We start from the raw sequence: 57,059 nt of genomic DNA, 5'->3' as shown, positions 1-57,059 counted from the left end.
ACATCGGGCTGACCACCAACGGGCTCGGGTTGGACAAGCGCGCCGCCGCCCTGCGCGACGCGGGCCTGGCCCGCGTCAACGTCTCCATCGACGCCCTGGACCGCGAGGCCTACGCGGGGCTCACCCGCCGCGATCGGCTCGACGACGCCCTGGCCGGCGCCACCGCCGCGCAGGCCGCGGGCCTAGAGCCCATCAAGGTCAACGCCGTCGCCCTGCCGGGCACGCTTGACGCCCAGGCCCCCCGCCTGCTCGCCGAGTGCCTGCGGCGCGGGTGGCAGTTGCGCTTCATCGAGCACATGCCCCTGGGACCGCGCGAGTCCTGGAGGGCCGAGGACGTCGTCGGCGCCGAGCGGATCCTCGCCGCGCTGGCCGGGGCGGGCTTCGCACTGGAGGAGGCCGGGCGCCCGGACCGCCGCCCCGCCGCGCTGTGGCGCGTGGCGGCCGGTGAGCACGACGGCGCCGCCCACCCCGCCGGCAGCGTGGGGATCATCGCCTCGGTGACCGCCCCGTTTTGCGCCGACTGCGACCGGGCCCGCATCACCGCGGACGGCCGCCTCATGACCTGCCTGTTCTCCTCCACCGAGACCGATCTGCGCGCCCCCCTGCGCCAGGGCGCGACGGATGAGGACATCATGCGCCTGTGGGCCGCCGCCGCCTGGCGCAAGCCCCTCGCCCACGGGTCGGACGACCCCGGCGCGCTGCCCTCGGGCTTCGAGAGGCCGGGCCGGACGATGTCCGCCATCGGCGGATGAGGACCCGGCCGCCCCGCGGCGCCCCGCCCCTGAGCCACACGGAAGGACCACCATGACCGCATCCGATCCCGCGGTGATCGAGCTGCGCTACTTCGCCGCCGCCGCCCAGGCCGCCGGCCGAGCCGAGGAGCGCCTGGAGGCCTCGGGCCCGCTCACGCTCGCGGGCCTGCGCGAGCGCCTGGCGGGCAGGGGCGTCGAGATGGCGAGGATCATCGGCATCTCGACCTTCCTCGTCAACGGCCTGTCCACGCCCGCGGACTCCCTGGCCCCGCTGGCGGACGGCGACCGGGTGGACGTCCTGCCGCCCTTCGCCGGGGGCTGAGCCCGGGCCGCCCCTCGGCCCTCCTCCCGGGGGCGGGCGCGCCGGTCAGGCGCAGTTGCTCCACTCGGTGGTGCCGTCTGAGAAGCGCTGGTTCTTCCACACCGGCAGGCGGCGCTTGACCTCCTCGACGGCGTCGCTCACGGCGGCGAAGGCCTCGGCGCGGTGGTCAGCGCTGGCGGCCACCCCCAGCGCGGTGTCCCCGATCGCGAGCTCGCCCGTGCGATGGACGATCGCCAGGGCGCGCAGGCCGGACCGCGCCGCGACATCCGCGGCGATCCGCTCAATGACCTCCCCCGCGCTCGGATGGGCGGAGTAGGCGATGGACTCCACGGCGCGGCCGCCGTCGTGATCACGGACCATCCCGTCGAAGGTGACGACGGCCCCGGCCGCGCGATCGGCGACGGCGCGCGCCAGTTCGGCGGCGCTCACGGGGCCCTCGGTCATCTCGGCGCGCGCAATCCGCGCGCACCCCCGCCCCTCGGCACCGGTAGCCTCGTGCGCAGCGCCGTGGTCTGTCTCGCGCACCATCCCGCCCTCCTCGACTGCATGATGGACGCGCCAGACCCTACACCGCCCGCCGCCGAAGCGCCCCGAGGAGGAGACATGCCCAGCCCCACGATGATCCCGCCTGAGCGATACGTTGACGAGGCCCTGGCCGCCTTGCGCCCGCTCGGCGCCATCCCCACGCGGCTGGAGGACGCGCACGGGCTGGTCCTGGCAGAGGATGTCACCGCCGCGCTTCCAGTGCCGCCGTGGACGAACTCGGCGATGGACGGATACGCCCTGCGAGCCGCGGATGCCGCCGGGGCCGCCGAGCAGGCGCCCGTTGTCCTACCGGTGTCGGGCGATGCCCCGGCGGGCAGCGCTCCGGCGCCCCTGGCCCCGGGGACCGCGATGCGCATTATGACCGGCGCGATGCTGCCCGAGGGCGCCGACGCCGTCGTGAGAGTGGAGGACACCGACCAGTCCCCGGGCCCGCACCCGCTGCCCGGCAGGGTCGCGATCCACGCCGCCCCCGCCATCGGCCTCAACGTGAGGAGGGCCGGGGAGGGCTGCGCCGTCGGGGACCCGGTTATGAGGGCGGGGACTCTCCTGGGTGCCACCGCGATCTCCGCGCTCGCCTCGGTTGGCCGGGGCGAGGTGCTCGCCCGCCCGCGCCCGCGCGTGGCGGTCGTGTCCACCGGCGCCGAGCTCGTCGATCCGGGGCGGTCTCTCGCCCCGGGAGAGATCCCGGACTCGAACTCCCTGCTGCTGGCCGGCCTCGTCCGCGAGTGCGGCGCCGCCTTCGCGGGCGCGCGCCGCAGCGCCGACACCGCCGAGGACCTGGCCCGCGCCCTCGTCGAGGCAGCCCAGGACGCGGATCTCGTGGTGACCTCGGGCGGCGTGTCCGCCGGGGCCTTCGACCCGCTGACCATGCTCGCCGCGCGCCCCGCCGGCCCCGGGGCGCGGGTGCGGATCGGCTTCGCCAAGGTCGCGATGCAGCCGGGCAAGCCGCAGGGCCGCGGCGCCATCGTCGCCGACGACGGGCGCGAGGTGCCGCTGCTGTGCCTGCCGGGCAACCCGGTCAGCGTGCTGGTGTCCTTCACGCTCGTCGTCGCCCCCGCGCTCGCCCTCCTCGCCGGGCACCCGCGGGCCACCGCGGCCGCCCCCGCTTCGCGCGCGAGGGCCGCCGCCGCGTGGACGGGCCCGAGGGGGCGGCGCCAGTACATCCCCGTGCGAGTCGTCGGCGCGCCGGACCCGTTGCCCGAGCCGCTGCCAGGGCCCCCGGATGGGGCGGGCCCGACCCTGCCCTGGGTGGAGCCCACCCACCGGCTCGGCTCGGGCTCGCACCTCGTGTCCTCGCTCGGCGCCGCCCAGGCGCTCGCCGTCGTCGATGAGGGCTCCACCGGGGCGCGGCCCGGCGACGTCGTCAGCCTCATCCCCCTGCCCTCCCCCGCCCGCCCCCACTGATAAGGAGCCCGATATGGCCGATCCCGCCCCCATCCGACTGACCCACCTGGATTCCTCGGGCGCCGCCCGCATGGTCGACGTCACGGGGAAGGCCCCCACCACGCGCTCGGCCAGCGCCGCGGCCACCGTGCGCTGCTCGCCGGCGATCGTGGAGGCGCTGCGCGCGGGGACCGTCCCCAAGGGCGATGTGCTGGCCGTGGCGCGCATCGCCGGCATCGCCGCCGCCAAGCGCGTCCCCGAGCTGCTGCCGCTGGCGCATGTCATCGGCGTGCACGGGGCGAGCGTGGACCTGAGGATCGTCGACGACGGCGTGGAGATCCGCGCCACCGTGCGCACCGCGGACCGCACGGGGGTGGAGATGGAGGCGCTCACCGCCGTGACCGTGGCCGGCCTGGCGGTGGTGGACATGGTCAAGGGCGTCGACCGCGACGTCATGCTCACCGACGCCCGCGTCACCGCGAAGTCCGGTGGTCGCAGCGGGGACTGGGCGCGACCGGAATGACCGGCGCGCTTGACGCCGTCGTCCTCGCGGGAGGGACCGCCCGGCGCCTGGGCGGGGTCTCGAAGCCGGATGTGCTCCTGGCCGGTCGGCGCCTGCTCGACCACGTCCTGGAGGGGATCGGCGCCCTGCGCGCCAGCGGTGGGATCCCCCCGGGGCGGACCGTCGTCGTCGCCCCCGGGGAGGTGGCACTGCCCGCGGGGGTGCTGCGGGCCCTGGAGGACCCGCCGCTGGGAGGGCCGGTGGCGGGGATCGCCGCCGGACTCGAGGCCCTGGCCGCGGGCGGCGGGCCGGTTGGGGCCGCGCCCGTGACGGCCGTGCTGACCTGTGACGCGCCCGGGGCCCCGGCCGCCCTGCCCGCGCTCCTGGGGGCACTTCTGGCCAAGCGGGCCGGCGCGGGGGTAGACGGCGCCTGCGCCCGGGACGGGGATCACACGCAGTATCTGCTCGGCGTCTACAGGACCCCCGCGCTGCGCGGGGCGGTGGCGCCGGGGGGCCGAGCGCTGCGGGATTTCGCCGTGCGCCGGGCGCTGGGGGCGCTGCGCGTGCAGGAGGTGACCGGCACAGCCGGCGCCGCCCGGGACCTCGACACCTGGGAGCAGGTGCGCGCCTGGCGGGGATAAGGCCGGAGCGCCCGGCCTCACCGGTCCGCGCGGGTCCCGGCTCAGCGGATCCGGCCTCAGTGATCCCCGCCGCCGAGCTGCTCCAGCACATGCGGGATGAGCGGCCCCACCACGGTGATCGAGTCCTTAACCCCGCCCTTGGAGCCGGGGGCGTTGACGACGAGGGCGCCGTCGGCGTCGCGCGAGGTGACCCCCACGTAGCCCCGGGACAGGCCCGCGAGCGGCGTCTTGGTCAGGCCGTGGGAGCGAATCTGGGCCTCGATACCCTCCAGGCGCGCGACCAGGAGCGGCGCGGTGCCCTCGGGAGTCAGGTCCCTGGGGGTGACGCCGGTGCCGCCGGTGGTCAGGATGACGCGGGCGCCGTCGGCAATGGCCTCCTCGATGGCGGCGCGGACCTCCTGGGCGCCGTCGGGGATGAGGCGGACCGCCTCGACGACGACGCCGTGCTCGGCCAGGAGGCGCTGGGCGAGGGGGCCGGACTCGTCGGGGCGGGAGCCGCTCGCGCAGCGGTCGGAGACAGTGATGACCGCACCGCGCACGGTGCCGGTCATGGGGGCGAGGCGCTTCTGAGCGATGGGCTCGTCGGCCGGCGCCGGGTCGGGGCGCGCTGTGGCGCTGGCGGCGCTGGCGGCGGGAACTGGGGGCGTCGGAGTGCTCATGGCCCCACGGTAACGGCGCCAGGACCGGTCTCGACGCTGTTTTCGACCGGTCTCGCTCCTGTTTTCGACCGGTCTCGGGAGGGGGAGACGGGGATTACGTGACTCGCCCGTAACCTTAAGGGGCGAGGCACCGCTTCGGGGGGCGCCCCTCTTCGCCCGGCTCGCCAGTGCCTTTCCCTTTACACCGGGACTCTCCGGCGTATTTCGGGCATCATGGACGGACGCCCCACGCGGGGCCGCTCGCCATGCGCGCTCGCCGTGAACAACCGCGGCGCGCGCTCGGCGACGACGACGCCGCCCACCTCCCAGGAGACATCTTGCCCACGCTCGACACCACCGGCCGGACCCTCACCGGATGGAACCCCGAGGAGCCCGAGAACTGGTCCTCGTCCATCGCCTGGCGCACCCTGGCCATCACCACCTTCTCCCTCATGCTCGGCTTCACGGTCTGGTTCCTGCCGAGCGCCATCGCCCCGCGCCTCAACGAGATCGGCTTCGCGCTGAGCAAGAACCAGCTCTACTGGCTGACCTCGATGCCCGGCCTGTCCTGCGGCCTCCTGCGACTGATCTACATGTTCCTGCCGGCCACCATCGGCACGCGCAAGATGATCGGCATCTCCTCCCTGCTCTACCTGCTGCCGATGCTCGGCTGGTTCTCCGCCGTCCAGAACCCCTCCACCTCCTACGGGGTCCTCCTCGGCCTGGCCTTCACCTGCGGCGTCGGCGCCGCCACGTTCTCCGGCTACATGCCCTCCACCGGCTTCTTCTTCCCCAAGCGCCTGTCCGGCACCGCCCTGGGCCTCCAGGGTGGCCTGGGCAACATCGGCGCGGGCATCATCCAGCTCGCCGCGCCCTTCCTCATGTCCACCTCCCTGTTCGGCCTGACCTGGGTGGAGCGCCACTCCGCGGGCGCCCCCATGGTGGTCAACGCGACCGTCTTCTTCCTGCCCTGGTCCGTCCTGGCCGCCCTCCTCGCCTTCATCTACCTCAAGGACGTGCCGGTCAAGGCGAACGTCAAGGAGCAGTTGGACATCTTCGGCAACATCGACACCTGGCTCATGACGGTCCTGTACATCATGACCTTCGGCATCTTCTCCGGATTCGCCGCCCAGACGGCCCTTATCATCAACAACAACTACGGCGCCGCCTCCGCCCTGGCCGACGCCGGCCTCACCGGCCTGCCCAAGGGCGCCAGCTACGCCTTCCTGGGCACCTTCATCGGCTCGCTGCTGCGCTTCGCCTGGGGCCCGCTGTGCGACCGCTTCGGCGGCGCCATCTGGACCTTCGTCTCCGCGATCGGCATGGCGGCGACCCTCGGGTTCTGCGGCTGGCAGCTGACCATGGTCGACTCCGTCGGGGACTTCAAGGTCTTCATGGCCGGCCTGCTGGCCATGTTCTTCTTCGCGGGCGTCGGCAACGCCGCCACCTTCAAGCAGATGCCCATGATCATGCCCAAACGCCAGGCCGGCGGCGCCATCGGCTTCACCGCCGCCGTCGCCTCGCTGGGCCCCTTCCTCGTCGGCGTGGCGCTGGCCGCCATGCCGGCCTCGACCTTCTTCTTCGCCTGCGCCGCCTACTGCGCTCTGTGCGCCGTCATCTGCTGGATCCGCTACGCGCGCCCGAACGCCAAGCGCCCGGGCTGATCACCACCGGCCCCGCCACCCGGAGCCATCCGCGGTGACGGGGCCGCATCGGGTAGCCAAGCCGGCCAAGCCAACCGAGCCAACCGTGCCGCCGCCCCACCTCCGCCCACCACTCCACCCACTCTCACTGAAGGACTCCAGATGACCAGTCCAGCAGACCCGAGGCACCTCGCCCAGCCGAGCGCCCCGATGATCTCCGAGGATGCGGCAGCGGTGGCAGAGCCCGGCGCGTCCCTGTACGGCCTCGGCTCCTACCTGCGCCGAGGCAAGGCCTCCAACGACGCGCGCAGGCTCTTCCTCGAGGGCGGACGGGAGGCCGACGCCTTCTACCGGCACCGGTGGAGCCACGACAAGATGGTCCACTCCACCCACGGCGTGAACTGCACCGGCTCATGCGCCTGGGAGGTCTACGTCACCGACGGCGTCATCACCTGGGAGAAGCAGATCACCAACTACCCGGCCACCCCGGCGGACATGCCGGACTACGAGCCCCGCGGCTGCCCGCGCGGCGCGGCCTTCTCCTGGTACACCTACTCCCCCACGCGCATCCGCTACCCCTACGTGCGCTCCGTCCTGCTCGACGCCTTCCGCGACGCCAAGGAGCGCAACGGGGGCGACGCCGTCGCCGCCTGGGCCGAGATCACCGACACCCCCGAGACCGCCCGGGCCTACAAGTCGGCCCGCGGCAAGGGCGGGATGGTCAGGGTCGGCTGGGACGACGCCATGGAGATTATCGCCGCCGCCTACGTCCACACGATCCGGACCTGGGGACCGGACCGCTGCGCCGGCTTCTCCGTCATCCCCGCCATGTCCATGATCTCCTACGGGGCGGGCGCCCGCTTCCACGAGCTCATCGGCGGCGCCATGCTGTCCTTCTACGACTGGTACGCGGACCTGCCGCCCGCCTCCCCCCAGGTCTTCGGGGACCAGACGGACGTGCCCGAGGCCGGCGACTGGTACAACTCCGAGTTCCTCATCATGTGGGGCTCCAACATCCCCCTGACCCGCACGCCCGACGCGCACTTCATGACCGAGGCCCGCTACCACGGCACGAAGGTCGTGGCGGTCTCCCCCGACTACACCGACAACACGAAGTTCGCCGACCAGTGGCTGCGCGTGGCCCCCGGCACCGACGGCGCCGCCGCCATGGCCATGGGACACGTCATCCTCAAGGAGTTCCACGTCGGGGCGCGCACCCCCTACTTCCTGGACTACATGAGGAAGTGCACCGACGCCCCCTTCCTCGTCGAGCTCGTGCGAGCCCCCGACGGCACCGGCATGATTCCCGGGCGCTTCCTCACCGCGGACCGGGTGCCGGGGGTGGCCGAGGGCATGCCGAAGAACGAGTTCCGCCCCCTGGTGTGGGACCGCGCCAGCGGCCCGGCCGACCCGCGCGGCACCCTAGCCGACCGCTTCACCGATGAGGGGCTCGGCCACTGGAACCTGCGCATGGACGGCGTCGACCCGGTCATGAGCATCGAGGAGTTGGAGGGCGCCGGCGCGCGGGTCGAACCCACCGAGCTGCTCCTGCCCCGCTTCGACCTGCCCGCCTCGGCCACGCCCACCGGCACCGTGGGCGGCGGCATCATCCACCGGGGCGTGCCCGCCACCCGGCTGGCCGACGGCACGCTGGTGACCACCGTCTACGACATCCTCCTGGCCAACTACGCCGTCGAGCGCCCGGGGCTGCCGGGGGCGTGGCCCGTCGACTACCAGGACGCCACCGTGCCCGGCACGCCCGCCTGGGCCACCGAGCACTGCGGCGTCTCCGGGCCCGCTCTCATCCGGGCGGCGCGCGACTTCGCCGCCAACGCCGCCCAGACCCGCGGCCGCTCCCAGATCATCATGGGCGCGGGCATCAACCACTACTACCACGCCGACGAGATCTACCGGGCGATCCTCGCGCTGACCTCCATGTGCGGGACCCAGGGCGTCAACGGCGGCGGATGGGCCCACTACGTGGGCCAGGAGAAGGTCCGCCCCATCGGAGGATGGCAGCAGTGGGCCTTCGCCCTGGACTGGGCGCGCCCCCCGCGCCACATGATCTCCACCGGCTTCTGGTACCTGACCACCAGCCAGTGGCGCTACGACGCCACCCGGGTCGAGCGCGTCGCCTCGCCGCTGGGCGCGGGCACCCTGACCGGCAAGACCACCACCGACGTCATGGTCGAGGCCATGAAGCGCGGCTGGATGCCCTCCTACCCCACCTTCAACCGCTCCCCGCTGCTGCTGGGCCAGCAGGCCAAGGAGGCGGGCATGAGCGAGGCCGACTACGTGGTCTCCCAGCTCACCAGCGGGGAGCTGCGCTTCGCCTGCGAGGACCCCGACGCCCCGGAGAACTTCCCGAGGATCCTGGCCAACTGGCGCACCAACCTGCTCGGCTCATCCGCCAAGGGCACCGAGTTCTTCCTACGGCACATGATCGGCGCCGACAACGACGTCAACGCCCAGGAGACCCCTGAGGCGCTGCGCCCGGCCTCGGTCACCTGGCGCGAGGCGCCCAAGGGCAAGCTCGATCTCATGTGGACCGCGGACTTCCGCAACACCTCCACGACCCTGCACTCCGACATCGTCCTGCCTGCGGCCACGTGGTACGAGAAGTACGACCTGTCCACCACGGACATGCACCCCTTCATCCACTCCTTCAACATGGCGATCGACCCGCCGTGGGAGGCCCGCAGCGACTTCGACATCTACCAGCAGCTCGCGCGCATGGTCTCCCAGTGGGCGCCGACCCACCTGGGCACCCAGACCGACGTCATCGCCGCGCCCATCAACCACGACACCCCCGAGGCCCTCACCATGGCCCACGGGGACATCTCGGGGCTGCCCGAGGGCTGGGTGCCGGGGGTGACCATGCCCAAGCTCGTGCCCGTGGAGCGCGACTACACCCAGATCCTCAACAAGTTCAACGCCCTGGGCCCGCTGGCGGACAAGGTCGGCATCCCCGCCAAGGGCATCATGCTCATCCCGGACAAGGAGATGGGCGCCCTGGCCGCCGCCCACGGCACTGGCGAGGGCGCGGCGCAGGGCCGCCCCCTCGTGGACACCCCCATCCGCGCCGGCGACGGCGTCATGCACATGTCGGGGGCCACCAACGGGCGCCTGGCCACTCAGGGCTGGGCGACCCTGTCCAAGCGCACCGGCACCGACCTCATCGAGCTGAGCCAGGAGGAGGCCGGCAAGCAGGTCACCTTCCGCCAGACCCAGGACGCGCCCGTCGGCGTCATCACGACCCCGGAGTGGTCCGGATCTGAGCACGGGGGGCGCCGCTACACCGCCTTCTGCGTCAACGTCGAGCACGACAAGCCCTGGCACACGGTCACCGGCCGCATGCACTACTACCTCGATCACGACTGGATGATCGACATGGGCGAGTCCCTCCCCCAGTACCGACCCCCACTGGACTTCACCGCCCTGTACGGGGAGAAGCCCGTGGGTCACGTGGGCCCCTCGGAGGAGGGCGCCGTCGAGGTGGCGGTGCGCTACATCACCGCGCACAACAAGTGGTCGATCCACTCCCAGTACTACGACAACCTCCACATGCTCACGCTGGGCCGAGGCGGCCAGCAGGTGTGGATGAGCCCCGCCGACGCCGAGAAGATCGGGGTGCGGGACAACGAGTGGGTGGAGGCCTACAACCGCAACGGCATCGTGGCGGCCCGGGCCAACGTCTCACACCGCGTGCCCGAGGGCATGGTCCTCATGCACCACGCCCAGGACCGCACTATGAACACCCCGCTGACCGAGCGCTCGGGGCGGCGCGGGGGGACGCACAACTCGCTCACCCGCATCATCCTCAAGCCCAGCCACTTCACCGGCGGCTACGGCCAGTTCACCTACGCGTTCAACTACATCGGCCCCACGGGCAACAACCGCGACGAGGTCACCCTGATCCGCCGTCGGACCAACCAGGAGGTTACGTTCTGATGAAGGTCATGGCACAGATCGCCATGGTGATGAACCTGGACAAGTGCATCGGCTGCCACACCTGTTCCGTGACCTGCAAGCAGGCCTGGACGAACCGCGAGGGCACCGAGTACATGTGGTTCAACAACGTGGAGACACGTCCGGGCGTCGGCTACCCGCGCGCCTGGGAGGACCAGGAGCGCTGGAAGGGCGGGTGGGTGCGCACCCCCGGCGGGCGGCTCAAGCCCCGCTCCGGCGGGCGCCTGCGCAAGCTCGCCACGATCTTCGCCAACCCGGACATGCCGGTGGTCGAGGACTACTACGAGCCGTGGACCTACGAGTACGACAAGCTCCTGTCGGCCCCCAAGGACTCCCCCGCGCTGCCGGTGGCCCGCGCCAAGTCCCAACTGACCGGCGAGTACATGCCCACGATCTCCTGGGGGCCCAACTGGGATGACAACCTGGGCGGCTCAATGGAGACCATGGCCGAGGACCCGGTGCTCGCGCGGATGAACGAGCGCGTCTCCACCGAGATCGACCGCACATTCATGTTCTACCTCCCGCGCATCTGTGAGCACTGCCTCAACCCCACCTGCGTGTCGGCCTGCCCGAGCGGGGCCATGTACAAGCGCGCCGAGGACGGCATCGTGCTGGTGGACCAGGACGCCTGCCGTGGTTGGCGCATGTGCGTCTCGTCCTGCCCCTACAAGAAGGTCTACTTCAACCACGCCTCCGGCAAGGCCGAGAAGTGCACCCTGTGCTACCCGCGCCTGGAGATCGGCATGCCGACCGTGTGCTCCGAGACCTGCGTGGGGCGCCTGCGCTACCTGGGAGTCCTCCTCTACGACGCCGACCGCGTCTCCCAGGCGGCCGCCGTCGAGGACCCCCGCGATCTCTACATGGCTCAGCGCGACATCCTCCTGGACCCCCATGACCCGCAGGTCATCAAGGGCGCCCGCGCCGAGGGCGTCCCGGAGACCTGGATCACCGCGGCTCAGCAGTCGCCGGTGTGGGACCTCATCTCCACCTACCAGGTGGCCCTGCCGATCCACCCCGAGTACCGCACCCTGCCGATGGTCTGGTACATCCCGCCACTCTCGCCGATCGTCGACGAGGCCGTGGCCGCGGGCCTGGACGGGGAGAACCACAGGGTGCTGCTGACCGCCGTCTCCGAGATGCGCATCCCGCTGGAGTACCTGGCGGGCCTGTTCACGGCGGGCGACACCGACGTCGTCGAGAGGGTCCTACGGCGCCTGGCCGCCATGCGCTCCTACATGCGCGACATCCGCGTGGGAGAGGAGCCCAATGAGGAGATCGCCGCCGCCGTCGGCATGACCGGAGACGCCCTGAGGAGCATGTACGAGCTGCTGGGCGTCGCCAACTACGACGACCGCTACGTCATCCCCACCGCCAAGCCGGAGATCCCCCGCGGCATGGCGGCCATGGGCGAGGACGTGCGCATGCTGCTGGGCGACGGCGCGCCGTCGGCCTGCCACTCCGACGCCTCGGGCTTCCACGGCCAGGCGGGCAACGGCCCCGTCTCCCTGCCCCTGCCGACCATCCGCCGCTCCCCCGTGCCCGCGGCGGGGCCGGACTCCCAGGGCGCGGCGAACCACCCCGGCATGCCCATGATCGGCATGCCCTTGGAGGACGACGACACCCGCCCGGTCCCGGTGGTCGAGCGCCTCGGGGAGGCGCCTCGATGAGCGCGCCCGGCGCCCTGTTCGTGCGCCCCCCTCGGGCGCTGGAGCCCCTGGAGGCGGTCGAGATGACCGCCTCCCAGCGGGCCGCGGCGCACATGTGCGCCTCGCTCCTCCTGGACTACCCCTTGGAGGGGGAACTGGGCAGGCGCCTGGACGCCGTCGAGGAGGCGCTGGAGGGCGTGCCCGGTGCCGTGCGGGAGCGCCTGGCCGGCTTCGTGTCGGAGGCCCGCCGGCTCGGTGAGCGCGCCCTGGCGGAGCACTACGTGGACGTCTTCGACCGGCGCCGGCGCTGCTGCCTGTACCTCACCTACTACGCGGTGGGTGACACGCGCCAGCGCGGGGCCGCCCTCGTGGCCTTCAAGCAGGCCCTGGCCGCCTCCGGTTACGAGATGGTCAGCGACGAGCTCCCCGACTACCTCCCGGTGGTCCTGGAGCTCTCCGCGCGCAGCGCCGAGCACGGCGACGAGATCGCCGACGCCCTGCTCGCCTCGCATCGCGAGGGCATCGAGGTGCTGCGCAGCGCCCTGACGGACATCGGCTCCCCCTACGCCAGCCTCGTCGAGGCGGTCTGCATGACCCTGGCGCCACTGGACGGGGCCACCGCGGAGCGGATCCGCCGACTCGTCGCGGCAGGGCCCCCCACGGAGACCGTGGGCGTCACCGAGGTCCTGCCCTTCCCCTCAGTGCCCGTCTCGATGCCCGTCGCGGGCCCCTTCCAGAAGTTCCAGAGCGAGGCCGTCCTCGGCGTCGCCCCAGTCCAGGAGTGAGCATGAGCACCTTCGAGCACTACGTCCTGTGGGTCGGCCTGCCCTACGCCGCCTTCTTCCTCCTGGCCGTCGGCCTGTGGTGGCGGTGGCGCACCGACCAGTACGGCTGGACCTCCCGCTCCTCGCAGTGGAATGAGAACCGGATCCTGCGCTGGTCCTCCCCCTTGTTCCACTTCGGGGTGCTCTTCGTGGCACTCGGGCACTTCATGGGGCTCGTGATCCCCAAGTCCCTCACCACTGCCGCGGGCATCCCCGAGCACGTCTACCACCTCATGGCGGTCATCCCCGGGACCCTCGCCGGGGTGATGACGATCGTCGGGCTGGCGGGCCTGCTCTACCGGCGCATCGTGGTCAAGTCCGTGCGCCTGGCGACCACGCGCAACGACGTGGTCATGTACGTCATGCTGCTCATCCCGATCCTCCTGGGGGCGTGCGCCACCATCACCACCCAGCTCTTCGGCGGCGAGCACGGCTACGACTACCGCGAGACGATCAGTCCCTGGTTCCGCTCGATCTTCCTGCTGAGCCCCGAGCCGGCCCTCATGGTGGACGTGCCGATGGTCTTCAAGCTGCACATCGTGGCCGGCCTGCTGCTCTTCGCGATCTGGCCCTTCACCCGGCTGGTCCACGTCGTCTCGGCGCCCGTGGGCTACATGACCCGGCCCTACGTGGTGTACCGCTCCCGCGCTCCGCGCGCCTCGGTCATCGCCCCCAGGCGCGGCTGGGACCCGGTGAGCACGCAGGGCACCGGCAACCAGGGCCCCGACGACGTCACCGCCTCCCAAGGGGCGTAGGAGGACCAATGCGCCACCGCGATCACCTCCCAAGCCGCGCGGCCCTCATCGCGCTCCTCCTCGCGCCCGCCTGCGCGCTGGCGGCGTGCTCCGGGGCCTCGTCCCCGTCAGCCCCGGCCCCCGGCCAGGTCTCCGGGGCCCTAACCGTCTTCGCCGCGGCCTCCCTCAAGGAGTCCTTCGAGGAGATCCGGACCGAGTTCACCAAGAAGAACCCCGGCCTGACGATCACCTACGACTTCCAGGGCTCCCAGGACCTCGTCGCCAATCTCGCCAACGGCGCGCAGGCCGACGTCCTGGCCACCGCCGACGAGAGGTCGATGGCCTCAGCCGCCGAGCAGTCCCTCGTGACTGGCGCGTCCGAGTTCGCCACCAACCGGCTCACCCTCATCGTCCCGCCGGGCAACCCCGGGGGCATCACCGGCCTAGACTCCTCACTGGATGGCAAGGACCTCGTCGTCTGCGCCGCGGCCGTGCCCTGCGGCAACGCCACGGCCAGGCTTGAGAAGGCCCTGGGTGTGGCCCTGTCCCCCTCCTCCGAGGAGCAGAAGGTGACCGACGTGCGCGCCAAGGTGGAGTCGGGCGAGGCCGATGCCGGCATCGTCTACAGGACCGACGCCGCGGCCTCCGGGGACGCGTCGGACGAGGTCACGATCCCCGACGGCGGGGTCGTCAACCACTACCCTCTGGCAGTGGCCTCCTCAACCACCAACCCGGCTGCCGCCCAGGCATTCGTCGATTTCGTGCGCGGAGGCGAGGGCCAGGCGATCCTCGCGGCGCGCGGCTTCGGCGCCCCCGGCCAATGACAGGCGCCCGGGCGGCCCTGCTCCCGCGCCGCTCCCGGGCCGCCCGGGCCCCGCTGCCCCTGACGGTGCTGCTCCTCGGGCTGGCCGGGGCGGCGCTCATCATCCTGCCCCTGGCGGGCATGGGGACCAGGGTCGCCTGGGGCCGTCTGCCCGAGTTGCTGTCCTCCCCCTCCGCCACGGCCGCTCTGAGCCTGTCCCTGCGCACCTGCCTGGCCTCGACGGCCATCTGCGTGGTGCTCGGGGCGCCGCTGGCGCTGCTGCTGTCCCGGCAGTGGCGCGGGGTGCGCCTGGCGCGGGTCCTCGCCGTCCTGCCGATGACGATGCCGCCGGTCGTGGCGGGGATCGCGCTGCTGGCCACCCTGGGGAGGAAGGGGGTGCTGGGAGGGGTCCTGGATGCCTGGGGGCTGCGCATCGCCTTCTCGACGACGGCGGTGGTCATCGCGCAGGTCTTCGTCGCCATGCCCTTCCTGGTGGTCACGCTCGAGGCAGCGCTGCGCTCACGCGATGAGCGGGCGGAAATGATCGCCCGCGCGCTCGGCGCCGGGCCGTGGAGGATGCTCCTCCGCATCACCCTGCCGATGGTCGGGCCGGCGCTGGCGCGGGGGACGGCGCTGGCGCTGGGGCGCGGCCTCGGCGAGTTCGGGGCCACCATCGCCTTCGCGGGCTCGAAGGAGGGGGTGACGCGCACGATGCCCCTGGCCATCTACCTCCAGCGGGAGGAGGACACAGCCACCGCGCTGGCGCTCGCCGTCGTCCTGATCACCGCGTCCTTCCTCATCGTGGGGGCGACGACGCTGCCGTGGGGGGCCCTGCTCCAGGGGCGGCCCCGCCCCGCGCCTTCGGGCGCTGAGCGCGCCTCAGCGCTCCCGCCGGGCCCGGTGCCCGCCCCGCCGGGCCCGGTGCCCGCCCCGCCGGGCCCGGCGCTCGCTCAGCGGAACGCGCGCGGCCTGCCGCTGACGCTTTCCTTCACCTCTACCGAGCGCGACGTGTCGGTATCCCTGGAGATCGGGGCCGGGCGCCGACTGGCCCTCATCGGCCCCAATGGCTCGGGGAAGTCCACGGCCTGCCTCGTGGCGGCGGGGCTCCTCGACGCCACCGGCGGCGAGGCCCGGCTCGGGGAGCGCGTGCTCGACGGCCCCGAGGGCTTCGTGCCCGCGGGCCGGCGCGGTATCGCCCTGCTCTCCCAGGAGCCGGGGGTGTTCGCGCATATGTCCGTGCTGGACAACGTCGCCTTCGGGCCGCGCTGCCAGGGCCTGGGGCGCCGGGCCTCGCGGCGGCGGGCCCGCTCCGAGCTGGCGGCCGTCGGCGCCGAGCATCTCGCCGGTCGATCCGGAGGCGCGCTCTCCGGCGGGCAGGCCGCACGGGTGGCCCTGGCCAGGGCGCTGGCGACCTCCCCTCGCGCACTCATCCTCGATGAACCCATGGCGGCCCTCGATGTGGGGGCCCGCCAGGAGATGCGTTCCCTCGTGACCCGGCGGGCGAGCGAGGAGGGCCTGACGGTCCTGCTCGTCACCCATGACGTGCTCGATATCGCCTCCTTAGCTGACGACGTCGTCGTCCTGGAGGCGGGGCGAGTGGTCGAGCGCGGAGAGGCGGCGCAAGTGCTATCGGCTCCGGGCAGTGACTTCACCGCGCGTTTGACCGGCACGTCCATCCTCATGGGCACCGCCGCGGGCGGCCGGGAGGACCCCCGCGTCAACCTGGGAGCCGGGCTGGTCATCCACGGGCGCCCGGGCCAGGAGGTCAGGGAGGGCGAGCCCGCGTCCGCGCTCATCCCGCCGGAGGCCGTGGCCCTCTATGAAGAGCCCCCCTCGGGCTCGCCGCGCAACGCCCTGCCGGCCGTGGTGCGCACGGTGGAGCGCTCGGGAGCCCTGGTGTCGGTGGGCCTGGAGAGCGGAGGATGCCGCCTGGCCGCCTCGGTGACGGCGGGCGCGGTCGCCCAACTCGGCATCGCCCCCGACCGCGAGCTCATCGCCGTCATCAAGGCCGTCGAGGTCCGCATCGTCCCGCGCGGCTGATCCGCCCGCAGCGGCCGCCGTGGCGCGGTTTGAGGATTCCTTTTTCTGACGCCATGCCACATTAAATAATGGCGCTGGTCAGAGCGGGTAGGCGAGAGTGCGCGGTCCGTTCCAGGTGATCAATTGCCCGAGCAATCCTCAAATCTCGCCATTTTTCCCCTCCCCCACCGGCCCTCACGCCCGGCGGCGGGCCATGCCTGGCACTGAGAGGGCCTGGCTTCGAGCACGGCGACCTCCGTAGACTCTGACGCATCGACGGATTCTTATCAGAGAGGCCCCGCCATGAGCACCGCACCGACAGCCCTGCCCGCCACCATGCGCGCAGTCGTCATGAACGCGCCCGGCGACGTCGCCGTGGAGACCATCGAGACGCCGCGCGTGGCGGGGCCCGGCGACGTCGTCATCAAGCTCGCCGCCGCCTGCGTGTGCGGCTCCGACCTGTGGCCCTACCGGGGCGCCCAGCCCGTCGACCACCAGTACATGGGGCACGAGTACGTCGGCACCATCGTGGAGAAGGGCGAGGGCGTGCGCTCCCTGGAGCTCGGGGACTTCGTCATCGGCTCCTTCATGCTCTCCGACGGCACCTGCGAGATCTGCCAGGCCGGTTACCCCTCGCGCTGCGCCAACGCCGGCCATTACACCGGCAGCCAGGCTGAGTACATGCGCGTCGAACTCGCCGATGGCTCGCTCGTCAAGGTGCCCGGCGGCGAGCCGGATGACCCCGAGCGCCTCGCCGACTACCTCGCCGCCTCAGACGTCCTGGGCACCGGCTGGTACGCCGCCGTGGCCGCAAACGCCGGTCCGGGCAAGACGATCGCCGTCGTCGGTGACGGCGCCGTGGGGCTCTCGGCGGTCCTGGCCGCCAAGGCGCTGGGGGCCGAGCGGGTCATCATCTTCTCCCGCCACGAGGACCGCGCGGCACTGGCCCGCGAGTTCGGGGCCGACGTCGTCATTGCCGAGCGCGGCGAGGAGGGCGCGGCGAAGGTCAAGGAGCTCACCGGCGGCTACGGGGCGCACGGGGTGTGCGAGGCCGTGGGCTCCCAGGAGTCCATGGACCAGGCGCTGGCCTCATGCCGTCCCGGCGGCTACGTCGGCTTCGTGGGCGTCTCGCACGACCAGACGATCGACGGCCTCGACCTGTTCCTCCGCGAGGTCCACCTCGAGGGCGGGCCCGCCCCCGTGCGCCGTTTCCTGCCCGACCTCATCAAGCGCATCGACGCCGGGGAGATCCACCCCGGCCGCGTCTTCACCAAGCGCCTGCCGCTGGACGAGGCCGCCGAGGCCTACAAGGCCATGGATGAGCGCCGCGAGATCAAGGTCCTCCTGGAGGTCTGATCCCGTGGCCCCGTTCCCGGCGGCGCCCCGGGGCGGCGCCCCCGGGCCGGCTCCCGCGGCGCCGCCGGGCCGCCGCGCCACCACCCACTGAACTTCCGGAAGGAGCGCCATCAGAACGCGGACGATCGCCGAAGGAGTCGAGATCCCCGTGCTGGGCCTGGGCGTCTACCAGATCCCGCCATCCCAGACCGAGGGCGTCGCGCGCGATGCCGTCCCCGGCCTACTCCAGGCGCCCGAGGATGGGGCGGTTCGCGGAGGTCAGGACGCTGCGGTACTCGGCGCGGCGCGCCATGAGGTCCGTCTCCATGATGCCCAGGCAGCCCATGACGATGAAGGGCACGAGGTAGGTCATGGAGCAGGTGGCGGCCAAGGCCTGGAAGGGGCGCAGGAGCTCGGTGAGCGAGTAGCCCACCATACGCCGTCGGCCGTACTCAGCGGCGCCCGCGGTGGCGGCGATCATGAGCTCCTTGCCGAGCAGGGCGACGCCGTCGGGCCCGTAGGCCCACCCGAAGGTGAGGACGTCGTCGAGCCACTGCTGGACCAGCGGCGGGGCGGAGTACCAGTGCAGCGGGAACTGGATGACGATGCGGTCGGCGCCGTCCATGGCGGCCTGCTCCGCGGCGACGTTGATGACGCCAGTGGGGTAGAGGTCGTACATCCGGCGCACGGTCGCACCCGCGACGCCCTCCGCCTCGGCGGCCAGGGCCCGATTCACCACCGAGGAGGTCAGGTCAGGGTGGAAGACGAGAACCAGGGTGTTCACGACTGCTCCTTCAGTTGTCCATCAGACCGGGCTGGGCCAGGGGCCGGGTCGCCCTGGTTCGAGCCTATCCGTAGCCCACCTCGGATGAGACCCCAGCGTTATATAAGGTGAGCAGGCCCACCCCGGCTCGTCGGCCCTGCTCACCGCCTCCTGGCGCCATCCGACGGCGCCGCGCGCCCCGTCAGGCCCGCCGGCGGTGAGGCGGCATCAGCATGGGGGCGCGGGCGCAGCCGCGCTGGGGCGGCACAGGGGCGCCACGGCTGGGGTGGCTCAGGGGCGCCACGGCTGGGGCGGCCTTCCCACCTGAGCGGCTCACGGGGGCTACCGTGGTGCTATGAGCGCCCCCACCTCGCCCGAGCGCCGCTGGCGCGACGACCTGCACCTGGCCCACACCATCGCGGATCAGGCGGACGCCCTCACGCTGCCCCGCTTCGAGGCCCAGGACTTCAACGTCGAGACCAAGCCCGACCTGACCCCTGTCACCGAGGTCGACCGCGCCGCCGAGAAGTTGGTGCGCGACTACCTCGCGCGCGCCCGCGGCCGCGACTCGGTGCTCGGCGAGGAGCTGCCGCCCACCGGCCACGCCCCCCGGCAGTGGGTCATCGACCCGATCGACGGCACGAAGAACTTCGTGCGGGGAGTGCCCGTGTGGGCCACGCTCATCGGGCTCGTCGAGGACGGGGAGGTCGTCGTCGGGCTGGTGAGCGCTCCGGCGCTGGGCAAGCGCTGGTGGGCGGTGGCCGGCGGCGGCGCCTGGACCGGGCGGTCTCTGTCCTCCGCCAAGCGCCTGGGGGTCTCAAGCGTCGGCTCGCTCGGGGACGCCTCGCTGTCCTACTCCTCCCTGTCCGGGTGGGCCGAGCGCCGCCGCCTGCGCGGGATGCTCTCGCTCATGCAGTCGTGCTGGCGCACGCGCGCCTACGGCGATTTCTGGTCCTACATGCTCCTGGCCGAGGGGGCCGTGGATCTGGCCGCCGAGCCGGAGCTCGAGCTCTACGACATGGCCGCCCTCGTGCCCATCGTCACCGAGGCCGGCGGCGCCTTCACCTCGCTCGACGGCGAGGCCGGGCCCTGGGGAGGCAGCGCCGTCGCCTCCAACGGGCGCCTTCACAAGGCGATCATGAAGCACCTCGGCTCCGAGACCGACTGACCCCCACCGAGCGGTGCCGCTCCCACCGAGCGGTGCCACTCCCACCGAGCGGTGCCACTCCCACCGAGCGGTGCCACTCCCACCGACAGGCGCCACCCCCACCGAGCGGTGCGTCCTGCCCGCACCAGTGGGCGAAAACCGCACCAGTCAGTGCCGACCGCACCTCTCGCTGCCCCTCCAGCCTCCGCGCTGCCCTCCTCACCACCTCACCGCCCCCACCGACAGGTGCAGCCCCCACCGACAGGTGCGGCTCCCACCGAGCGGTGCGGCTCCCACCGAGCGGTGCCGATCCCACCGAGCGGTGCGTCCTGCCCGCACCAGTGGGCGAAAACCGCACCAGTCAGTGCCGACGGCACCTCTCACCACCCCTCCACCCACCTCACAGCCCTCCCCGCCGCCCCGCCCCACCTCACCACCCCTCCACCCTCCTCCAGCGGGGGAGCTCGACGGCAGATGAGGGACGTTCCACATCCGGGGTGCGGGCCGTGAGATTCCTCCGGGGGCTCGGCGCGGTAGCCTTCCGGGAGCATCGCGGAGGCCCCGGCCCCGTCGTCGTTCCTTGATCGGAGTCCCATGAACTGGCTGCACGCCGTCCTCCTCGGCATCGTCGAGGGCATCACCGAGTTCCTGCCGGTGTCCTCGACCGGGCACCTCAACATCGTCGAGAAGCTGCTGGGCTACGACATCGACTCGGTGGGCATGACGGCCTTCACCGCGGTCATCCAGGTTGGCGCGATCCTGGCCGCCGTCGTCTACTTCTGGCGCGACATCGTGCGGATCGTGACCGCCTGGTGCAAGGGACTGGTGAATGAGGAGGCCCGCCGCGACCCCGACTGCACGCTGGGCTGGGGCGTCATCCTGGGCTCCATCCCGGTGGCGGTCATCGGGCTGCTCTTCAAGGACTTCATCGAGGTCACGGCACGATCCCTGTGGATCATCGCGGCCGCCCTCATCGCCTGGTCGGCCGTCATGTGGCTGGCGGACACCCGCACGGACCTGGACAAGGGGATGCGGGACGTGTCCATCAAGGACGCCCTCATCATCGGCCTCTTCCAGGCCCTGGCTCCGGTCTTCCCCGGCATCTCCCGCTCTGGCGCGACCATCTCCGCGGGCCTCTTCCGGCGCTTCGACCGGGTGACGGCCACGCGACTGTCCTTCTTCCTGGGCATCCCCGCGCTGCTCGCGGCCGGAACCCTAGAGGCGGTGACGGCCTTCGATCACATCTCGGACCCGAGCATCGGCTGGAGCGCGACGATCATCGCCACGGTCGTCTCCGGCATCGTGGCCTACGCGACCATCGCCTGGCTGCTCAAGTTCGTCTCCTCCAACAAGTTCACGGGCTTCCTCATCTACCGCGTGGCGCTCGGCGGCGCCATCGCCGCGCTCGCGGCCACCGGCGCCGTCGGGGCCTGATCGCTCCGACGACGGCGCCAGGGGATAGTCCGGCCCCTTGGCGACTCTCATTCGTGTCGCACCCCCATGAGACAGTGTGACCATGCGGATCCTGCACACCTCGGACTGGCATTTGGGCCGGACCTTCCACGGCCGCGTCCTCGATGACGCTCACGGCGCCTTCGCCGATCATCTCGTCGGGCTCGTCGCCGAGGAGCGGATCGACGCCGTCGTCGTGGCCGGGGATGTGTATGACCGGGCCATCCCGCCGAATGACTCGGTGGCCCTCCTCGATGACACCCTGCGGCGCCTGACGGAGCGGGCCCGGGTCATCCTGACCCCTGGGAACCACGACTCGGCGCGGCGCCTCGGCTTCGCCGCGGACCTCATGGGCGAGCGCCTCCTCATCCGCGCCCGCGTGGGCGGGCTGGACCGGGGCATCGTCCTGCCGGACGCCGATGGCCGGGACGCGCTCATCATCCACGCCCTTCCCTACCTCGACCCCGACGCCGCCCGAGAGTCCCTCCCGCCGCTTCTCGCCGAACGCCTCGGGGAGCGGATCGGGAGCGACGCGGCCGGTCGGCCCGGTGGGGAGGCGGCCGACCGCGCCCCCAAGGGCGACGCGAGCACCGGGGGCGACGCGGCCGACCGCGCCTCCGGCCCGCGCCTGCCCCGCTCCCACGAGGCCGTCGTCGCGGCCGCGCTGCGGCTCGTCGCGCCGGATCTGGCGCGCCTGCGCAGCGGGCGGAGCGCCCGCCTGCCCAGCCTGCTCATGGCCCATGCCTTCGTCGTCGGCGGTCAGGCCAGCGATTCCGAGCGGGATATCCGCGTGGGCGGGGTGGATTCCATCCCCGCCGGAGTGTTCGCCAGCCTCGGAGGGTCGGAGGCGGCGGGGGCCTCGGGCGGCCTCGACTACGTGGCGCTCGGCCACCTCCACCGGCCCCAAGAGCTCGCCCGCCCGCTCACCGCCGGCGGCGAGCCGGGTCCACGCCTGGCCTACTCGGGATCGCCACTACCCTTCTCCTTCGATGAGACCGGCGCCAAGTCCTCGATCATCGTCGGTCTGGGACCACGGGGCGTGGAGTCCCTGGAGCGCGTGGACACGCCGGCCATCCACCGCGTGGCCACCGTGCGCGGGACGATGGATGAGCTCCTCTCCCCCACGCACGACGGCGCCGTGGGCGCATGGGTGCGTGCCATCCTCGTGGGCGAGCGGCCCCCGGGCGCTCTGGCCACCCTCAAGGAGCGATTCCCCGACCTCCTCGCCTTCAGCCATGAGGCGCCCGCGCGCGCGCAGCGGGAGCGCATCGCCGTCACCTCCGCGATCGACCCGATGACCGTGGCCGAGGGCTTCCTCCAGGACGTCACCGGGCGCGCCGCGGCTCCGTCGGAGTTCGACATCATGCGCGGCGCCTACGAGGCCACCCTGGCCGATGGGAGGAGCGCGCGATGAGGATCCACTCCCTCACCATGACCGCGATCGGCCCTTACCCGGGCACCGAGAGGATCGACTTCGACGCCTTCGGCGACTCGGGGCGCTTCCTGCTGACCGGCCCCACCGGATCGGGCAAGACCACCATCATCGATGCCATCGTCTTCGCCCTGTACGGCTCCGTGGCCGATGCCGATGACTCCTCCAAGGACCGCATCCGCTCCACCCTGGCCGGCCCGGGGGTGGAGAGCGTCATCGAGCTCGTCTTCTCCACGAGCGCCGGCGTCTACCGGGTGCGGCGCTCCCCCGCCTATGAGCGGGCCAAGAAGCGGGGCTCGGGAACCACCACCCAGGGCGCCACCGTCAAGCTCTGGCGGCTATCCGGCGTCGGCGGCGAGGCCCTCGATGAGCCCGTCACCCGCGCCGAGGACGCCGGGGCGGAGATCACCCGCGCCGTGGGGCTGACCCGCGAGCAGTTCACCCAGACCGTGATCCTGCCGCAGGGGAAGTTCGCGCGCTTCCTGCGCTCCACCTCAGCCGACCGCCAGGAGCTCCTGCGCGATGTCTTCGGCACGGGCCTCTACCGGCGCATCGAGGAAAGGCTCGCTGAGGACTCCGCGGCCGAGCGCAGAAGGGTGGAGGCCGCGCGCGCCACCCTGGACTCCACCGGGAAGGGGCTCGCAGCGCTGCCCCAGTTGGGCGCGGCAGACCTGCCCGAGGGGGTCATCGACCACCTCACCGCCACCGGCCCCACGCCCGATGCGGCCGCCATGCGGGGCGCGGCCCGGGCCATCAGCGAGGCCTCCGCCGCCCTCGCCGAGGAGGCGAGCCGGCGCCGCGCGGCCGCCGCCGGAGCGGAACAGCGCGCCAGTGAGGCGGTGGAGGCCGCCCGCGGCACCCACGCCGCTCTTGAGCGGCGCGCCGAGCTCCTCACCGAGCGGACCGCCCTGGAGGCGCGCGCTCAGGAGGACTCAGCGCGCGCTGAGCGCCTGGCCGCGGCCGAGCGCGCCGCCCGGGCCCTGCCCGCCGTCGACGCCTCGGAGCGCGCCGCCAAGGCGGCGCGGGATGCGGTGAGCGCGCTGCGGGCGCGGCTGGAAGCACCGGCGGAGGACAGCGCCCCCGCGCATGTGGCGGAGTTGCGCGATCGGGTCACTGCCACGGCCGCGCCACTGCTCACCCGGGCTGAGGCCGCCTGGCGGCGCCTTGGTGAGGGGAACCCGAACGGCGCTGACGAGCGGGCCGCCGCCGCTGAAGCGCGTGGCATCGGCGCTCCCGCCTCCCTGGAGGGACTGGCAGCCGACCTGGCCCAGGAGGCGGGGGCGCTGTCGGCCCTGGTGAGCATCGAGGAGGGCCTGGCGGGCAAACTCGCGGAGGCGGAAGCCCTTGAGGCCGGGATGGGGCCGATCCGCGCGCGCCTCGCGACGATCGAGGAGGAACTGACCACCACTTGGCCCCGGGAGGAGCAGCGCCTGCGCGAGCGGATCGGGAGCGCGCAGGAGGCCGGCGCCCGGCTCGATGGCCTCGTCGCCGCGCAGGAGGCGGCCACCGCCCGCCACAGGGCGGCCCAGGCGGTCCCAGCCCTCGCCGAGCGGGTCGAGGAGGTGAGGGCGGGGCTGTCAGCCGCCGCCGGGCGCGCCGACGAGGCCGCGCGCCGGGTGGCGGCGGTGCGCGACTCCTGGATCTCATCGACCGCGGGCGCCCTGGCGGGCGAGCTCCGCGACGGCGAGGCCTGTCCAGTCTGCGGCGCCGCCGAGCACCCCTCGCCGGCCGTCGTCGACGGTGGCGAGCCCACCACTCGGGCCGATATCGAGGCCGCCGAGGCCGCCGCGCGCAGGGCCGAGGACGCCCTGGACCTCGCGCGCCGGGAGCACGACGCCGCTAAGGCCGCCCATTGCCAGGCCGTGAAGGAGGCCGAGGGCGCCGGCCCCGCGGAGGCCTCCACCGCCCTGGCGGACGCGCGGGCGGCGCTGGCCCGGGCGCGCGAGCGCGCCGCTTCCCTGGACAGCCTGCGCCAGGATCTGGAGGAGCAGGGGCGGCGGGCGCAGGGGCTGCGCGAGGAGCAGTCGGGGCTGCTGGCCCGCGAGGTCGAGGCCGCCGAGCGCGCTCGCTCCCTGCGCCAGGCGCATGCGGACGACCTCGCCGACTGCGAGGCCGCCCGTGGGCCCTGGGAGTCCCTCGCCGCCCGCTGCCAGGACCTGGGCCGCGCCGCGGCCACCGCCCGTACCGCGGCCACCGCCGTCTTGCGCGCCGACGGCGCCCTGAGGGACGCCGAGGAGGCGCGCTGGGCGGCGCGCGCCGCGCTGGAGGCCGAGGGATTCGCGGGCGCTGACGGCGTCCGCGCCGCCGCGCTGCCCGCCGACGACCTCGCCCGCCTGAGGACGGCGGTCGCGGAGGCCGGGGCGCAGCGCGAGCGAGTCGCAAGGGACCTGGCGGCCCCGGCGATCGCCTCCCTGCCCGAGGGCCTCATCGATCCCCTTCCCACCGCTCAGGAGGACCACGCCGCCGCCGACGCGGCCCTCCGGATGGCGGCGGACGCCGCCTCCCGGGCCGCGGAGGCTCACCGCCAGGTGAAGGACGCGGCAGCCGCCGTCGTCACAGCGGCGGACGCCTACGAGGCTGCGCTCGGGAGCGCCGAGCCCCTCCTGCGCGTGGCCGACCTCGCGCGCGGGAACAACCCGGCGGGCACGCCCCTGTCCTCCTGGGTGCTGCTCAGCCGCTTCGAGGAGGTCCTGGTCTTCGCCAATGAGCGCCTCACCGAGATCTCCTCGGGCCGCTACGAGCTCATCCGGGTCGATGACGAGGCGGGGTCCCGCGCGCACCGCAAGGGCCTGGGGCTCGCCGTCGTCGATCATCTCGACGAGCATGATGAGCACGGCCGAGGGCGCGCCCGCGATCCCAAGACGCTATCGGGCGGGGAGACCTTCTACGTCTCCCTGGCCCTGGCCCTAGCGCTGGCCGATGTGGTGAGCGCCGAGTCCGGCGGGGTCAGCCTGGACACGCTGTTCATCGACGAGGGCTTCGGCGCGCTCGACCCGGCCACCCTCACCGCCGTCATGACGCAGATCGACCGCCTGCGGGCTGGCGGGAGGACGGTCGGGATCGTGTCTCATGTGGCCGAGCTGCGCGAGCAGATCCCGGACCGCATCACCGTGCGCCGCCTGGGCGGCGGGGCCTCATCCCTCGCCGTCACCGGCGCCTGAGCCCGCCGCGGGGATCACCCACCCGGCCCGCGATCGCGGCGCCCCGGGGAGTCACGCGCCCGACAAGGCGCCGGCGGACAGGGCCTTGGCGATCTCCACTTGCTGGCACTGGGCGACGGACAGGGAGCGCATGAGCGCGTCGGGCCGGATGCCGATCCCCATAGAGTCCAGGAGCGCGGCCGCCCGGCGTCGCATGCCCGAGTGGTCGGCGAGACCGCCGCGGCGCAGCTCCCTGCCCAAGAAGATGTTCTCGTAGACCGGCATGTCGAGGACCGGGTTGAGCTCCTGGTGGATCATGGCGATGCCCAGGGCGATCGCGCGGGAGGGATCGGTGATCCTCTCCTGGGTGCCGTCGATGAGGATGCTGCCGGCGTCGGGGGCGTGAATGCCCATGAGGATCTTCATAAGGGTGGATTTGCCCGCGCCGTTCTCACCCATGAGGGCATGTACCTCGCCGGGGCGTAGGGTGAGCGTGACGTCCTTGAGGACGGTGACACCGGGGAAGGACTTCGATATCCCCCGCATCTCGAGGATGCTGTCGGTCATAGCGTCACCTCCGGGCTCCGACCCCGCGGCCCGCCCCCATCGGCGGGACCGGTGGGCTCCGGGGTGTGGGTGCCCTCAGGGGCGCCGCACTCAACTCCGTGACCCAGGTCTCACGGGAAGGATATCGCCGCGACCAGCAACTGACAAGGGTTGTCCGGACATTAAGTCGATGACGTGGTGCGCGCTCGGGGCCCCTCACCGGGCCCGGATCGTCGGGCCGCCTCAGACCCTCAGCTCCAGGGCGAGCGCGGGGCGCTCAGAGACGTCGTACCAGAGCAGGTCCGCCTCGGCGGCGCGCTCGAAGGCCTCCTCGTCGCCAGTGCGGGCGGCCCGGACATCGGCCTCGGCGCGCGGCTCGTCGATGAGGATCGCCGCGACGTCGTCCCACGGGACATCCGCACCCAGCTCCACGGTGCCGGGCAGGACATCGTCGGAGGGCGCCAGCTCGCGCGGCGAATCGACGTCGGCGGCGATGACCACGCGGCGGTCCGCCAGGCCGCTGGCGCCCGGCTCGGAGAGCAGCAGGACGGAGGCGTCGGCGGCGCACAGGCTCGCCGAGACCTCCAGGCCCTCCTCGTCCTCATCGGGCAGGGCGGCGGCCAGGGAATCCGTCGCGGCATGGGCCCGGCGGGCGGTGATGGGATCAGCGGCGAGGTCGGCGGCCGTGGCGGGCAGGTAGATGCGCATGGGCCTAGTGTGCCCGTCGGCGGCCGTGGCGGCCGTCCCCGGCGGCTCGCGTGTTCCCGCGCCGCGAGCGGGCGGCCCGCGAGCAGTCGGCGGATGGGTCGAGGGCGTCGACCAGCCCGGCCAGGGCCCGGCCCAGCGCCGATCCGGGGCACAGGTCGACAACGGCGCGGGCCTCCAGGACGCAGCGGTCGGCCGCCTGGGGGTCCTCGGGCAGCAGGATCGGATCGGCGACGCCGCCGAACCTGCTCAGGGACTCCCGCACCGCCCGCGCCGGCGAGGGCCCCGCCGCGGAGGCCCGCACCCGGTTGACGACGACGCGTGGCGCGCGCCCGGCCCCCAGGGCCTCTTCGCAGTCGGCGAGCAGCTGGAGGAGGCGGCGCACTCCGATCGGATCCCCCGCGCCCACGAGCAGGACCTCGTCGGCCTGGCGCAGCAGCTCGGCGGCCATGGCCCCGCGACCGGGCTCAAGGGAGTACTCGTCGACGGCGTCGTCGATCGGGCCGCCCGCCAGGTCCACCACCGTCCAGGCGGCCGCGTGGCGCGCCCGGCCCCAGACGGCCTCCATCGCCACCGGCGGCAGCTCCCGCCAGCGCCCCGACCTGCCGAGCCCGGACAGGAGCCCGACCCCCGCGCCGATCGGCGCGACGAGCCGGGCGAGCCCCGCGTCGTCCAGGCGCCCATGGGCGGCCAGGCGCGCGGCCGTGGCCAGTGAGGAGGAGTCCTCGGGAAGGCCGAGGAGCTCGACGAGGCTCGGGGCCTCCACATCGGCGTCGACGAGCAGCGCGCCGCCGGAGCGGGCCAGGCCGTGGGCGAGGCTGGCGGCGATCGTGCTGCGGCCGGGGGCACCGTGGGGCCCCCACACCGCCACGATCCTCCCCCGCCGACCGGCGGCGGGCGCCCCCGGGGGAGGCGGCGCCTCCTCCCCCGCCTGTTCGGGTCGCGTCATCGGCTCTCCCGGGACGAGCGCGCCGCCAACGGCCGCCCGGGTGGTCGCGGCGGCCTGGGTCGCCGCGCCGCCCCAGCCCCCGGCGGGAGGCGGGGGCACCGCCTGGCGGGCGAGCGCCTGGAGGGCGCCGCGCACCTCGGCGGGCCCGGCCGCGGCGCTCAGGACGATCCAGCCGGGCATGGACCACCGGGCCTCCTCGCCATCGGGCACGAGGAGCACGCCGACGGCGCCGCAGCGGGTGATGCGGTCGATGATGGCGCGATCGACGTCGTCGAAGGCCGTATCGAGGACGACGAGCGAGGCGAGACCGGCCATGGCGGCGCCCACGAGGTCGGTCAGGTCCGCGCACCGGCGCACCACCCGCAGCCCTGACCCTTGGGCGTCGATGGCCCGCAGCGTCTCCGCGTCCGAGCCAGCCAGGCCCAGGAGGACGCCGCTCGCTGGCGCCGCCACGTCAGGAGCCCTGCCCGGTGGGCACGAGCACGAGCGGCCGCCCTGATCCGACGGCGGTGAGGACGTCGGCCACGGAGCCCTCGGGCACGAGCACCTCCACCGCGGTGGTCCCGGTGGACACGAGGCTGGCGCGCTCCTGGTGGACGGCACGGATGACGAGGCCCTGGGCCACGACCCGCGCTCGGCCGGCGCCCTCCTGGGAGGAGGCCGGAGCGGCGTCGGCCAAGGGCTGGGCCGTCACCGCGCCCGCCGCGGAGGCCGCCGATCCGGCTGATCGCGGAGAGTCGCCATCCGGGAGCTGCCACAGGTCGACGCCGTCACCGGCGCCAGTGCCCTTGGGCAGCCCGAGGGACGCCTCGATGACGAGGGAGCGCTGGGTAGCGGTCGAGGCGGGGGCGACGGCGGCCGTGGGCAGCAATTCGCCCTTGCCCAGGGAACGGGTCGCGATCGCGCCGCCGGGCAGGCTCCCCGCCGGGACGTAGGCGCCCGAGCCGGGGCGGGAGTCGACGAGGGTGAGCACGCCGTCGGCGGTGAGGTCCGCGCCGGGGGCGACGTCGCGCGTGAGGACGTAGACCTCCTGGGTGCCCGCGGCGGAGTCGACCGCCCAGGCGCCCAGGGCGACGGCGCCGCCGATGAGGGCGAGTCCGCCCGCCAGGCGCGGGTCCCGCCAGCCCGGGCGCCGCCACCTGGCCGGGGCTGAGCGCGGGGAGGACGGAGAGGGGCTGGCGGGAAGCGGGGCCTGGGAGCGCCGGGCGGCTGGCACGAGATCCTCCTTGATGATTCGCAGCCGATCCTGATGATCGTTGATGACTTTTCGTTATCCACAGGGATGCCCGAGGGGTAGCGCGCCCAGGGTGCGCGGTGAGACCATCGTGCCATGCCCAGACGCTTCTTGACCATCGCTGATGTGGCCGACCAGCTCCAACTCTCGGCGCAGGGCGTGCGCGCGCTCATCCAGTCCGGCGATCTGCCCGCCATCCAGGTCGGCGCCCGGCACCTGTGGCGGATCGAGGAGGCGGCGCTGGATGAGTACATCGACCGCCAGCTCGACGCGACCCGGGAGATGATCGCCTCCGGCCGGGTGACGAGCGGGTCCTGAGCGCCCCTACCCGCTCCGGACCAGGTCGATCGCGTCGAAGGAGACGCTGATCCTGGTCCGCCGCTCCGCGACGGCCCCCAGGATGTCGACATGGTCGGCGCCGACGCGCGCGATCCGCCCCACGACGTCGCCCTGGGGCATGAGCAGGCGCGTCCGCGAGCCCCTGCGCCCCAGCTCGCGCAGCACGGTGGCCAGGGTCGCGCGCGAGGGGCGCCGCGGTTCCGGGGCCGCCGCCGCGAGCCCGACCACCACCGCGATCGAGGGGAGCGGAACGACGGCCTGAAGGCCGTCGGGCTCGTCGATGAGCGCGATTCCATCCCCCATCTGGGTCAGAATGCCGTCGACATCGTTGCCGCCACGGGTGCGCAGCCGGACCTGCTGGCCGACGCGGCCTCGGAGCCGATCGACGAGGCGGATGAGCGCGGCCTCGGCGGCGGCGCTCTCGACGCCCTGGGCGGCGACCTGTGCCCGCCGCTCGGCGTCGAAGCGGTTCTCCAGGTCATCCAGCATCCGGCTCCAGCCCGCGCCTCCATCCATGGGCGTAGCCCACCACGGCTCATACGGTGGGACAAGCCCGGCGGGGCGGCAGGTCGAATCGACGAGACCCCACACCAGGCCTCTTGACGCATCTCACACAATCATGCATTCTTAAACATCATCAAACATGATCGTGAGGGGATGAGAGCATGACCGTCGCACGCCGCCTCCTTCTCATGGCCGCCGTGAGCGCCGCTGCCACCGTGACTCTCGCCCTGGCCAGTGCGGACGCCGTGGGTGTCCTGGTGCGCGCCGATCCCTCCCGGTGGGGTCGCGCCGAGCTCAGCGCGGCCCTGGTGGCGGCCCTGGGCGGCCTCGGATCGCTCGGAGCCGCCTGGCACCTGCTCTCCGCGGCGGTGGCGATCGCCGCGACCCGGACGCCCCGGGGCGGCCCCGCCCGCTCCGCCGTGGAGCGCTGGGGCGCGCCCCTGGTCCGCAGGATCGCCATCGGCGCGCTGCTGGCCGGTGCGGCGGCCGCGCCGGCGGTGGCAGCGGAACCGCCCGGCCCGGAGGCGCCGTATCTGGGATGGCGGCCCACGAGCAGCCAGACCGGGCCCACGGCGGCCCCGGCGTCCTCGGGCTCGCCCGTGACGGGCCCGTCAGCGTCATCGTCCACGCCCCGCCTGGGAGAGGGCCCGGCGCCCACGTCGGCACCGTCCACCCCGGCGCCGCCCAGCGGGGGCGCCGCCACCGGCGTCGAGGAGCCGGCGGGCAGCGGTGACGGCGAGCGGGGGACCGGCAGTCCGGGGTCCCGGGAGGGATCCGCCAATTCCACGCCGGACGCGGGCAGTGCTCCTTCGGCCGGGACCGGTCAGGAGGCCGCGCTCGTCGTCGAGCCCGGGCAGAGCCTGTGGTCGATCAGCGCCGCAAGACTCGGGCCCCAGGCCTCTGCGGCGGACATCGCCCGGGCCTGGCCCCTCCTCTACCGGGCCAATGAGGGGGCCATCGGCTCCGAGCCCGGCCTCATCCACCCCGGCCAGAGGCTCACCGTCCCCGAGGGCCTCACTCCCCCGGCGCAGGACTGATCGCGCCGACCGCTCCCCCACTGCCCCCGGCTCTCCCGCGAAGCCCTGGCACGCGCGTCCATCCATCACCGACGATGAAACGGAGCCCGTCATGAGCGCCCTCCTCGAAGCCCCCGCCCCGTCCCTCGAATTGCGCCAGACCCAGGCCCTGGCCTCCACGCTCGCACCCGCGAGGGCGGCGCGCCGCATCGTGAGCGGCGCGCAGAGGGCGCCCCTCCCTTCACCGGCCCGCTCGGCCAGCAGCGCCCCATCGCCCTCCCGGTCGGCGGGCGAGGATGACGCGAGCGCCGAGGCCTCCCGCGCGGCCCGCGTCCTGATCACCGCGGCCGTCGAAGTGCTCCTCGGCCTGCGCGCGCCGAACCAACTCGACCGCTGGACGGAGCCGGACCTCATGGACGCCCTCATGCGCCGCGCGGGGCTCGCCCAGCGCCGTTCGGGCGAGGCCCGCAGGCGCGGGCCCGTCGTCCGCTCCGTTCACACTCAGCCCACCGCCAACGGGGACTGCGAGGCCACGGTGCTCCTCGAATGCGGGGACCGGGTCCGGGCGGCGGCCGCCCGCCTCATCCCGCGCCGGGAGAAGTGGGTGCTGGCGAGCCTGGAGGTCATCTGAGGCCCGCGCCCCCATAGGAGTCGGGGGCGCGGGCCTCAGATCCGCTCTCGCGCTGCTGCGGGGCTGGCCGCCGGGGCGGTGGCGCGCGTCAGTGGCGCTTGCGCTTTTTCTTGGCGGCGCGGCGCTCGGCGCGGTTGGCGCCCTGGGGGGCATCGTCGTCGTCGCTCGCGGAGGGGGCCGCCCCGGCCGCGGGGCTACCGCCGCCCAGGGCGGAGGTGGCCTCGCCGTCCTCAGCGGGTCCGGAGTAGGACATCCGCTGGCTCATGGCCTCCTGCCCCATGTCCCCCATGACGGTGCCGCGCTGGCGGGCCGCGGCGGCGGTGGCGTCAGCGGCGGCCACCATACGGGCGGCGTCGGCCGTGCCGTCGGCCTCGGCGCGCTCGGCGGCGGCCTTGAAGCGGGTGGCGTTGGCGAAGACCTGCTCGACCGTCTCCTCGCGGATGCCTTCCATCATCGCCTTGAACATGTGGGCGCCCTCGTTGGCGTACTCGACGAGCGGGTCCCTCTGGGCCATGGCTCGCAGGCCGATGCCCTCCTTGAGGTAGTCCATCTCGTAGAGGTGCTCGCGCCAGCGCTTGTCGACGACGGCGAGCAGGACCCTGCGCTCCAGGGTGCGCATGGGTTCGTCGCCGAGCTGGGCGCGGGCCAGGACGTTGCCCTCCATCTGGGACTCGGCGTCCTCGTAGGCGACGGCGGCGTCCTCGGTGAGCTCGGTGGCCAGGCGCTCAGGGGTGAGGCGGTCGATGCCGCCCACGGCGTCCTCGACCTCCTCGGCGGTCAGGCCCACCGGGTAGAGGTGGCCCAGGTCGTTCCACAGGGCGTCCAGGTCCCACTCGTCGGGGCGCCCCTCGGCGGTGTGAGCGCCCACGATGGTCTCCACCGCCTGGGAGCGGAAGTTGGCCATCTGCGGCTCGAGGTCCTCGCCGTCGAGCACGCGGCGGCGCTCGTCGTAGACCTTCTCGCGCTGCTCGGTCATGACGTCGTCGTACTTGAGGACGTTCTTGCGGATCTCGTAGTTGCGGGACTCCACCTGGCGCTGCGCCGAGGCGATGGCGCGCGAGACCATCTTGGACTCCAGGGGGACGTCGTCGGGGTAGGCGCCCGAGGCCATGATGCGCTGGGCCGCGCCGGAGGCGAACATGCGCATGAGGTCGTCCTCCATGGACAGGTAGAAGCGGGACTCGCCGGGGTCCCCCTGGCGGCCCGATCGGCCCCGCAGCTGGTTGTCGATGCGGCGGGACTCGTGGCGCTCGGTGCCCAGGACGTAGAGGCCGCCGAGCTCGACGACCTCGTCGTGCTCCGCCGAGCAGGCCTCCTTGGCGGCCGCCAGGGCGGCGGGCCAGGCCTTCTCGTACTCCTCGGAGTCCTCCTCCGGATCGAGGCCCGTCTCCTTGAGGGCGGCCACGGCGATGTGCTCGGCGTTGCCGCCCAGCATGATGTCGGTGCCGCGGCCGGCCATGTTGGTGGCCACGGTGACGGCGCCCTTGCGCCCGGCGAGCGCCACGACGGCGGCCTCTCGGGCGTGCTGCTTGGCGTTGAGCACCTCGTGGGCGATGCCGCGCTCGGTGAGCATGGTGGAGAGCTGCTCGGACTTCTCCACGCTCGTGGTGCCCACCAGGACGGGCTGGCCGACCTCGTGGCGCTCCTCGATGTCGTCGACGACGGCCATGAGCTTGGCTTTGACGTTGGTGTAGACGAGATCCGGCTGGTCGATGCGGATCATCGGCTTGTTCGTGGGGATCGGGACGACGCCGATCTTGTAGGTGCCGGCGAACTCGGCGGCCTCGGTCTCCGCGGTGCCGGTCATGCCGCAGCGCGAGCCCTCGGGGTAGAGGCGGAAGTAGTTCTGCAGGGTGATGGTGGCCAGGGTCTGGTTCTCGGCCTTGATCTCCACGCGCTCCTTGGCCTCGATGGCCTGGTGCATTCCCTCGTTGTAGCGGCGCCCGGGCAGGACACGACCGGTGTGCTCGTCGACGATGAGGACCTCGCCGTCGCGCACGATGTAGTCCTTGTCCCGGTGGAAGAGTTCCTTGGCGCGGATGGAGTTGTTGAGGAAGCCGATGAGGGGGGTGTTCTCGGACTCGTAGAGGTTGTCGATGCCCAAGTAGTCCTCGACGCGCTCGATGCCGCGGGCCAGGACGCCCACGGTGCGCTTCTTCTCGTCGACCTCGTAGTCCTTGCCCGGGCTCAGGCGCTCGGCGATGGTGGCGAACTCCTTGTACCACTTGTTGACATCCCCGGTGGCGGGTCCGGAGATGATGAGCGGGGTGCGGGCCTCGTCGATGAGGATGGAGTCGACCTCATCGACGATGACGAAGGCGTGCCCGCGCTGGACGAGGTCCTCGGGGCGCTGGGCCATATTGTCCCGCAGGTAGTCGAATCCGAACTCGTTGTTGGTGCCGTAGGTGATGTCGCAGGCGTACTGCTTGCGACGCTCGGCGGGGGTCTGGCCGGTCAGGATGCATCCGGTGGTCAACCCGAGGAAGCGGTGGATGCGGCCCATGAGGTCGGACTGGTACTCGGCGAGGTAGTCGTTGACGGTGACGACGTGCACGCCCTCGCCGGTCAGCGCGCGCAGGTAGGAGGGCAGGGTGGCGACGAGGGTCTTGCCCTCACCGGTCTTCATCTCGGCGATGTTGCCCAGGTGCAGCGCCGCGCCGCCCATGAGCTGGACGTGGTAGGGGCGCATGCCCAGTACTCGCTCAGCGGCCTCGGCGACCGTGGCGAAGGCCTCGGGCAGGAGCTCGTCGAGGGTCTCGCCCTCGTCGTAGCGCTTCTTGAGCTCGTCAGTGGCTTCGCGGAGCTCCTCGTCGGTGAACTCGCTGTAGGCGTCGGCGAGCGCCTCCACCTGGGTCGCGAGGGCGTCGAGCCTCTTGAGGGTTCGTCCCTCGCCGATGCGAAGGATCCGGTCGACGATCGACACGCTGCTTACTCCCTTGGACGTGGATGGGCCGCCCAGCCCCCGAGGCGCTGGATGAGTCCAGATGGACCGGGGGCGCGGGCCTTGCACATGCTAGTGGACCCCCGCCCCGCTCCCCAAGGCGATCGGAGCCTCCTCCCCAAACCGAGACCCGACGCGGCCGGCCCAGCGGACCGCGGGGAACCACAGGGCGCGCGGCGCCGCCCTCGCGGCGCGCCTCGTGGAAGAGCCTTATCCGCGGCGCGCCCGCGCGCCGAGACTGGCGCCATGACATCACTGCCACGACCGGCGCCAGCGGGATCGCCGCCGCGCCCAGGGCCGCCGGCGTGGCTCGCCGCCCTCCCGGCGGCCCTGGGCCTCGCGCTGCCCAAGTCTTGCGCGGGCTGCGGCCGCTGGGAGACGGCGCTGTGCCCCGGCTGCGCCGCGCTCCTGGACGCTCCCCTAACCGAGGTCACGGGCGCGCCGGCGGCGGAGGAGCTGCGCGTCCACGCCGTCCTGGCCTACGCCGGCCCCGGCCGCGCCCTCATCCTGAATTGGAAGAACGGGGCCCGGGAGGACCTCGCGCCGGTGATGGCCGCCGTCGGGGCCCGCGCGGGCGAGCAGTGGGCGGCGCTCGCCCAGTGGCCCGGTGGCGGGCCCGGCGCCGGGGCTCCCGCGCGGCTCATCGTGGTCCCCGCCCCCTCCGGGATCGCGCGCCGGGCGCGCGGCAGGCTCGTGGCGGCGGCCCTGGCGGACGCCGTCGCGCAGGGGATCGCGCGGGCGCCGGCGCCCCCTCCTGGCGGGGCGGGCAGCCCCGGCCCGCTCATCGTCAGCGCGGACATCCTGCGGCGGGAGAACGGCCGCGCCTTCCGCGGCGCGCACCAGGCCGGCCTGTCGGCCGCGCAGCGCCGCCGCAACCGCCAAGCCCCTCCCCGGGTCCTCGCGGATGCCCGCGGCTGGGACGCGCTCATCGTCGACGACGTCGTGACCACGGGCTCGACGCTGCGCTCCTGCGCGGCGGCACTAAGAGGCGCCGGGGCCCGGCCCCTCGGGGCCCTCGTCCTGGCGGCGACACCTCCCCCGGCCCGCGCCGCCGCGCGGCTCCCCGGCCCGGTGGGGCCGCCGGGCGGCGCCGGGCGAAGGGGGCGCGCAGCCGCGAAGAGGCTCTGATCCGCGCCTTCCGCCCGGGGCGATCGCGGCCGTGGGCTGCCTCAGGGGAGCACCCGAATGGTGTAAATTGTGTGTCACAAGACACAAGGAGCGCAGGGGGTCCGGCGGAGGATCGGTTCCGCCGGCGGGGACGCCGCGCTCCCCGCGACGCGCAGGAGGTGAGAGCACCGCTCCAGAGCCCGCCGCGAGGCGCGGCGGGTGCCCATCGCATCGGGCCCCGGTTCCCGGGCCGCCCAGGTTCCAGAAAGGTTCCACCATGGACATCACCGTCGTCGGCCGCAACGCTGAGATCAGCCCCCGCCTGCGCGAATACATCGAGGAGAAGGCCACCAAGGTCGAGCAGTTCGATCCCCGCGTCCAGCGCGTCGAGGTCGAGGTCACCCACGAGCGCAACCCGCGCCAGGCGGACACCGCCGAGCGCGTGGAGATCACAGTCATCTCCAAGGGCCCGGTCATCCGCGCCGAGGCCAGCTCCTCCGACCGATTCGCCGCCTTCGACATCGCCATGGGGAAACTGACCGAGAGGCTGCGCCGCGCCCGCGACCGCAAGAAGGACCACCACCGCGGAGACGCGGTCCCGGCCCCCAAGGACCTCCCCGTGGCAGAGGAGGCGCCCGCGGTCGCCGATGAGGCCGAGAAGGCCGACGAGGCCCCGAAGGTGCCCACGGAGAAGGGCGTCGCCGTCGAGTCCCAGTTGGGGGACTCCCCCGTCATCGTGCGCCAGAAACTCCACGATGCCACGCCGATGACCGTCGAGGAGGCCCTGGACCACATGGAGCTCGTCGGTCACCCGTTCTACGTGTTCATTGAGAAGTCCACCAGGCAGCCCTGCGCGGTTTACCACCGCCACGGCTGGACCTACGGCGTCATCCGCCTCGACGCCCAGGTGCTCTAAGAGCGCTGGGCCCGGCCGCTCGGCGGGCCCAGCGGGCCTCGGGCCCGCCCTCCCCCCGGGAGGGCGGGCCCGAGCCGTTCCCGGTCAGCGGCGCCGTCACACGATGGGGTAGCCGGCGTCTGTGACGGTGGTCGAGATGACGCGCCATGTCCCCGAGGCCCTGCTCCACAGTTGGCCGTCGGAGTCCGACAGCAGCATGGTCTGATTGAGGCGGTTGGCGGCGATCCCGTTGGCGGTGGGCGGGCCCGGGGACCGCGAGGCCTCCAGGCATCCCAGTGAGGCGATCACGAGGCTCGCAGTGCCCTGGCCGTCCTGGGACGGCTCGATGGTGATGAGCTCGGTGCCCGAGTACCAGGCAAGCTCACGGGCGCCCTGCCCCGTCAGGCCGGCCACGGGGTAAGGATCACCCAGGCGCGTGGGGCGCCCCTCCCCGTCGCGGATGATCGCCGCGGCATCCACCCGCTCGCCGGACTGGTTGGACGGATCGGCGGCATCGCGATGGCGCACGGCGATCCGGTCCGACTCCGCCGAGATATCCATGCTGATCACGCAACGGCCACTGAGCCAGGCGGCGGCCACCTCCGCCCGCACGCCCCGCGCGTCAACGACGATGAGCCCGCCCTGGCTGGCCGTCCATATCCAGTGGTGCCTGTCCTGGCGGGGAGGGAGGAGGCCGACGGCGTCCTCGGGCGAGTCGCCGACGGACAGGATCGAGGCGGCCTGGGTCCCGCCGGGCCCGACCCGCAGGATGCTGGGACCCGACACGACGCACACGCCCCCATCGACTCCCAGTGAGGGGTGGCGAGCGCCCATGGTGCCCAGCGTCGAGGGTTGCATGAGCACGGCGCGGGTCGTGCTCGTGCCGCGCACCACCGCGCCACCGCTCATCCCCACGACCGCGCCCGGCTCCGCGGCGGCGTCAAGAGGGGTGACCTGCGCGGCGAGCCGCTGATCACCGGCCATGACGATGACAGTGTCGATCCCGCTGACCTCCTTCATGGTGGCGGTGATCTGGGCGACGGCGAGCGCCTGGGCCTCGGAGCCCCAGGAGGAGGCGTCCGCGCGCAGGCGCACGGTGGCCACTCGGTCCACGACCTTGACTTCCTGGAGTCTCGTCCCGTTGGGGATCGCGGTGGTCGCCACGTCCTTCAACCAGGCGGCGGGCCCCGACAGGAGGGCCTCGAGGGCGGCCTCCTCCAAGCGCTTGCGCGACAACCAGCGGGGGTCGGGGATGGGGCGGTCGTGCGCGGCGTTGAGGAACCTGATGCTCTGCTGGGTGAAGGCGGTGCGCAGCACGGAGCCCTGCACGACGGCGCCCGGCGGCAGCGAGGCGATCCGCCACTGCCCCCGTGCCGTGGTGACGAGGGTGAGCGACTCGGAGTAGTCGAGGCCCTGAGCGCTCAGCACGCCGGTGGAGTCGAGGCTGCCCTCCAGCTTCCCGGAGATGGTGACCCCGCCGTCGTCCGCGCGGCGCACAGTCAGTGGCTCGGAGCCGGAGGCGAGCAGAAGGGGGGACATGGGCTGCCAGGAGTCGGCCGCGCTGTCGACGAGGAACTCGCGCGCGGTGGCGAAGCCGTCGGAGAGCCCGGCGGTGCAGGCCCGCAGGAATCCCTCGACGATTGCCACGGGGGCCGCGCCGTCGACGGGGCCGGGAGCCGTCTGGATGAGGACACCACCGCCCTCGTTGACGGCGTCGGACTGGAAGACGTCCCCCTCCGTGGGGAAGCTGGAGCATGCCGCGAGGGAGCCGGCTCCCCCGGCGGCGAGCATCGCGATGGCCGCGCGCCGGCTCGGGAGGCGCGCGAGCAGGGACGAGCCGCCAGTGCCGCGCGGCGCGCTCACGACGTCCTCCCGCCGGAGACCTCCGGGGTTCGGGCCGTGGGCACCTGGCCGGGGGCGATGACGGTGACGTGCCCCGGGGTGACGGCGGCTTCGGCGACGGCCAGGGGCTCCTCCCCATCCCCGTGGGGGCGCGCCGAGCGGCGCGAGACGGGCCCGGGCCCGAGGACGGTCCCGGTGACCGCCTCGGGGGCGCGGCGGGGCTTGACGCGCGCGACGGCGGGGGCGTCGTCGGGGATGCAGGGCAGGGGGCCGGGCGCGGAGTAATGGCCGGGGGTCCCACCCTCGCCGAGCTCGCGCGGGAGGGTGAGGAGGAAGGAGGCGCCGTCGGCGGGCCACCCCCAGGCCTGGAGAGAGCCCCCGTGGAGATGGGCGTCCTCGGCGGAGATCGACAGGCCGAGCCCCGTGCCCCCCAGGGTGCGCTTGCGGGAGGGGTCAGCGCGGTAGAAGCGGTCGAAGACGCGCCCGACCACGTCGGGGCTCATGCCCACGCCGTGGTCGCGCACGCGCACGGCGACGGCGTCGTCGTTGACCGCCATGGTGATGTCGATCGGCTTGGACTCGGCGTGCTCGATCGCGTTGAGGATGAGGTTGCGCAGGATCCGCTGGACGCGCACGGAGTCAACCTCCGCCGTGGCGGGCTCATCGGGGACCTGGAGGCGGATCTCGCAGCCCGAGGACTGGATGTGCACCTCATTGTCCTCCAGGACGCCCGAGAGCAGGTCGCGCAGGTCCACCTCGTCCGAGCGCAGCGTGACCCGCCCGGAGTCGATCCTGGAGATCTCAAGCAGGTCGGTAAGCATCGTCTGGAAGCGGTCGACCTGGCCGTGCAGCAGCACCGCGGCGCGGCGCACAAGGGGGTCCTCGATCTCCTCGCGGAGCTCGAAGATGTGCTCGGCCGCCATCTTGATCGTGGTCAGCGGGGTGCGCAGCTCGTGGGAGACGTCGGAGACGAACAACTGTTGGGACACGGACATGGCGTTGAGCCGGTCGATCTGCGATTGGATGGACTCCGCCATCATGTTGAAGGACGTGGCCAGGGCGGCGAGTTCGTCCTCCCCGTTGACGGCCAGGGGCTCATCGAGGCGCCCCTCCGCCAGGCGCTTGGCGGCCAGGGAGGTCCGCCGCACGGGGATGAGTACGCGCCAGGTGAACACCGCCACCGCCACGATGATGATGACGAGGAAGCCGACCCCCGTGAGGACCACGGAGCGCTTGACCGTGTCCGCCACCTGCTGCTGGGACTCCAGCGAGTAGACGATGTAGAGCTCGTAGTCCCCGGCCAGCGGCATGGAGACGCGCGATCCGACCACCATCCCGGGCACGGTCCCGGAGCGTTCCCCGGGAACGCTCACGGACTGCCAGTACTGCCGGCCGGTCCGGCCATTGCGGACCTCGCGCTCCATGCGATCCGTGATGAGAGCGGTCAGACGGTCATCGGTGGCCAGGGTGTTGATAGCCACCGACGACGACTCCCCGCTGCCCTGGACGACGGCTCCGATCACCCCGGCGCCCGACGCGTAGTCGCTGATCCCCGACAACTCGGCTTGGATCGCCGCGGAGACCTCCTCGGAGGTGGAGGCCGTCGTCGTCGCCAGGGCCGACTGGGCGGCGACGATGCGCTGCTTCGCGTTGGTCAGGATCGCGTCGCGCCGGTCGTTGAAGACATTCTGGTGGATGGTGATGTTGACGATGCTCAGCAGGATGGCGGTGGCCAGGGCCCCGATGAGGACCGCGCCCAGGGTCATCCTGGCGACGAGGCTATGCCGGAAGAGAAGCGTCGGGCGCCATCGGGCGCGCCGGAAGCGCACGGGTCAGCGGACGTCGCCGGCGCGGTACCCAACGCCGCGGACCGTCAGGACGATGGTCGGGTGCTCGGGATCCTGCTCAATCTTGGCGCGCAGGCGCTGGACGTGCACATTGACCAGCCGGGTGTCCGCGGTGTGCCGGTAGCCCCAGACCTTCTCCAGGAGCTCCTCGCGGGTGAAGACCTTCCAGGGGGTGCGGGCGAGGGCCAGGAGCAGGTCGAACTCAAGGGGGGTCAGGGCGATGCGCTGATCGCCGCGGCGGACCTCATGCCCGGCAACGTCGATATCGAGGTCGCCAGCGCGCACGTGCTCGGCCACGGGGTCGACGCCCCGGCGCAGGCGGGTGCGGATGCGGGCGAGGAGCTCCTTGGAGCGGAAGGGCTTGGTGACGTAGTCATCGGCGCCGGCCTCCAGCCCGGCCACGACGTCCATCGTGTCGGTGCGGGCGGTCAGCATGATGATGGGGACGTCGGACTCGGCGCGGATGAGGCGGCAGACCTCGACGCCGTCGAGGCCGGGGAGCATGAGGTCGAGAAGCACCAGGTCCGGCGTGTTCTCACGGAAGGCCTCGAGCGCCCGCGAGCCGTCCGTGCAGAACGACGGCGTGCACTCCTCAGCCTCGAGCATGATCCCGATCATCTCGGCCAGGGCGGTGTCGTCATCCACGACGAGGATACTGGTGCTCATGGGGCGTATCTTGGCACGACCATCCCACCTGGGAACACGCTGACACCCCGACTGATTCCTCCTTGTGATATGCGCGGGCCTCCCAGGCCCCCTGAGGGCCCGGGCTCCTCTGGGCGGCCCATGGCCGGGGACCCCTGATTCCTCCTCTGGATGGAGGAGAGCGCCTCGCCGCGCGTGACAGCATGGGGGCATGAGCAATGACAGCAGTGACTGGCTGCCCCCCTCTCAGCCCGATGCCGAGGACCCCGGGGGCGCCGGCGGCGGGCAGCCGGCCCCGGACTCGCCGGGCGCAAGCGGCACTCCCGCGCGGCCCGCCTATGGCGCCTACGGGACCCCGCCCGCAGGCCAGGCGCCCTCGGCCCTGGATATGGCCGGTGGTCCCCACCGGGGCGCGCGGGGCTTCTTCGTGGCCCCCAAGCCGGGCATCATCCCCCTGCGGCCGCTGGGCATCGGGGACATCATCTCCGGCGCCTTCGAGTCGATGCGCGCCAATCCCAGGGCGATGCTCATCCCCGCCCTGCTGACCATGACGGTCGTCGGCGCGATCAACGCCGTCGCCAGTTACTCCCTGGGAAGCCCCCTCTCCTCCCTCATCCCGACCCCGGGGGAGGCACCCACCCCCGAGGAGCCTGAGGCGCAACTGCCCGCCCTCCTGCTCGGCCTGGCCGCCGAGCTGGGCTCGCTCATCCTGACCTTCCTGGCGACGACCGTGCTGTCCGGGCTGCTCATCATGACCGTCTCCCGCTCCGTGCTGGGCAGGGTCGTGAGCGCGGGCGAGGTGTGGAGCCGGGTCAAGGGGCGGATGTGGGCCCTCATCGGGCAGTCGGTGCTCATCAGCCTCATCTCCTTGGCCACCATCGCGATCCTCGGGGGGCTGGCGCTCCTGGCGGTCTACGGCGGCATCAGGGACGCGGCCTCGTCCCTCTCGCCGGTCCTGGCCCTGCTCATCATCCTGACCGCCGTCGCGGTCGCGATCCTGGCCATCGCGCTGTCCTGGGTGTTCCTGGTCCGCCTGACCTGCGCCCCCAGCGCGCTCATCCTGGAGGACATCGGGATCATCGAGTCGCTCAAGCGCTCCTGGAGCCTGAGCCGGGGCTCCTTCTGGCGGGTGTTCGGCGCCCTGCTGCTGGCGGCGCTCATCTCCGGCACCGCCTCGGCCCTGGTGACGCTCCCAATCTCCCTGCTGACCTCCACCAACGCGCTGGTGGGCAACGGCGCGCTCCCCCTCATGGCGGCCCTGCAGGCCTTCTTGACCGATCTCGTCCAGGCGATCGTCCTCCCGTTCAGCGCCGCGGTATCCGCCTTGATTTACATCGATCTGCGTATGCGGGGCGAGGGCCTCGACGTCGAGCTGCGCCGCGCGGCCCAGGCCTGAATCCGTGGCGGAGCGGTGGCGGGATCACGCATGATCGCACTGGAGCCGGCGGCCATCCAGGGCCGGGGCGCCCCGGGGGCGCTCGCCCCCTCGGGGGGCCCGCCGGCGACGCCGGACGCCTCGCAGGCCGGCGAGGCGGCCCAGCGCGAGCTGGCGAAGACCGCCTACGCCGAGAGGACCGACCCGCTGACGGCGGCCTGGCACTGGATCCAGCACCATGTCGATCTTGGCTCGGTCATCCCCGGCATCCCGCCGTGGGCGTCCGCGACGATCGTGGTCCTCGGGCTGACGGCCCTCATCATTGTCATCGGCGTGATGGCGAGGCGGGTCGCGATCGCCAGGCCCAGCGGCGCGGCCCCAGGACCGCTGCTGGAGGACGACCGCGACGCGGCCACCCTGACCAGCGGCGCGGACCTCGCCGCTGATCGGGGCGACTTCGCCACCGCGGTCGTCGACCGCTTCCGGGCGATCATCCGCTTCCTCGATGAGCTCGGCGTCCTCGAGGACCACCCGGGGCTGACCGCCCACGAGGCGGCCGGGCTGGCCGCGAGCGCGCTGCCCGGACTGTCCGCCGACCTCCACTCCGGCGCCCGCCTCTTCGACGCCGTTCGCTACGGGGACGTGGTGGCCAGCCCGGATGAGGACGCCTGGGTGCGGGCCCTGGCCAGCGACGTCAAGGACCAGGTGGGGCGCGCGCGGCCGGGCGCCCGGGCCCGCGCCGAGCGCCCCGCTGACGCGGCGACCGCGAGCGGGGAGCACCAGTGACCCCCATCGGGGCGCGCCCCAGGACCGCGGCTGCCGTCCCGTCGTCCCCGGAGCCAAGGCCGGCGGGCGGGGGCGCTGACCAGGTCATCGGCGCCACCATCGGTCAACGCCTGCGCTCCTGGAGGCCAGGGCTCCTCACGCTGCTCGCCCTGCTCGTCCTGGTCCTCCTCGCCCAGGCCCTCAAGCCCGCTGAGTCCACCACGCCGCTGGCCATCGACAACCCGCGTCCCAACGGGGCGCGGGCCCTCGCGGCCCTCGTGAGCGAGTGGGGCGTCGAGGTCCATGCCGTCTCCAGCGCGCGCGCCGCGCGCGAGGCCTCAGCCGAGGGCGCGACCGTCGTTCTCATCAACGCCGGGAGCCTGAGCGACAAGGAGCGGGCGCAACTCGCCTCGGCCGGCGGCGACGTCGTCGTCATCGGCGCCCTCCACAACAGCCTCGGGGGGCTCACCGAGCTCACGCCCAGTGGCGTCAGCGCCGCCCCCGGCGCCACCGTCAGCGCCCAGTGCGACGACGCCGACGCCCAGGCCGCGGGGACCATCCCGGCCGGGCGCGGATCGGTGGGGCTGGGCGGTGCGCAGGGGGCCACCGGCTGCTTCCCCGTCGCCGACGGCGTGTACGGCTACGCCACGGCGCCGCTCCCCTCGGGCGGGACCCTGCGCGTCCTGGCCTGGCCCGACACCGCGATGAACTCCCGGCTGCCCGAACAGGGGAACGCGGCGCTGGCGATCCGCGCGATCGGCGCCTCCAAGCGCGTCGTGTGGCACGACGCCGCTCAGGCGCAGAGCCGTAGCATCTGGGACGAGCCATCGTTGCCCCGCTTCCTGCCGGTCGTCCTGGCGCAGTTGACCATCGCGGCGCTCGCCTTGGCCATCGTCCAGGGCCGGCGGTTCGGGCGCGTCGTCGTCGAGGATCTGCCCGTCGTCGTGCGCTCCACGGAGACCACGATCGGGCGGGGCCGCCTCTACCGGCGAGCCCGGGACCGCGGCCGTGCCGCCACCGCCCTGCGGGCGGGGACGGCCCTTCGCCTCGGCAAGCGCCTCGGGCTGCCCACGGGCGCTGGGCGAGGCGAGCTCATCGCCGCCCTGTGCCGTGACGGGCGCCTGCAGCCGGCCGACGTCGCCCTCGTCCTCTACGGCCCCACACCCACCGACGACCGGTCCCTCACGGACCTGGCCGCCCAGCTCGACCGACTCGAGAGCGAGGTCCACTCATCATGAGCACCACTGAAACCGGCCGCCCCGATCAGGCCGATCACTCCCCCGCGGCGCCGGTCCCGCCTGGGGGCCCGGAGGCCCCCGGGGGCGCGGGAGCTCCCAGGGGCGCGGGGAGCGCCGGGGGCGCCGGCCCCGATCCCCGCTCCCGCCTCGTCGCCCTGCGATCGGAGATCGGCAAGGCGGTGGTCGGCCAGGATGCCGCCATCACCGGGCTGGTCATCGCCCTTCTGGCCGGCGGTCACGTCCTGCTCGAGGGAGTGCCCGGCGTGGCCAAGACACTGCTCGTGCGCTCCCTGGCCCAGGCCCTGGACATCGACACCAAGCGCGTGCAGTTCACCCCGGATCTCATGCCCGGGGATGTCACCGGCTCCCTCGTCTACGACGCCCGCAGCGCCGAGTTCTCCTTCCGCGCCGGACCTGTTTTCACCAACCTGCTGCTGGCGGACGAGATCAACCGCACTCCCCCCAAGACGCAGGCGGCCCTCCTGGAGGCCATGGAGGAGCGCCAGGTGAGCGTCGATGGCGATCCTCGCCCCCTGCCCTCGCCCTTCATGGTGATCGCCACCCAGAACCCCGTCGAGTACGAGGGCACGTACCCGCTGCCCGAGGCCCAACTGGACCGATTCCTCCTCAAGCTCGTCCTTCCCCTGCCCGAACGCGGTCAGGAGGTGGAGGTCCTCAGCCGCCACGCCGGCGGCTTCGACCCCCGCGACCTGGCGAGCGCGGGCCTGACGGCGGTCGCCGGCCCCGCCGATCTCCTCGCGGCCCGCGAGCAGGTGCGTGACGTCGGAGCCTCCCAGGAGGTCCTGGGGTACATCGTCGATCTCGTGCGCGCCACGCGCCAGGCGCCCTCGGTGGCCCTGGGGGTCTCCCCCCGCGGCTCAACCGCCCTGCTCGTGGCCGCGCGCGCCTGGGCCTGGCTCTCCGGGCGCGCCTTCGTCACCCCCGACGACGTCAAGGCGCTGGCGCTGCCCGTCCTGCGCCACCGCATCGAGCTGCGAGCGGAGGCCGAGCTCGAGGGCGTGACGGCGGAGGCGATCGTCACCGGCGCCCTGCGCTCCGTCCCCGTCCCCCGCTGATCCCCATGCGCGAGCCCTGGGTCTTCCATCGATTCCCGCCCTCCACGGCGCCGCTGAGGGGAGCGCCGCGATGTTCCTAGCGCGGCGCACGGCCGTCCTCCTCGCCCTCGGCGCGCTCCCCGGCCTGATCTGGCCCCGGCCCATGACCATCGTGGTCGTCCTGGCCGCGACCGTGATCGCGGTGGGGGCCGATGCGCTGCTGGCGGCGTCGCCGCGCGATCTGCACGTCCAGCGGAGTCTGGCGGGCGCCATCATGCTCGGCGAGACCACCACCGCCACCCTGACCGTGACCAACACCGGCCCGCGGGCGGCGGTGGCCGAGATCCGCGACGCCTGGGCGCCGTCGGCCGGGGCCACCGGTGAGCGCAGTCGGATGACGATCCCGGCCGGGCAGCGGCGCCGGACCCGCACCGCGCTCACGCCCACGCGGCGCGGGGATCGACGGGCCGATCTCGTCACCGTGCGGCTGCTCGGCCCGCTGGGGCTCGCCGGGCGCCAGGCCTCCCTGGCCGCCCCCGCGCGCCTGAGGGTGCTACCGCCCTTCGCCTCCCGGCACCACCTGCCCAGCAAGCTCGCCCGCCTGCGCGAGCTGGATGGGCGCAGCGCCGTCATGGTGCGCGGCGCGGGGACGGAGTTCGACTCACTGCGCCAGTACGTCGTCGGCGACGACGCGCGCTCCATCGACTGGCGCTCGACAGCGCGCCGAGGGGAGGTCGTGGTGCGGACCTGGCGCCCCGAGCGGGACCGCCGCGTCCTGGTGGTCCTGGACACCGGGCGCCGTGCGGCGGCGCGGCTGGGGGACGCGCCCCGGCTCGACGCCCAGATGGAGGCCGCCCTGCTCCTGGCCGCCCTGGCCTCCCGCGCCGGTGACCGCGTGGACGTCCTCGCCGTCGACAGCGCCGTGCGCGCCCAGGTGCGGGGCGCTTCCGGCGCCTCCCTCATGAGCTCGCTCGCCGACGCCTTCGCCCCTCTGGACGCCTCCCTGGTGGAGACGGACTGGTCGCTGCTGACCTCAGCCGTGCGCCGGCTGCTCCCCCAGAGGTCGCTCGTCGTCATCCTGACCGGCGTCGATGGCTCCGCCACCGGTGCGGACATGCTGCGCGCGACCGCCGCGCTGGCCAAGGACCACGCGCTCATCATCGCCTCGGCCCTCGACCCTGCGCTTGATGGGCTGCGGGAAGACAGGGGCGACGCCGTCTCCGTCTACACGGCCGCCGCCGCCGAGAGCGATCTCGTGGAGCAGCACGCGGTGCGCGCCCGCCTGGCCCGCTCGGGAGCCACGGTGGTCCAGGCCGATCCTGCCGGACTGGCACCGGCCCTGGCCGACGCCTACCTCGCGCTCAAGGCCTCGGGGCAGTTATGACGGCGACAACGAGCATGGGAGCGCCAGGCTCGCCCCCGGCGCTGACGGGGCGGCCGGGCCGGGCATGGCGCCCCGCGGGCCCCATGCCCGGGGGCGGGGCCTGCCGCTCAGCCCGCCTCGGGCGCGGCGTCGCCCATCTGATCGGCCAGCACGACGTCGTCGCCACCGGCGAGGGTGCGCTCGGCGCGGCGCCCCAGGACGAGCGCGTACGCCCACAGGACCGCCAGGGAGACCAGCCCCAGCGCCGCCTTGAGCAGCCACGGGATCTGGGCTCCGGTGACGAAGCCCTCCAGGAGCCCGGCGATGGCGAGCGCTCCCGTCAGCCCCACGGCGGCGGTGATGAGCAGCCGGCCGTCCTCAGCGAGCGCCCGTCCACGGGAGCGCGGTCCAGGGGCCAGAAGGGTCCAAAAGAGCCTGAGGCCCACGCCGCCCGCGAAGAACACGCAGGTCAACTCCAGCAGTCCATGCGGGATGATGAGCGCGAGGAACTGGAGGAAGCGATCATGGTCGGCCATGACGGCGCCGGTCCGGCCCAGGGCCATGGCGTTGACGAGCATGAGGCCGGCGGGCACGACACCGGTGATGCCCGCGCCGACGCAGATCGCCGCGATCCGGGCGTTATTGGTCCACACCAGGGCGAAGAACTCGTGGGAGTCGTAGGTCGAGTAGTAGTCCTCGAAGCTCTGGGCGGCGTACCTGTCCAGTTCGGCGGGCATCCCAAGGGCGCCCATGGCCTCCGGGCTGCGCAGGGTCCATACGCCGACGATGACGGCGATCGTCGTGAACGCGGCACCCACGCCGATGGCCCACCAGCGCGCCCGGTAGAGGGCGAGGGGGATCGTCTCGGTCAGGAAGCGGGTGATATCCCCGGCCCGGATCTCCCGAGCGCCGGTGAGCCGCCCCCGCGCTCGGGCCACCCGCGCCGACATCTCGGCGATGAGTTGGGGGTCGGGCGCGGACGCTCTGAGGCGGGACAGGTGCTGCGCGGCGATCCGGTACAGGATCACGAGCTCATCGGCCTGGGCGCCGCTCAGGCGGCGCCTGGCGACCAGGGCGTCCAGCCGCTCCCACTCATCGCGGTGCGCGGCGGCGAAGGCATCGATGTCCACGGTTAGGAGCATGGCATGGAGGATGGAACGACGGCCTCATCCGAGCGGATGATGGAGGAGGTCCGGATCGTCACGGGCGAGGCGGCGCTCCTCGACGCCGCCCCGGCCTCGGCCGCGGTGCGCATGCTCAGCGGCCTCATCGACTACGGCCTGATGATGATCGGGCTCTTCGTGTCCCTCATCACGCTCGTGTCCCTCCTGCGCCCGAGCTCGGCGGCCTCGGAGCCACTGACCATCATCACGGTCTCGCTCCTCCTCCTGACCTGGTTCATCGCCCTGCCGCTGACGATCGAAACTGTCTCCCAGGGCTCCTCCGTGGGCCGATGGGTCCTGGGACTGCGAGTGGTGCGGGACGATGGCGGCGCCGTGAGGATGCGGCACTCCCTGGTCCGCGTGCTCGTGGGCAGCATCGAGATCTACGCCGCCCTGGCGACACTGGCGATCATCTCGTGCACGGTGACCAGGCGCGGCAAGCGGCTGGGGGATCTGCTCGCAGGGACCTACGTGGTCCGCGATCGGGTGGAGACGGCCACGGCACCGCCGATCCTCATGCCGCCCGAGCTCGCGTCCTGGGCGGAGCGGGCTGATCTGCGCGCCCTGCCGGGGGACCTGGCACTGGTCGCGCGGACCTTCCTGCAGCGGGCCTCGACGATCGAGCCCCGTTCGCGGGAACGGATCGGCGCCGAGCTCGCCGCGAGCATCTCCTCCAGCGTCTCTCCCCGGCCGCCGGAGGGCACGCACCCGGAGAGATTCCTCGCGGCAGTGCTGGCGGAGCGGCGGGATCGCGAGCTCGCCCTGGCATGGAAGGACCGTCAGGTGGCCGAGTCGACTCGCGCCCGGATGGCCCTCCTGCCCCACGGCGTCGGCGAGCAGGAGGGCATCCCACCCACCTCGCCCACCCATAACTCCGCCTTCTGAGCGAGACCGGTCGAAAATAGGAGCGAGACCGGTCCGCGGACCGGTCTCGCTCCTATTTTCGACCGGTCTCGGCATTGGGGCGGGGCGGCTTAGGGTGGGGGCATGACTTTCTCCCTCCCCGATGACCTGGCCCCCGAGCTCTACCCGCTCGCCTGGCTGGTCGGCACCTGGCGCGGCTACGGTGTGCTCACCTACGGCGAGACCATTCCCGAGCAGGCGGTTTACCAGGAGATCGTCTTCGAGCACGACGGCGGTCCCTACCTGCGCCAGATCACCACCGTGTGGACCCTGGACACCACGCGATCGGAGGACCTCGACTTCGAGGTCCCCGGGCTCGAGGGCGCCACGCGCATTGCCCCGGCTCAGATCTGGTCCACGGAGACCGCCTATTGGCGCCCCGTCGGCCAGGAGGCCCCCGACGCCGACGACGCCGACACCCGCACCCCGATCACCCGCCTCGAGGTGGTCTCCGCCGATCCGGCCGGGCAGGTCGGCGTCTGGGAGGGCTGGATCCAGGGCCCCCGCGCCCAGATCGGCACCCAAGCCGTGGGCCGCACCCGCACCAGCGCCCCCCTGACCGAGATGACCCGCGTCCTCGGGCTCGTGGGCGGCGATCTCATGTGGGCGCAGGACATGGCCGCCTTCGGCCAGGACCTGCAGAGCTACGCCTCCGGCCGGCTCGGGCGGGTCGAGGATCCCGAGGCCCCCGCCGCCCAGCCGGGCGCGCTCCTATCCGACGCCCCTGGGCTCCCCGAGCCGGCCGGTGCCCCCGCGCAGGGGGCCGACGACGCCGGGGCGGCCCAGTGATGCGCCCCTCGCCTCTGCTGGACTGGCCGGACGCCATCGCCGAGGACGCCACTGGTCCCGACGCCGCCGTTCCCGCGCATTACGGCAATCCCCTGCGCGAGCAGGCGGCCCTGGTCGACGGGCAGGCCATCACCGCGCTGGCCAGGGACGTCGTGGCGGTGAGCGGCCCGGACCGCCTGTCCTGGCTCACCACGCTGACCAGCCAGGACCTGACCCCCCTGGCCCCGGGCGACGGCGGGGCCGAGGCCCTCATCCTGGACGCCCAGGGGCGGATCCGCCATGCGCTGGCCGTCCTCGACGACGGCGCCACCGCCTGGATCGTCGTCGACGCGGGCGAAGGGCCGGCGCTCGTTGAGCACCTGGAAAGGATGCGCTTCATGCTGCGCGTCGAGGCGTCCCTGCGCGACGACGTCGCCGCCTTGGGCGCGCTGGGCAGCGGCGCCGCCGCCCTTGAGGAGGCGGTCCGCTCCACCCGCCCCGGGGGCGATGAGCTGCCCGCGGAGCCGGAGGCTCCCGCGCCGTCCCTCCCCGCGGCGGCGACCTGGCGTGACCCCTGGCCCGGCGTCGTCGACGGCGGGACGAGTTACGACGTCGGCCTCGAATCCTCCCGGCATCCGGGGGAGGGCTATCGCGCGGCCATGGTGCTCGCCCCCGCCGGGCGGGTCGCGGATATCGCCCGGTCCTTCCTGAATGGGGGCCCGGGGCGGAGGCTGGCCGGGGCACAGGCCTGGGAGGCGCTGCGCGTCGAGGCGGGGCGCCCCCGCCGGGCCCGCGAGGCTGACGAGCGCGCGATCCCGCACGAACTCGACTGGCTGCGCACCGCCGTCCACCTGGACAAGGGCTGCTACCCGGGCCAGGAGACGGTGGCCCGCACCCTCAACCTCGGGCGCCCCCCACGGCGCCTCGCCCTCCTGCAACTCGACGGCCTGACGGGCCAGGCGCCCCTCCCCGGCGCCCCCGTGCGCCTGGGGGAGCGCGTGGTGGGCGCCGTGACGAGCGCGGCCCGCCATCACGAGCTCGGGCCGATCGCCCTGGCGCTCCTGCGCCGGGGCGTGCCCCCGGACGCGGCTCTCCTCGTCGATGTCGTGGAGGCCGACGAGGCCGGGGGCGCGGGGGAGGACGACGGCGCGGCGCCCCCGGTGGTCCTTGGCGCGGTGGATGCCGCTCAGGAGCCCCTGGTCAGCCCCGAGGGGCGGGCGCAGGCCAGCCCCACCGAACGGCCGGGCGCGGGGCTGCGGGCCGCGGGCCGCGGCATCGGGCTCGGCAACGGCGGATCGAGCGGCGGCCTGGCCAGCGGGCCCCGCACGGCCTGAACCGCTTGAACCGCCTGAGCCCTCGCCCCTGGGCGCGGCGGCCTCCTGGCCCGCCTCATCGCCCCGCTAAGGTAGGGGCGTGAGCATGTTGACCGCTACCGCGAATGCCCTCGCCGGGGCCGTCGCCTACCTGCAACTGGCCTTCATCCTGGTCGCCTTGGCGCTGGGTGCGTGGGCCGTGGTGGACTCGCTCACCCACCGGCCCGATCATTACGTCGCCGCGGGCAAGCGCAGCAAGGGCTTCTGGGTCGGCCTCAACGCCGTGGGCATCATCGTCGTCCTGCTCACGGGGGGCCTGTCGGCGCTCGAACTACTGGGGGCGGTGGTCACCTCGGGCGTGCGTGGCATCGCCGGCCTTCGGCCCCAGTCCCTGGGCCTGCTGGGCCTGCTGGGGATGGTGGCCAACGCGGTCTACCTCGCCGATGCGCGCCCCGCCCTCCAGGTGTACCGCCCGATCCGGGTGCGCTCGCGGATCCGCCGCCCGGGCGGTGGGGGCCCGAAGGGCCGGTGGCGCTGATGCGCGCCGTCCTCCAGCGCGTCACGCGCGCGGCCGTGCGGGTCGACGGCGACGTCGTCGGCGAGATCACGCGCCCAGGACTCATGGCGCTCGTGGGCGCCACTCATGACGACGGCCCTGCGCAGGTGGCCACGATCGCCCGCAAGATCGCGGACCTGCGCCTCCTGGCCGGCGAGCACTCCGTCACCGAGGCCGGCGCGCCCGTGCTCGTCGTCTCCCAGTTCACCCTCTACGGGGACGCGCGCAAGGGGCGGCGCCCCACCTGGAACGCGGCCGCTCCCGGCCCCGTGGCCGAGCCGCTGATCGACGCCGTCGTGGCGGATCTGCGCGAGCGCGGCCTGGAGGTGGCCACGGGCCGATTCGGCGCTGATATGCGCATCGACATGGAGGCCGACGGCCCGGTGACGATCCTGGTGGAGGCCTGAGTGAGCGGTGGCCCGGCGCGGCTCCTCACAGAGATAGTGCCCGGCTCGGTCAGCGTCGCCGAGACCCGCGAGGAGCTCGATGAGGCCCTCCACGGCGAGGAGGCCGCCCTCGCCGAGCGCATGTCCGACCGGCGGTGCCGGGAGTTCACCACCGTCCGGGGCTGCGCCCGCCGCGCCCTGCGCGGCCTGGGCCACCGGCGTCCGCCCATGGTGCCCGGTGGTGCGGGCGAGCCGGCCTGGCCCGCGGGCGTCGTCGGCTCCATGACCCACTGCGAGCGTTACCGCGCCGCCGCGGTGGCGCGCCAGGAGGACGTGGACTGCCTGGGCATCGATGCGGAGCCCAACGCGCCGCTCCCGGCGGGCGTGCTGGCGCGGGTGGCGACGACACCGGAGGAGATCGGTGGCCTTGGCCGCCTCGCCGCGGAGCGGCCCGATGTCGCCGTCGACAGGCTCCTGTTTAGCGTCAAGGAGAGCCTGTACAAGGCCTGGTACCCGCGGGAGGCGCGATGGCTGGGCTTCGGCGATGCCCTGGTGCGCCTCGCCGATGGCGAGTTCACCGCGGATCTGACCGATCCCCGGCCCGGTGGGCGGACGAGGCGCCTTCACGGCAGGTGGATCTTCGCCGAGGGCACCATCGCCACGGCTGTCGTCGTGCCTGCGGGCCGGTGGGCGTGACCGGCGCGCGCCAGTTCTCCAGGGGTATGACCCCAGTTCTCGCGGGTTGCGTGACGCGGCGGCGCTGAGGACACTGTGCGTGTGACCCGTCGCACGCGCCCGCACCTGGCTCGCCTCCTCGTGGCCGTAGCCGCCGCAGGCGCCGCAACCGCGGTTGCCGTCGGCTACGTGGCCGGGCGCCTGCGCCCGCGCGGGAACGACGCCGAACCCCTGCCCGGCGACGGCCTCCTTCCGGGCGCCACTCTCGTCGAGACCCACGAGACGGTGCTCACGGCGTCGGCCGCCGCCGTGTGGCCCTGGCTCGTCCAGATGGGCTACGGGCGCGGCGGCTTCTACACCTTCGACGTCCTCCAGAGGCTCGCCGGCCTGGGCATCGTCAACGCCGACGTCATCGACCCGGCCTGGCAGGACCTCGCCGAGGGCGACCGCGTGCACCTCGCCGAGGATCTGAGCCTCGCCGTCGCCCTCCTGGAACCCGAGCACTGCCTGGTCCTGTCCAGTCAGGGCGGCAGCGCCCCGGCCAGCTCGGGAATGGACTTCGACTTCACCTGGGCCTTCGTCCTCGCCCCGACGGCGTCTGGGGCGTGCCGCCTGATCGTGCGCGAGCGGTACATGCCGCACACGCCCGCCGCCGCCAGGATGGTGCGTTCCGCCCGGCCGGTGGCCCGGCTCATGACGCACGGCATGCTCCACGGCCTGCGCCACCGCACCCAGGCTTGAGTCGTTCCCGCTCAACTCTGCTCACGCCCACCGCGAACAGGGGGGTGGGGCCCCATGCCCCGCCGTTAGCCTTGGCAGCACGTGCCCGCGCTGGGCCCGCTCGCGCTCATCGAGTGCTCGCGGTTGTCCGGCGCCCCAACCGACCGCGCGTGCCGAGGAGATAACCCGCGATGTTCGAACGCTTCACCGACCGCGCCCGCCGCGTCGTCGTCCTTGCCCAGGACGAGGCTCGGGCGCTCAACCACAACTACATCGGCACGGAGCACCTCCTTCTCGGCCTCATCCACGAGGGCGAGGGCGTGGCCGCCAAGGCCCTGGAGTCGATGCAGATCTCCCTGGACGCCGTGCGCGCCCAGGTCGTCGAGGTCATCGGCGAGGGACAGGCGGCGCCCAGCGGCCACATCCCCTTCACCCCCCGCGCCAAGAAGGTCCTCGAGCTCTCGCTGCGCGAGGCCCTGCAGCTCGGGCACAACTACATCGGCACCGAGCACATCCTGCTCGGCCTGCTGCGCGAGGGCGAGGGCACGGCCGCCCAGGTGCTCATCAAACTCGGCGCGGACCTGTCCTCCGTGCGCCAGACCGTCATGCAGATGCTCTCGGGCTATGAGGGCAAGGAGGCTGTCACCGCCGGCGGCCCCTCCAAGGAGGGCACGCCGTCGGGCAGCGCCATCCTCGACCAGTTCGGGCGCAACCTCACCGCGGCCGCGCGCGAGGGCAAGCTCGACCCGGTCATCGGCCGTCACAAGGAGATGGAGAGGGTCATGCAGATCCTCTCCCGGCGCACCAAGAACAACCCCGTCCTCATCGGGGAGCCCGGCGTGGGCAAGACCGCTGTCGTCGAGGGCCTTAGCCAGGCCATCGTCCACGGCGACGTCCCGGAGACCCTGCGTGACAAGCAGCTCTACTCCCTGGACATGGGCAGCCTCGTGGCGGGCTCGCGCTACCGCGGTGATTTCGAGGAGCGCCTCAAGAAGGTCCTCAAGGAGGTGCGCACGCGGGGGGACATCGTCCTGTTCATCGACGAGATCCACACGCTCGTGGGCGCCGGCGCCGCCGAGGGCGCCGTCGACGCCGCCTCCATCCTCAAGCCCATGCTCGCTCGGGGCGAGCTCCAGACCATCGGCGCCACCACGCTGGAGGAGTACCGCAAGATCGAGAAGGACGCCGCCCTGGAGCGCCGCTTCCAGCCGGTGACCGTGGACCAGCCCAGCATCGAGGAGACCATCGGCATCCTCACCGGGCTGCGGGACCGCTACGAGGCCTTCCACCGCGTCGTCATCACCGACGAGGCCATTGAGGCCGCCGCCAAGCTCGCCGACCGCTACATCAACGACCGATTCCTGCCGGACAAGGCCATCGACCTGGTCGACGAGGCCGGCGCCCGCCTGCGCATCCGGCGCATGACCGCTCCTCAGGAGCTGCGCGACATCGACGAGAGGATCGCCGAGGTCAAGCGCGAGAAGGAGTCCGCGATCGACGACCAGGACTTCGAGCGCGCCGCCGCCCTGCGCGACGACGAGCGCCGCCTGGCCGAGGAGCGCACCGCCAAGGAGAAGGCCTGGAAGGACGGGGACCTGGATCAGGCCGCAGAGGTCGATGAGAACCTCATCGCCGAGGTCCTGGCCATGTCCACCGGCATCCCCGTGGTCAAGTTGACCGAGGCGGAGTCCTCCAAGCTGCTCAACATGGAGGCCGAGCTCCACAAGCGCATCGTCGGCCAGAACAAGGCCATCGAGGCGATCTCCAAGTCCATCCGCCGCACTCGGGCCGGCCTGAAGGACCCCAAGCGCCCAGGCGGCTCGTTCATCTTCGCCGGCCCCACCGGCGTGGGCAAGACCGAGCTCGCCAAGGCCCTGGCGGAGTTCCTCTTCGACGACGAGGACGCCCTCATCCAGCTCGACATGTCCGAATTCGCCGAGAAGCACACGGTCTCGCGTCTCTTCGGCGCGCCTCCGGGCTACGTGGGCTACGACGAGGGCGGCCAGCTCACCGAGAAGGTGCGTCGTCGGCCCTTCTCCGTGGTGCTCTTCGACGAGGTGGAGAAGGCCCACCCGGACATCTTCAACTCGCTCCTGCAGATCCTGGAGGACGGGCACCTCTCCGACGCCCAGGGCCGGGAGGTCGACTTCAAGAACACCGTCATCATCATGACGACCAACCTCGGTTCGAAGGACATCGGCAAGTCCGTGGCCACTGGCTTCCAGTCCACCGAGTCCGGCGCCATGGACTACGAGGAGATGAAGGCCCACGTCAACCGCGAGCTCAAGCAGCAGTTCCGGCCCGAGTTCCTCAACCGCGTGGACGACCTCATCGTCTTCCCGCAGTTGACCAAGCCGGAGGTGCGCGAGATCGTCGACCTCATGATCGCCCGCCTCGACAAGCGCATGAGCGAGCAGGAGATGACGATCGAACTGACCGACGCCGCCAAGGAGTTGCTCGCCGAGCGGGGCTTCGACCCGGTTCTCGGCGCCCGCCCGCTGCGCCGCGCCATCCAGCGCGACATCGAGGACGCCCTGAGCGAGAAGATCCTCTTCGGTGAGATCGAGCGCGGCCAGAAGATCATCGTCGATGCCCACGGCGAGGGGATCCTCGGGGAGTTCACCTTCCGCGGCGAGGCTATCCCCGCCACCCCCGAGCAGGAGGCCGCCGTCGCCGACGCCGAGAGGGTCGTCGAGGAGGCCGCCACGGTCGAGGACGCGTGGGGCCAGGACTCGCCGGAGGCCACCGAGGCTCCCCAGGTGGGTTGACCTCCCCATCGGCATGCTCCCGGGAGGAGCCCGTCGGCGCCAGGGAAATGGCGGCCTGACGGGCTCCTCCTCATCCTCGGGCCCGCGTCGGCGCCGTCCGGGGGAGCCCATCGGCTGTGACCGTCACCCTGACGATACGTCGTGACCTGGTGGTATGGTCTTGGAACGTTCCGGCGACCCTGCTCGCCGCGATGCGGGCAGGCGCGGCCCGGCTCTACCGCTCCTTCCGCCCGGCCCAGAGGTCGGGCTGCCGGCCCGACGCGCCTGCCGACCATGCCCGACGACGATCGGAAGTCGATGGATAACAGGATCCCTGCCACCGAGAAGAGCCTTCAGGAACGAGCATCCCGCGCCAGCGCGAAGGGCGACCGGAGGCGCGCCGAGCGGTTGCGCCGTGAGCAGCGCCGGCTCGCCTACCTGCGCCGCAGGCGCCGTCTGCGCGCCGACGACGTCACCGTCGTCGAGGAATCGGCGCTGCGCAGGGCGATCCTCGGCTCCGTCGTGGGCAACATCATGGAGTGGTACGACGTCGGCGTCTTCGCCTACGTCGCCGTGCTCGTGGGGCAGGCCTTCCTGCCCAGCGCCTCCCCCGTGGCCCAGAACCTCTTCTCGCTGGGGGTCTTCGCCGTCACCTTTGTGGCCCGGCCGCTGGGCGGGGTTATCCTCGGCCAGCTCGGCGACCGCCTGGGCCGCAAGGAGGTCCTGGCCTTCACCCTCATGATGATGGCGCTGGCGACCTTCGGCATCGGGATCCTGCCCCCGGCCAGTGTCCTGGGCGTGTGGGCGCCGATCCTGCTCATCTGCCTCAAGCTCGTCCAGGGCTTCTCCACCGGCGGCGAGTACGCCGGCGCCACGACCTTCGTCACCGAGTACGCCCCCGACAAGCGCCGCGGCTTCTACGCCGCCATGCTCGACTGGGGCTCCTACATCGGCAACGCGCTGGGCGCGGGCTTCGTCACCGTCCTCATGCTCACCCTGCCCAGGGACTTCATGGCCACCTGGGGGTGGCGCATCCCCTTCCTCATCGCCCTGCCGATGGGCGCCATCGCCCTCTACTTGAGGGCCCGCATCGAGGACACCCCCGCCTTCCGCGGCGCCCAGGCGGAGACCGAGGACGAGG

The 57,059-nt window shown here is 73.1% G+C and carries 49 protein-coding genes (2 of these 49 cut by a window edge); 36 read left to right on the top strand and 13 right to left on the bottom strand.

Annotated elements, in window-relative coordinates; genetic code table 11:
* Positions 1–752: the 3' portion of a GTP 3',8-cyclase MoaA gene (moaA, locus tag GVV76_RS05980; protein ID WP_159625717.1), read on the top strand. The gene continues 436 nt to the left of window position 1, outside the view; 752 of the gene's 1,188 nt are visible here — the last part of the coding sequence; the start codon falls outside the window, past its left edge; its stop codon occupies positions 750–752.
* A 52-nt stretch (positions 753–804) separates the two neighbouring features.
* Positions 805–1,074: a MoaD/ThiS family protein gene (locus tag GVV76_RS05975; RefSeq protein WP_159524212.1), complete on the top strand. Its 270-nt coding sequence runs from the start codon at positions 805–807 to the stop codon at positions 1,072–1,074.
* A 45-nt stretch (positions 1,075–1,119) separates the two neighbouring features.
* Here GVV76_RS05975 and GVV76_RS05970 read toward each other — a convergent pair whose 3' ends face one another.
* Positions 1,120–1,602 carry a molybdenum cofactor biosynthesis protein MoaE gene (locus GVV76_RS05970; RefSeq protein WP_159625715.1) on the bottom strand — a complete coding sequence of 161 codons (483 nt, stop codon included), beginning with the start codon at positions 1,600–1,602 and terminating at the stop codon, positions 1,120–1,122.
* A 75-nt stretch (positions 1,603–1,677) separates the two neighbouring features.
* Between GVV76_RS05970 and GVV76_RS05965 the strand changes: the two genes are divergently transcribed.
* From GVV76_RS05965 to mobA, 3 genes are read left to right on the top strand one after another with little or no spacing between them, the layout of a single operon-like run.
* Positions 1,678–3,024 carry a molybdopterin molybdotransferase MoeA gene (locus GVV76_RS05965; RefSeq protein WP_159625713.1) on the top strand — a complete coding sequence of 449 codons (1,347 nt, stop codon included), beginning with the start codon at positions 1,678–1,680 and terminating at the stop codon, positions 3,022–3,024.
* Positions 3,025–3,037: 13 nt separating this feature from the next.
* On the top strand, positions 3,038–3,526 hold the full coding sequence (gene moaC / locus GVV76_RS05960; protein ID WP_159524209.1) for a cyclic pyranopterin monophosphate synthase MoaC: 489 nt from the start codon (positions 3,038–3,040) through the stop codon (positions 3,524–3,526).
* Positions 3,523–4,146 carry a molybdenum cofactor guanylyltransferase gene (gene mobA / locus GVV76_RS05955; RefSeq protein ID WP_159625711.1) on the top strand — a complete coding sequence of 208 codons (624 nt, stop codon included), beginning with the start codon at positions 3,523–3,525 and terminating at the stop codon, positions 4,144–4,146. The genes moaC and mobA overlap by 4 nt, the downstream gene beginning before the upstream one ends.
* A 56-nt stretch (positions 4,147–4,202) precedes the next feature.
* On the opposite strand, the gene GVV76_RS05950 is transcribed toward mobA, so the two are convergent.
* Entirely contained in the window at positions 4,203–4,697 is a 495-nt protein-coding gene (locus tag GVV76_RS05950) for a MogA/MoaB family molybdenum cofactor biosynthesis protein (RefSeq protein WP_201292209.1), read from the bottom strand.
* A 425-nt stretch (positions 4,698–5,122) separates the two neighbouring features.
* Between GVV76_RS05950 and GVV76_RS05945 the strand changes: the two genes are divergently transcribed.
* The 8 genes from GVV76_RS05945 (at position 5,123) to GVV76_RS05910 (ending at position 17,777) form a co-directional block, all read left to right on the top strand.
* Complete coding sequence (locus GVV76_RS05945; RefSeq protein WP_159524206.1) at positions 5,123–6,448, top strand: MFS transporter; 1,326 nt, start codon at positions 5,123–5,125, stop codon at positions 6,446–6,448.
* A gap of 189 nt (positions 6,449–6,637) precedes the next feature.
* Positions 6,638–10,378, top strand: coding sequence for a nitrate reductase subunit alpha (locus GVV76_RS05940; RefSeq protein ID WP_235905490.1), 3,741 nt, complete (start codon positions 6,638–6,640; stop codon positions 10,376–10,378).
* Positions 10,378–12,063, top strand: a complete 1,686-nt coding sequence (gene narH / locus GVV76_RS05935; RefSeq protein ID WP_159524204.1) for a nitrate reductase subunit beta — start codon at positions 10,378–10,380, stop codon at positions 12,061–12,063. Before GVV76_RS05940 ends, narH begins: the two co-directional genes overlap by 1 nt.
* Positions 12,060–12,827 carry a nitrate reductase molybdenum cofactor assembly chaperone gene (gene narJ, locus GVV76_RS05930; protein WP_159625707.1) on the top strand — a complete coding sequence of 256 codons (768 nt, stop codon included), beginning with the start codon at positions 12,060–12,062 and terminating at the stop codon, positions 12,825–12,827. The genes narH and narJ overlap by 4 nt, the downstream gene beginning before the upstream one ends.
* A gap of 2 nt (positions 12,828–12,829) precedes the next feature.
* Positions 12,830–13,621: a respiratory nitrate reductase subunit gamma gene (narI, locus tag GVV76_RS05925; protein ID WP_159524202.1), complete on the top strand. Its 792-nt coding sequence runs from the start codon at positions 12,830–12,832 to the stop codon at positions 13,619–13,621.
* An 8-nt stretch (positions 13,622–13,629) separates the two neighbouring features.
* Positions 13,630–14,424 carry a molybdate ABC transporter substrate-binding protein gene (gene modA, locus GVV76_RS05920; protein ID WP_159524201.1) on the top strand — a complete coding sequence of 265 codons (795 nt, stop codon included), beginning with the start codon at positions 13,630–13,632 and terminating at the stop codon, positions 14,422–14,424.
* Positions 14,421–16,442 carry an ATP-binding cassette domain-containing protein gene (locus GVV76_RS05915; RefSeq protein ID WP_159625705.1) on the top strand — a complete coding sequence of 674 codons (2,022 nt, stop codon included), beginning with the start codon at positions 14,421–14,423 and terminating at the stop codon, positions 16,440–16,442. The genes modA and GVV76_RS05915 overlap by 4 nt, the downstream gene beginning before the upstream one ends.
* 282 nt (positions 16,443–16,724) lie before the next feature.
* A complete protein-coding gene (locus tag GVV76_RS05910; protein WP_159625703.1) occupies positions 16,725–17,777 on the top strand; it encodes a zinc-binding dehydrogenase in 1,053 nt (350 codons plus the stop codon).
* 220 nt (positions 17,778–17,997) lie between these two features.
* Here GVV76_RS05910 and GVV76_RS05905 read toward each other — a convergent pair whose 3' ends face one another.
* The gene (locus GVV76_RS05905; RefSeq protein ID WP_159625701.1) at positions 17,998–18,540 is read right to left on the bottom strand and encodes an NAD(P)H-dependent oxidoreductase; all 543 of its coding nucleotides are present in this window, start codon (positions 18,538–18,540) and stop codon (positions 17,998–18,000) included.
* Positions 18,541–18,874: 334 nt separating this feature from the next.
* Between GVV76_RS05905 and hisN the strand changes: the two genes are divergently transcribed.
* From hisN to GVV76_RS10605, 4 genes are all read left to right on the top strand, one after another.
* Entirely contained in the window at positions 18,875–19,687 is an 813-nt protein-coding gene (hisN, locus tag GVV76_RS05900; RefSeq protein ID WP_159524197.1) for a histidinol-phosphatase, read from the top strand.
* A 573-nt stretch (positions 19,688–20,260) separates the two neighbouring features.
* Complete coding sequence (locus GVV76_RS05895) at positions 20,261–21,100, top strand: undecaprenyl-diphosphate phosphatase (RefSeq protein WP_159625699.1); 840 nt, start codon at positions 20,261–20,263, stop codon at positions 21,098–21,100.
* A gap of 82 nt (positions 21,101–21,182) precedes the next feature.
* Entirely contained in the window at positions 21,183–22,532 is a 1,350-nt protein-coding gene (locus GVV76_RS05890) for a metallophosphoesterase family protein (RefSeq protein WP_159625697.1), read from the top strand.
* Complete coding sequence (locus GVV76_RS10605; protein WP_159625695.1) at positions 22,529–25,711, top strand: AAA family ATPase; 3,183 nt, start codon at positions 22,529–22,531, stop codon at positions 25,709–25,711. Before GVV76_RS05890 ends, GVV76_RS10605 begins: the two co-directional genes overlap by 4 nt.
* A 51-nt stretch (positions 25,712–25,762) precedes the next feature.
* Here the strand turns inward: GVV76_RS10605 and GVV76_RS05880 are convergent, their stop codons facing one another.
* From GVV76_RS05880 to GVV76_RS05865, 4 genes are all read right to left on the bottom strand, one after another.
* Positions 25,763–26,257: an ATP-binding cassette domain-containing protein gene (locus GVV76_RS05880; RefSeq protein WP_159625693.1), complete on the bottom strand. Its 495-nt coding sequence runs from the start codon at positions 26,255–26,257 to the stop codon at positions 25,763–25,765.
* 222 nt (positions 26,258–26,479) lie between these two features.
* Complete coding sequence (locus tag GVV76_RS05875) at positions 26,480–26,944, bottom strand: DUF6912 family protein (protein WP_159625691.1); 465 nt, start codon at positions 26,942–26,944, stop codon at positions 26,480–26,482.
* Between the two features lie 4 nt (positions 26,945–26,948).
* Positions 26,949–28,343, bottom strand: coding sequence for an AAA family ATPase (locus tag GVV76_RS05870; RefSeq protein WP_159625689.1), 1,395 nt, complete (start codon positions 28,341–28,343; stop codon positions 26,949–26,951).
* Position 28,344: 1 nt separating this feature from the next.
* The gene (locus tag GVV76_RS05865) at positions 28,345–29,106 is read right to left on the bottom strand and encodes a hypothetical protein (protein WP_159625687.1); all 762 of its coding nucleotides are present in this window, start codon (positions 29,104–29,106) and stop codon (positions 28,345–28,347) included.
* A gap of 114 nt (positions 29,107–29,220) precedes the next feature.
* Between GVV76_RS05865 and GVV76_RS05860 the strand changes: the two genes are divergently transcribed.
* Positions 29,221–29,442 (top strand): helix-turn-helix domain-containing protein, encoded by a 222-nt coding sequence (locus GVV76_RS05860; protein ID WP_080461988.1) that lies wholly within the window; start codon positions 29,221–29,223, stop codon positions 29,440–29,442.
* A 6-nt stretch (positions 29,443–29,448) separates the two neighbouring features.
* Here the strand turns inward: GVV76_RS05860 and GVV76_RS05855 are convergent, their stop codons facing one another.
* Positions 29,449–29,979 (bottom strand): Fis family transcriptional regulator, encoded by a 531-nt coding sequence (locus GVV76_RS05855; RefSeq protein ID WP_159625685.1) that lies wholly within the window; start codon positions 29,977–29,979, stop codon positions 29,449–29,451.
* A gap of 149 nt (positions 29,980–30,128) precedes the next feature.
* Between GVV76_RS05855 and GVV76_RS05850 the strand changes: the two genes are divergently transcribed.
* Together GVV76_RS05850 and GVV76_RS10405 are read left to right on the top strand one after the other, a co-directional pair.
* The gene (locus GVV76_RS05850) at positions 30,129–31,004 is read left to right on the top strand and encodes a LysM peptidoglycan-binding domain-containing protein (RefSeq protein WP_159625683.1); all 876 of its coding nucleotides are present in this window, start codon (positions 30,129–30,131) and stop codon (positions 31,002–31,004) included.
* A 91-nt stretch (positions 31,005–31,095) separates the two neighbouring features.
* Positions 31,096–31,614 carry an Rv3235 family protein gene (locus GVV76_RS10405; protein WP_236263241.1) on the top strand — a complete coding sequence of 173 codons (519 nt, stop codon included), beginning with the start codon at positions 31,096–31,098 and terminating at the stop codon, positions 31,612–31,614.
* Between the two features lie 88 nt (positions 31,615–31,702).
* On the opposite strand, the gene secA is transcribed toward GVV76_RS10405, so the two are convergent.
* Complete coding sequence (secA, locus tag GVV76_RS05840; RefSeq protein ID WP_159625681.1) at positions 31,703–34,537, bottom strand: preprotein translocase subunit SecA; 2,835 nt, start codon at positions 34,535–34,537, stop codon at positions 31,703–31,705.
* 264 nt (positions 34,538–34,801) lie between these two features.
* Here secA and GVV76_RS05835 point away from each other — a divergent pair, with 264 nt between their 5' ends.
* Positions 34,802–35,683: a ComF family protein gene (locus tag GVV76_RS05835; protein WP_159625679.1), complete on the top strand. Its 882-nt coding sequence runs from the start codon at positions 34,802–34,804 to the stop codon at positions 35,681–35,683.
* Between the two features lie 256 nt (positions 35,684–35,939).
* A complete protein-coding gene (gene hpf, locus GVV76_RS05830) occupies positions 35,940–36,578 on the top strand; it encodes a ribosome hibernation-promoting factor, HPF/YfiA family (protein WP_159625677.1) in 639 nt (212 codons plus the stop codon).
* 96 nt (positions 36,579–36,674) lie between these two features.
* Here the strand turns inward: hpf and GVV76_RS05825 are convergent, their stop codons facing one another.
* From GVV76_RS05825 to mtrA, 3 genes are read right to left on the bottom strand one after another with little or no spacing between them, the layout of a single operon-like run.
* On the bottom strand, positions 36,675–38,420 hold the full coding sequence (locus tag GVV76_RS05825; RefSeq protein WP_159625675.1) for a GerMN domain-containing protein: 1,746 nt from the start codon (positions 38,418–38,420) through the stop codon (positions 36,675–36,677).
* Complete coding sequence (gene mtrB, locus GVV76_RS05820; protein ID WP_268891780.1) at positions 38,417–40,228, bottom strand: MtrAB system histidine kinase MtrB; 1,812 nt, start codon at positions 40,226–40,228, stop codon at positions 38,417–38,419. Before mtrB ends, GVV76_RS05825 begins: the two co-directional genes overlap by 4 nt.
* A gap of 3 nt (positions 40,229–40,231) precedes the next feature.
* Positions 40,232–40,912 (bottom strand): MtrAB system response regulator MtrA, encoded by a 681-nt coding sequence (mtrA, locus tag GVV76_RS05815; protein ID WP_159524058.1) that lies wholly within the window; start codon positions 40,910–40,912, stop codon positions 40,232–40,234.
* A 190-nt stretch (positions 40,913–41,102) separates the two neighbouring features.
* Between mtrA and GVV76_RS05810 the strand changes: the two genes are divergently transcribed.
* From GVV76_RS05810 to GVV76_RS05790, 5 genes are all read left to right on the top strand, one after another.
* A complete protein-coding gene (locus GVV76_RS05810) occupies positions 41,103–42,287 on the top strand; it encodes a DUF7544 domain-containing protein (protein WP_159625673.1) in 1,185 nt (394 codons plus the stop codon).
* Positions 42,288–42,317: 30 nt separating this feature from the next.
* On the top strand, positions 42,318–43,052 hold the full coding sequence (locus GVV76_RS05805) for a DUF4129 domain-containing protein (RefSeq protein ID WP_159625671.1): 735 nt from the start codon (positions 42,318–42,320) through the stop codon (positions 43,050–43,052).
* Positions 43,049–44,269 (top strand): DUF4350 domain-containing protein, encoded by a 1,221-nt coding sequence (locus GVV76_RS05800; protein ID WP_159625669.1) that lies wholly within the window; start codon positions 43,049–43,051, stop codon positions 44,267–44,269. The genes GVV76_RS05805 and GVV76_RS05800 overlap by 4 nt, the downstream gene beginning before the upstream one ends.
* Positions 44,266–45,345, top strand: coding sequence for an AAA family ATPase (locus tag GVV76_RS05795; RefSeq protein ID WP_159625667.1), 1,080 nt, complete (start codon positions 44,266–44,268; stop codon positions 45,343–45,345). The genes GVV76_RS05800 and GVV76_RS05795 overlap by 4 nt, the downstream gene beginning before the upstream one ends.
* Positions 45,346–45,415: 70 nt before the next feature.
* The gene (locus GVV76_RS05790) at positions 45,416–46,708 is read left to right on the top strand and encodes a DUF58 domain-containing protein (protein ID WP_159625665.1); all 1,293 of its coding nucleotides are present in this window, start codon (positions 45,416–45,418) and stop codon (positions 46,706–46,708) included.
* 107 nt (positions 46,709–46,815) lie between these two features.
* On the opposite strand, the gene GVV76_RS05785 is transcribed toward GVV76_RS05790, so the two are convergent.
* Entirely contained in the window at positions 46,816–47,829 is a 1,014-nt protein-coding gene (locus tag GVV76_RS05785) for a stage II sporulation protein M (protein ID WP_236263239.1), read from the bottom strand.
* Positions 47,830–47,832: 3 nt separating this feature from the next.
* On the opposite strand from GVV76_RS05785, the gene GVV76_RS05780 reads away from it, so the two are divergent.
* From GVV76_RS05780 to GVV76_RS05740, 9 genes are all read left to right on the top strand, one after another.
* Positions 47,833–48,735, top strand: a complete 903-nt coding sequence (locus GVV76_RS05780; protein ID WP_159625663.1) for an RDD family protein — start codon at positions 47,833–47,835, stop codon at positions 48,733–48,735.
* 102 nt (positions 48,736–48,837) lie between these two features.
* Complete coding sequence (locus tag GVV76_RS05775; RefSeq protein WP_159625661.1) at positions 48,838–49,542, top strand: FABP family protein; 705 nt, start codon at positions 48,838–48,840, stop codon at positions 49,540–49,542.
* Entirely contained in the window at positions 49,542–50,855 is a 1,314-nt protein-coding gene (gene ygfZ, locus GVV76_RS05770) for a CAF17-like 4Fe-4S cluster assembly/insertion protein YgfZ (protein WP_159625659.1), read from the top strand. The genes GVV76_RS05775 and ygfZ overlap by 1 nt, the downstream gene beginning before the upstream one ends.
* 85 nt (positions 50,856–50,940) lie before the next feature.
* Positions 50,941–51,372, top strand: coding sequence for a DUF2516 family protein (locus GVV76_RS05765; RefSeq protein WP_159625782.1), 432 nt, complete (start codon positions 50,941–50,943; stop codon positions 51,370–51,372).
* On the top strand, positions 51,372–51,797 hold the full coding sequence (dtd, locus tag GVV76_RS05760) for a D-aminoacyl-tRNA deacylase (RefSeq protein WP_159523700.1): 426 nt from the start codon (positions 51,372–51,374) through the stop codon (positions 51,795–51,797). Before GVV76_RS05765 ends, dtd begins: the two co-directional genes overlap by 1 nt.
* A complete protein-coding gene (locus GVV76_RS05755) occupies positions 51,798–52,472 on the top strand; it encodes a 4'-phosphopantetheinyl transferase family protein (protein WP_159625657.1) in 675 nt (224 codons plus the stop codon).
* An 81-nt stretch (positions 52,473–52,553) separates the two neighbouring features.
* Complete coding sequence (locus tag GVV76_RS05750) at positions 52,554–53,192, top strand: hypothetical protein (RefSeq protein ID WP_159625655.1); 639 nt, start codon at positions 52,554–52,556, stop codon at positions 53,190–53,192.
* A 170-nt stretch (positions 53,193–53,362) separates the two neighbouring features.
* Positions 53,363–55,939: an ATP-dependent Clp protease ATP-binding subunit gene (locus GVV76_RS05745; RefSeq protein WP_159625653.1), complete on the top strand. Its 2,577-nt coding sequence runs from the start codon at positions 53,363–53,365 to the stop codon at positions 55,937–55,939.
* Positions 55,940–56,212: 273 nt separating this feature from the next.
* Positions 56,213–57,059 carry the start of an MFS transporter gene (locus GVV76_RS05740; protein ID WP_235905290.1) on the top strand. Its footprint extends 956 nt past the window's final position, so 847 of the gene's 1,803 nt are visible here — the first part of the coding sequence; its start codon is at positions 56,213–56,215; its stop codon lies beyond the right edge, outside the window.

This window comes from Actinomyces sp. zg296 (genome assembly GCF_009829695.1).
In the GTDB taxonomy this organism is placed as follows: domain Bacteria; phylum Actinomycetota; class Actinomycetes; order Actinomycetales; family Actinomycetaceae; genus Actinomyces; species Actinomyces marmotae.
The sequence above is the reverse complement of the archived record's forward strand: the minus strand, read 5'-3'. Positions and strand labels throughout refer to the sequence as shown.

Excerpts from the sequence above, each read along its gene's own strand:
- GVV76_RS05780 (WP_159625663.1), top strand. The coding sequence starts at position 47,833 with ATGGAGGATGGAACGACGGCCTCATCCGAGCGGATGATGGAGGAGGTC.
- GVV76_RS05835 (WP_159625679.1), top strand. The coding sequence starts at position 34,802 with ATGACATCACTGCCACGACCGGCGCCAGCGGGATCGCCGCCGCGCCCA.
- GVV76_RS05795 (WP_159625667.1), top strand. The coding sequence starts at position 44,266 with ATGAGCACCACTGAAACCGGCCGCCCCGATCAGGCCGATCACTCCCCC.
- GVV76_RS05975 (WP_159524212.1), top strand. The coding sequence starts at position 805 with ATGACCGCATCCGATCCCGCGGTGATCGAGCTGCGCTACTTCGCCGCC.
- narH (WP_159524204.1), top strand. The coding sequence starts at position 10,378 with ATGAAGGTCATGGCACAGATCGCCATGGTGATGAACCTGGACAAGTGC.
- dtd (WP_159523700.1), top strand. The coding sequence starts at position 51,372 with ATGCGCGCCGTCCTCCAGCGCGTCACGCGCGCGGCCGTGCGGGTCGAC.
- GVV76_RS05790 (WP_159625665.1), top strand. The coding sequence starts at position 45,416 with ATGTTCCTAGCGCGGCGCACGGCCGTCCTCCTCGCCCTCGGCGCGCTC.
- moaC (WP_159524209.1), top strand. The coding sequence starts at position 3,038 with ATGGCCGATCCCGCCCCCATCCGACTGACCCACCTGGATTCCTCGGGC.
- GVV76_RS05810 (WP_159625673.1), top strand. The coding sequence starts at position 41,103 with ATGAGCAATGACAGCAGTGACTGGCTGCCCCCCTCTCAGCCCGATGCC.
- GVV76_RS05745 (WP_159625653.1), top strand. The coding sequence starts at position 53,363 with ATGTTCGAACGCTTCACCGACCGCGCCCGCCGCGTCGTCGTCCTTGCC.
- hisN (WP_159524197.1), top strand. The coding sequence starts at position 18,875 with ATGAGCGCCCCCACCTCGCCCGAGCGCCGCTGGCGCGACGACCTGCAC.
- ygfZ (WP_159625659.1), top strand. The coding sequence starts at position 49,542 with ATGCGCCCCTCGCCTCTGCTGGACTGGCCGGACGCCATCGCCGAGGAC.
- mtrA (WP_159524058.1), bottom strand. The coding sequence starts at position 40,912 with ATGAGCACCAGTATCCTCGTCGTGGATGACGACACCGCCCTGGCCGAG.
- GVV76_RS05915 (WP_159625705.1), top strand. The coding sequence starts at position 14,421 with ATGACAGGCGCCCGGGCGGCCCTGCTCCCGCGCCGCTCCCGGGCCGCC.
- modA (WP_159524201.1), top strand. The coding sequence starts at position 13,630 with ATGCGCCACCGCGATCACCTCCCAAGCCGCGCGGCCCTCATCGCGCTC.
- GVV76_RS10405 (WP_236263241.1), top strand. The coding sequence starts at position 31,096 with ATGAGCGCCCTCCTCGAAGCCCCCGCCCCGTCCCTCGAATTGCGCCAG.
- GVV76_RS05910 (WP_159625703.1), top strand. The coding sequence starts at position 16,725 with ATGAGCACCGCACCGACAGCCCTGCCCGCCACCATGCGCGCAGTCGTC.
- GVV76_RS10605 (WP_159625695.1), top strand. The coding sequence starts at position 22,529 with ATGAGGATCCACTCCCTCACCATGACCGCGATCGGCCCTTACCCGGGC.
- narJ (WP_159625707.1), top strand. The coding sequence starts at position 12,060 with ATGAGCGCGCCCGGCGCCCTGTTCGTGCGCCCCCCTCGGGCGCTGGAG.
- GVV76_RS05895 (WP_159625699.1), top strand. The coding sequence starts at position 20,261 with ATGAACTGGCTGCACGCCGTCCTCCTCGGCATCGTCGAGGGCATCACC.
- GVV76_RS05765 (WP_159625782.1), top strand. The coding sequence starts at position 50,941 with ATGTTGACCGCTACCGCGAATGCCCTCGCCGGGGCCGTCGCCTACCTG.
- GVV76_RS05875 (WP_159625691.1), bottom strand. The coding sequence starts at position 26,944 with ATGCGCATCTACCTGCCCGCCACGGCCGCCGACCTCGCCGCTGATCCC.
- mobA (WP_159625711.1), top strand. The coding sequence starts at position 3,523 with ATGACCGGCGCGCTTGACGCCGTCGTCCTCGCGGGAGGGACCGCCCGG.
- narI (WP_159524202.1), top strand. The coding sequence starts at position 12,830 with ATGAGCACCTTCGAGCACTACGTCCTGTGGGTCGGCCTGCCCTACGCC.
- GVV76_RS05880 (WP_159625693.1), bottom strand. The coding sequence starts at position 26,257 with ATGACCGACAGCATCCTCGAGATGCGGGGGATATCGAAGTCCTTCCCC.
- GVV76_RS05785 (WP_236263239.1), bottom strand. The coding sequence starts at position 47,829 with ATGCTCCTAACCGTGGACATCGATGCCTTCGCCGCCGCGCACCGCGAT.
- hpf (WP_159625677.1), top strand. The coding sequence starts at position 35,940 with ATGGACATCACCGTCGTCGGCCGCAACGCTGAGATCAGCCCCCGCCTG.
- GVV76_RS05860 (WP_080461988.1), top strand. The coding sequence starts at position 29,221 with ATGCCCAGACGCTTCTTGACCATCGCTGATGTGGCCGACCAGCTCCAA.
- GVV76_RS05805 (WP_159625671.1), top strand. The coding sequence starts at position 42,318 with ATGATCGCACTGGAGCCGGCGGCCATCCAGGGCCGGGGCGCCCCGGGG.
- GVV76_RS05940 (WP_235905490.1), top strand. The coding sequence starts at position 6,638 with ATGATCTCCGAGGATGCGGCAGCGGTGGCAGAGCCCGGCGCGTCCCTG.
- GVV76_RS05775 (WP_159625661.1), top strand. The coding sequence starts at position 48,838 with ATGACTTTCTCCCTCCCCGATGACCTGGCCCCCGAGCTCTACCCGCTC.
- GVV76_RS05965 (WP_159625713.1), top strand. The coding sequence starts at position 1,678 with ATGCCCAGCCCCACGATGATCCCGCCTGAGCGATACGTTGACGAGGCC.
- GVV76_RS05950 (WP_201292209.1), bottom strand. The coding sequence starts at position 4,697 with ATGACCGGCACCGTGCGCGGTGCGGTCATCACTGTCTCCGACCGCTGC.
- GVV76_RS05855 (WP_159625685.1), bottom strand. The coding sequence starts at position 29,979 with ATGGATGGAGGCGCGGGCTGGAGCCGGATGCTGGATGACCTGGAGAAC.
- GVV76_RS05890 (WP_159625697.1), top strand. The coding sequence starts at position 21,183 with ATGCGGATCCTGCACACCTCGGACTGGCATTTGGGCCGGACCTTCCAC.
- GVV76_RS05970 (WP_159625715.1), bottom strand. The coding sequence starts at position 1,602 with ATGGTGCGCGAGACAGACCACGGCGCTGCGCACGAGGCTACCGGTGCC.
- GVV76_RS05850 (WP_159625683.1), top strand. The coding sequence starts at position 30,129 with ATGACCGTCGCACGCCGCCTCCTTCTCATGGCCGCCGTGAGCGCCGCT.